Genomic DNA, 57,671 nt, shown 5'->3' on the forward strand with positions numbered 1-57,671 from the left:
TAGTGCGGTGAATACGCTCAAATCCCTCCGCAACAATGACTTCAACACCAGCAAGGCGAACCCCCTTGGCTGCCCAGTCGCGAGAAGAACCTTGACCGTAGTCTGCACCAGCAATAATAATCAGTGGCTGCTTCCTTTCCATGTAAGTTTCAATGGCATCCCACATGCGCATCACTTTGCCTTCCGGTTCCAACCTGGCGAGCGAGCCTTGCACAACTTCACCGTCTTCTTGAACCATTTCGTTGAGTAATTTGGGGTTAGCTAACGTAGCGCGTTGCGCTGTCAAATGATCGCCTCTGTGCGTGGCATAGGAATTAAAATCTTCCTCTGGCAGGCCCATCTTTGCCAAATACTCACCTGCGGCACTGCTTGCCATAATGGCATTTGACGGTGACAGGTGATCAGTGGTGATGTTATCGCCCAGAATAGCCAATGGACGCATATCTTTCATCATTCGTGGTGCAGCAAGTGCCCCTTCCCAGTATGGAGGTCTACGAATATAGGTGCTCATTTCACGCCACGGATACAAAGGATCAATATTGGCGTCGTGGGCATCTGCCAAATCAAACATTGGTTCATACACTTTCTTGAAGTGTTCGGGCTTAACACTTTGGGCAATGACCGCGTCTATCTCTTCATCACTCGGCCAGAGGTCTTTGAGTGTTATTGGCTTGTTGTTTTTGTCGTAACCGAGCACATCGCGCTCAATGTCGAAACGAATTGAACCTGCGATTGCATAGGCAACAACCAATGCTGGGGACGCCAAGAACGCTTGTTTTGCGTAAGGATGAATACGACCGTCAAAATTTCGGTTGCCCGATAATACTGCGGTGGCGTAGAGATCCCTGTCAATGATTTCCTGTTGGATGTCTTTGTCTAACGCACCAGACATACCGTTGCAGGTTGTACAGGCAAACGCGACGATGCCAAAGCCCAATGCCTCCAGTTCAGGGAGGAGTTCAGCCTCTTCAAGATACAGTTGGACCGCTTTAGAACCGGGTGCCAGTGATGTTTTCACCCAAGGTTTACGGGTAAGCCCCAATCTATTTGCGTTACGCGCCAACAGTCCGGCAGAGATAACGTTGCGCGGATTGCTGGTATTTGTACAGCTGGTAATGGCGGCGATGATGACAGCACCATCTGGCATCTGGTCATCTGACTCGTCATAGTGTGCGGCAATACCTTGCGACTGCAATTGTTCTACGGGCAGTTTTGCATGTGGTCTTGAAGGACCAGCCATAGTGCGTTCTACGGCCGATAGGTCAAAGTGTAAGACGCGCTCATAGTGTGCCGATTCGAGCGACTCAGCCCAGAGTCCAACTTGTTTTGCATAGGTTTCTACCAGGGCAACCTGGCTGTCCTCGCGGCCGGTTAGTTTTAAGTAGTCCAGGGTTTGCTGGTCGATATAGAACATACCGGCTGTTGCGCCGTATTCAGGCGTCATATTGGCAATGGTCGCCCTGTCACCTAAGGTAAGGTGCGCTGCACCTTCACCAAAGAATTCCAGATAGGCACCCACCACTTTAGCTTCGCGCAAGAAGGCTGTCAGAGCCAAAACAACATCTGTCGCAGTAATGTTAGGCTTGGGTTTCCCGTGGAGTTCTACACCTACAATATCAGGTACACGCATGTATGAAGCTCGGCCCAACATAACGCTTTCAGCTTCTAGGCCGCCGACTCCGATGGCAATAACGCCCAATGCATCAACGTGAGGTGTATGGCTATCAGTGCCTACCAGTGTATCGGGAAAGGCAACGCCGTCTCGGTTGTGTACGACGGGAGACATCCTTTCCAGGTTGATCTGGTGCATGATGCCGTTACCAGGAGGGATAACATCGATGTTTTTGAAGGCCGTTTTTGTCCAGTTTATAAAGTGAAAACGGTCATCATTTCGCCTGTCTTCAATGGCGCGGTTCTTTTCAAACGCGTCTTTTTCAAAACCAGCGTGTTCAACAGCCAATGAGTGGTCGACTATCAATTGTGTGGGAACCACAGGATTGATTTTAGCGGGGTCTCCGCCTTCTTTGGCTATCGCATCTCTTAGCCCAGCTAGGTCAACAAGTGCGGTTTGACCCAAAATGTCGTGGCATACCACGCGCGAGGGAAACCAAGGGAAATCATGCTCTCGCTTCCGCTCAATTATCTGAGTTAGGGAACGCTGAAGAGTCTCCGGTGGGCACTTTCTCACTAGGTTCTCGGCAAATACTTTTAAGCTATATGGCAAGGTTGCATAAGCCCCGGGCTTAATTGCGTTTATGGCAGACTCAACATCAAAGTAGTCCACCATCATAGGCGCATTGGGTAAGGGTTTGCGGTATTCGCTATTCATAATTTTTCTCGCTGTGTGATCAGTCGCGTTCGCCAATAGGTGGTACAGTGCGTAGCTCTTCGCCAGTGTATTCTGCTGAGGGACGAATAATACGATTGTCTGCGCGCTGTTCCATAACATGGGCTGCCCAGCCGGTCAGTCGAGACATCACAAAAATTGGGGTAAATAAGGGGGTAGGAATACCCATAAAGTTGTAAGCCGAGGCATGGAAGAAATCAGCATTACAAAAGAGCTTTTTCTCGCGCCACATAACCTCTTCGCAGCGAACCGAAACAGGATACAAGACAGTGTCACCGACATCAGCTGCCAGCTTTTCCGACCAGCCTTTAATAATTTCATTGCGTGGGTCTGATTCTGAATACACGGCATGACCAAAGCCCATGATTTTTTCTTTTCGCGCCAGCATACCCATCATTTCTTCCTCAGCATGTTCTGGCGAGGTGAACTTCTCAATCATCGCCATCGCCGCTTCGTTAGCACCGCCGTGCAATGGACCGCGCAATGACCCTATGGCGCCTGTTATACATGAATGAATATCGGACAAGGTTGACGCACATACGCGGGCGGTGAAAGTTGAAGCGTTAAATTCATGCTCTGCGTAGAGAATAAGCGAGACATGCATCACTTTCTCGTGCAATGCATTGGGCTTTTCACCGTGTAACATGTGCAGGAAGTGCGCACCTATTGAGTCGTCGTCTGTTTCAACATCAATGCGCACGCCATCGTGAGTGAAGCGATACCAATAGCAGATGATACTAGGAAAGCAGGCAAGCATGCGATCTGTGGCTTCTTGCTGTTCGGTGAAGTCCTGTTCGGTCTCAATGTTGCCTAAAATAGAGCATCCGGTTCTTAATACATCCATTGGATGTGCGTCGGCGGGAATGGTTTCAAGCACCGTTTTAACGCCTGCAGGCAAGCCTCTCAATGACTTGAGTTTTGTTTTGTACTGAGCAAGTTCACTGGCATTGGGAAGCTTGCCTTTAAGGATCAAATACGCGACTTCTTCGAATTCGCAATGATTCGCCAAATCTTTAACATCGTAACCGCGGTAGGTGAGTCCAGAGCCGGACTTGCCAACGGTCGATAGGGCTGTTTTACCTGCAACCTGTCCACGCAAACCTGCGCCACTTAGTACTTTCGCCATGATGTTCTCCGTAATATAGGGTGTATTAATTTATTTGTTTTTGCCTTGTGCGAACAAAGCATCCAGTTTGTCTTCGTATTCGTGATAGCTCAGGTAGTCGTAGAGTTCTGCTCGGGTTTGCATGGTATCTACTACCGCCTTTTGATCGCCATCTGTCAGTATTGCATCGTAGACACGTTCAGCGGCTTTATTCATGGCCCTGAAAGCGCTCAGCGGATAAAGCACCATTGCTGCACCCCATTCACCTAACTGCTTTGCATTCCAAAGTTCCGTTTTACCAAACTCAGTGATGTTAGCGAGAATAGGTACGTCAAGCGCTTCTGCGAAGGCACGATAATGTTCTTCGGTTTGTACCGCTTCAGCAAAAATTCCATCTGCACCGGCAGCGACATAGGCTTTTGCCCTGGCAATTGCTGCTTCCAAGCCTTCCTGCGCAAATGCATCTGTTCGAGCCATAATAAAGAAGTCTGGATCAGTACGCGCATCGACCGCTGCTTTTATCCGATCAACCATTTCTTCGGTAGATACAATTTCTTTACCCGGTCGGTGGCCACAGCGTTTTTGTGCTACCTGATCTTCCATATGAACTGCGGCAGCACCGGCTTTTTCCATATCTTTTATAGTTTTGGCAATATTAAAAGCGCCGCCCCAGCCCGTGTCTATATCAACCAATAAAGGAAGGTCACAGGCTGCTGTAATACGCTGCACATCAGCAATTACGTCATTGAGTGATGTCATACCAAGGTCTGGCAAACCGTATGATGCATTCGCTACTCCGCCGCCTGACAGATAAATAGCCTTATGTCCGATACGCTTTGCCATCATGGCTGAATAGGCATGTATAGTGCCCACAATTTGTAGTGGTTTATTGTCTTTTAAAGCTTGTCTGAATTTCTTACCTGCACTCATAAGTCATTGCCTCTTAATGTAGTAACTCTTCAATGTGGAGACGGGAATACTGAATGTGCCTGCGCATTAACATCTCAGCGAGTTCTCCGTCGCGATTTTTGATTGCCATGATGATGTGTTTGTGTTCATCCCAAGCATTAGATACCCGCGGTCCTGCCATACCCAATTGAACCCTGTACATGCGTACCAGATGATAAATGCCCTCAAGCAGCATGGTGGTTAACTGTGGACTGTGACTACCTTTGATAATGCGGTAGTGAAAGTCGACATCTCCGGCTTCCTGATAATAGGTTTGCTCTCCTTTCACCTCGGCAGCATGAGACGCTAACAGAGCATAGACTTCATCTATGTCGGTCTCAGGCATATGCTTAGCAGCCAGACGTGCAGCCATGCCCTCTAAAGCTTCTCGCACGGCGTACAAGTGGATAAGCCCGTCATAGGACAATGTCACTACCCGTGCACCGACATTGGGTCTGCGTTCAATGAGATTACAGGTGGAAAGCCGGTTGATCGCTTCTCTTATTACGGCCCGACTTACCTCGTAGCGGTGTGCCAGTTCTGCTTCATTTAACTTTGAACCCGCCAGTATCTCACCCTCGACAATGGCATTGCGAAGGGCCACAAATGTTCTATCTGCATGAGTGATGGGGATTGCCATAGTTTACTCTTAGATTATTTATTGTCGACAATATAGCTCATAATTCACTAAATACAAGTTTTTATTGTCTATATTGTCGACAAAGTGGCTCCGGGAGTGTTTTTTAATCGTAATTCTGTGAATTGTCTTATAATTATATTGTCCATTAAAAAGGAGATGGCATTGTGTTATCAAACAAACTCTTTCAGCCACACGGTGAATGCGATGTTTGGTGTAATAAGCGCATTCTTTTTGCGCGTCTTAAAGGTACATGGAACAAAGAGGCAGCGGTTTCTTTCGCGCAGCGTTTTAAAGCGCAGGCCGCCCCTTTGGTGGAGAGACCATGGGGGCATGTTGTCTATTTGGATGATTGGGATTTATGCTCCCCAGATATGTTTCCAGTTATCGAATCGTTGGTCGAATGGTGTATCGACAATAACCTGAAACGCGCAGCTCAGATTTACACGCCATCTGCAATGAAAAGGCAATTTCTCGACCGAATGGTGGTTGAGGAAATGGGCGACTTTACGCGCGCTTGTTTTGATTGCGAAGAAGCGGCACTTGCCTGGCTAGAATCAGAGCTTGAAAACCTCGATCATAAGTAGGGTGTGTCTTTATCAATTCGACAGATTTCTGATTCTTGATCTACCACAGGTTGCGCCTCTGCCTGGGGTTGACATTTAACGACCACAGCGTCGGCTTCGGTGGTGTGATTGGTTGCTATAGCCAATGGCACAGCAATGCAGGTGGCTAAAGCTAAAGCAAAGAAAACATCTCTATTCGTCATGTTGGCTACTCCGAAGCTTATTACCTCTTTGCCATACTGCAGTGCATTATTGGTACCAGCCTGAATTAATCAAAAATCTATTTTTAATCAGTATGTTGCGGTTTGTTAATGCATTGATTCTGAAGCAGTGAGGCCACAGATTACATACTCTAAGTGTAGAAGTTACACACCGAATTTAGCAAACCAGGTGATAGTAAAACTAATCCGAAGTGTGGGCCTAACAGGCAAAATTTCCTTGTCTTTTAATCGATTACTTTAAGAAAAATAGACAAAAAAATCTTGGAAATAAGGGGAAATAGCCCGACTTGAATGCCGGGCTAAAAAGGCGATTGTGTTACATCAGTTCCAGCGCTCTGACGACGCGTTTAACACCATTGACGTTGCGAGTTATTTCAACCGCTTTTGTGGCTTCTGCATTCGTCAGCCGACCCATTAAAAAGACTTCACTATCTTCCACCACAACGTTTATTTGCAATGAAGGCACATCCTTTTCTGTCAATAGCTGTGTTTTTACTTTAGAGCCAAGCCAGATGTCATTAGCTTGTGTTGATGCTGAAATGGGCTGACCGATGCGAATTTGATTGTGCACTTTCGTGATGTGTTCAACCGATTTCGCTATACTTTCGGCTTGATTAATAAGCGGTTGGCTGGGCGCCTGACCAGTGAGCAGCGCCACCCCGTTATACACATTAACCTGTAAATTAGTCAGCTCAGATAAGCCCTCAACTTGTCCCCACCGATAGGCAATTTGTGTACTTGCTGTAGTATCGTCTATTTGCGTGCCTACGGTGCGTCTGTCATTGGCAGATTTTGCGGCTACTGCTCCTGCTGTGCCAACAGCGACTACGGCACAGCCCTGCGTAAATAATGTTGCAATAAATAGACTAACGACAAAAAGGTGCCTGCGTCTGGTCATGTGATCCTTCCTTCTATCCTTCAAATGAATCTGCTGGGAATAAGCTGTCGTCAATGCATTCGCAAAGGTTGTGAATAATAAGAAGATGAACTTCCTGTATGCGTGCTGTGCGGTTTGACGGTACCCGTATTTCAACGTCGTTTTCACTTAAAAAACCTGCCATTTCGCCACCGTCTTTCCCTGTCAACGCAACAATTGTCATGTCTCTGGCAAGTGCAGCTTCCATGGCATTAATGACATTTCGAGAATTACCACTTGTAGAAATTGCCAAAAGTATATCGCCGGGTTGGCCAAGTGCTCTGACTTGCTTCGAAAATACCTGATCATAACTGTAGTCATTCGCAATCGACGTTAAGGTTGATGTATCTGTAGTTAGCGCGATTGCAGGCAAACTAGGTCGGTCTCTTTCATACCTATTAAGTAGCTCTGATGAAAAATGTTGGGAATCACCCGCTGAGCCGCCATTTCCACAGCATAAGATTTTATTACCGCGAATCAGTGCTTCTACCATCATAGTGGAAGCACGTTCAATAACAGGTGGGAGCAATTCTGCTGCAGCTATTTTAGTTTGAATACTCTCGGTAAAGTTGGCTTTAATGTTTTCTATCATGTTTGTACTCAGGTATTTTATATAGTGACATTGCGTAACCATGTCAGTTCATTTTCATCAATGGCGATAATGTCGAATCTAATATCAGTGTGTGCTGGGTTAAGGTTATTGTCTATCAAATAAAGGTTAAAAGTGGCAATCATGCGTTGAAGCTTTCTCGGATTGACCGTCTCAAGAGGGTGCCCGTGATCGCGGTTTCCCCTGTATTTTACTTCGACACAAACCCAGCACGGGCCATGACGGCAAATGATATCAAGTTCACCGCACTTTTTTCTAACATTTCTGTCTATGACCTTTAGCCCTTGTTGACTAAGGTATTCTGCGGCTTGCTGTTCAGCGCGCTGCCCATTTATATGTGACGCTGTCAGTTCTTAGTTACTCCATTTCCAAACTAGAGACTTGCTGCTGACTAACCTCTGCCATGGGGAGCTGTCGCTCTATTTCTGCATACTGATTCATTCTCAGGCTGCCCGACATACCTTCAAAGCGATAGCCAGGCATTGCTGCAAGAGTATGGATTTCTGAAAGCATGGTTAAGGCATCAAACCCAAATGCAAACAAACGAGCGAAAGAGGCCCTTTGCTCTGGCCATAGTGCAGACAACTGCTCAGATTCAGCTTGCCACCGCTCAGGCGCCAGCACAAAAGGCGCATCTAAAAAGCGAACATTCTCCAAATCTCTAAGTTGGTTTGGTGCGTCTGTTCGTTCTATAGAGCGGGACGAGGCATAGACCGGCACCGATTGCTGCCTGAACGGGCTAATACTGGCTTCGACCATGGGGTTAATAAGCGACAGTTGTTCTGGCGTTGCAAAGACTACGATGGCATCAATGTCTTGCCTGCTTCTGTTCTGATCGTAAACAATGCGATTGGTCATACGATTAATTTGGCTTATGTTCTCGTCACTTTGCGACACCCCTAAAGCATCAGCCAATGCACTGCCCAGATTGTCTATGGTGTCAAACTCAACGATATCAAAGCCAACGTGCCCCTGAGGTACTGAGCGTGTTGCGCGCATCCGCTGCCATTTTCTGGTAAATGCTTGCAGCATGCGTTGCCCAACACCAATATCCGAGGCGACAACTATCGGGTGTCGGTAGCCCTGTTTGTAAACATGCTGTGCTAACTGCTCTGCTTCGTCCTCCGGAGCCAGACCAAAATAGGCTGTTTGCGTATTGCCCAGCGTAAGCGCAAGTTCACTGCGGACATCAGCTTCAACGCGATTGAGTGCCAATCGCTTTACAGAGAGAGGGAGAAAGGGAACAACGGCATCAATATTCTCTCTTAACAATGGGCCAATGACCCAGTTTGCAGTAGCAGCCTCTTGGATCAACTGCTCAGAAGGCATTAGTGCGGTGTCCAAAAAGCGCACTGAAACGCGTTCTTCAGACTCATTTAGCGCAAAGAATGCAGCGAGAATGCCTTGCTTTATTGCCGACCCAGTAGATTCGAATCTGCCACTGAGGGGAAGCATGACGATGACATCTTGTTTAGCACTATTGGTCACAACAGAAGCAGTCAACATACTTGGCGGGATGTTTAATGCCAATGGGTGAGCAAAATACACCTGTTGAAACTGCGCGATTGCTTCAGCTAATCGTTCTGGCGAACCACCGTGTTCCCGTTGAATAGTGACAAGGGCTGAATGAGGGCGCAGCGCGCTATGTTGGGTCTCAAGTGCACGCACATCTGCACTGGACATGCTAGCCAAGTACTCCACCAACTGTAAGTGTATCTGCATGTCTTCAGGCGCCAGCGCAAGTTGTGCTAATAACGCAGAGATAGCGTCGCCTTGTTTGTTATGCAGTTCAACAAGAAGTTGTAATCGCTTTTGTTCCAGCGGGGCCTCTGTAAATGGGTGTTGCAACCAACTCTCATTCACATAGTCTGGTAATGGCTTCGTGCTCAGCGCTAGCAGGCTTTTAAACAGGTCTATATCCTCTTGTTGGGCGTGTGGTGCATAAGCAAAAAGCAAGGCTTTTGCCATATCTGGCTGCGCTTCAATAATGAGCTGCTTTGCTGTTTGAAGAATGGCTTTACCGTCGATGGGCATAGCCTGCAGTAGAGGAGCGATGCTGTTAATGTCTAATTTTTCGTTTGACTGTACCACATCAGTAGGTGATGCAGTCATTGCTTTGGTTGGGATGGGCGAAACCGTTTGAGTGCTTCCACAGGCTTGCAGTAGCGTACAAGCACAAACAATAAGTAGACCTTTTATTGATATTCTGTGATGCGGCATGCAGACAACCTCTGTGTATACGGCGTAAGCGTGATAAACTCACCCGGAAAAAACGTAAATATAAGAGTCGAACCGTGAGTGTATCAAGTCCTGCAGCTGCTGGCATCCTGTACATAGTGCCAACGCCAATTGGCAACCTCGAAGATATTACACAAAGAGCCCTTTCTGTTTTGCGCAATGTGAATGTCATTGCTGCTGAAGATACCCGTCACAGTGGTGTGTTGTTGCAGCACTTTGCCATTAATACTGCACTTGTCTCTGTTCATGAACACAATGAGAGTCAACGAGCACACGGCTTGATCAAGCGACTACTGGAAGGCGAGAATATTGCACTCATTAGTGATGCAGGTACACCGCTGATCAGCGATCCGGGTTACGTGCTGGTGAATGAATGTAGATCTGCGGGTATTACTGTAACTGCACTGCCGGGGCCTTGTGCCTTTGTGACAGCATTGAGTGGAGCAGGGCTGCCCACTGACAAAGTGAGCTTTTGTGGTTTTTTGCCCGTCAAACACAAGGCGAGGCTGTCGGTTTTATCTTCGGTTGAACAAAGTACACATACTACTGCTTTTTATGAAGCCCCTCGAAGAATAATCACTACATTGCAGGATATTGCAGATACTCTAGGCCCGCATCGGCAAGTTGCTATTGCAAAAGAAATCACCAAGGCTTTTGAGCACTATGAGGTTGGTACAGCATTGTCCTGTATCGAGTGGTTAGAAGCGGATAGCGCAAGGCAAAAAGGTGAGTTTGTAGTCCTTATTGGGCCAGACACACGATCCAACACAGAGATACCTCCAGAGGCGCTAAAACTGCTTCGAACACTGTCAGAGGTTCTGCCGCTAAAAAAAGCAGCCGCCATTGTTGCAGAGCATTATGAATTGAAAAAGAATGCCCTCTATCAAAAGGGCTTAGAGTGGCACAGTGACGCCAACTAACAAAAAGCAAGAAGTGCCACCGATACCGTTACGATAACTTGTACTTAAAGTCCTTGTAGTCAAATTTGCGTACGACTTCAAGTGAACCATCTTGCCTCAGAATGGCGATAGATGGGTGTTCAACACCATTGAAAAATGTAGTTTTAACCATGGTGTAGTGCATCATGTCTTCAAACTGTATCCGGTCACCTACGCGCAGGGGCGCAGCGAAGCTATATGTATCGATGACATCACCGGCTAGGCAGGAATTGCCGCCGAAACGATAATTATAGGGGTGTTGCCCCTCCTCAAAACCATGCAATACTACCGGTCGATAGGGCATTTCCAGAACGTCGGGCATGTGCGCAGTTGCAGAAATGTCAAGAATGGCAATCGCACCTTCATTCTCAACAATATCGACGACTTCGGCAATAAGAGGGCCTGTTTGCCAAGCAACTGCCGAGCCAGGCTCGAGAATTACATCTAAATGAGGGTGGCGTTGTTTAAACGCGCGTAGGGTATTTATGAGGTGGACGACATCGTACCCCTCACGTGTCATTAAATGGCCTCCGCCCAAATTAAGCCATTTAATGTGCTTAAACCAATGACCGAATTTGTCTTCAATAGCTAAAAGTGTTCGCTCAGTGGCATAGGAATCGCACTCACATAAATTGTGCACGTGAAATCCATCAAGCTCGGTCACATCCTGTTCGTTGAGGTCTTGCAACCGCACTCCCAATCGCGACCCTGGCGCGGCTGGATCATACAAAGGTGTCTCAGCTTCCTGATGCTCCGGATTGATGCGCAAGCCCACTGACACACCCGCCGCTTTGAGTTGCGCTTTGTACTGCCTGCACTGACTTAGGCTGTTAAACGACAAGTGATTCACTAGATGAGCCATTTCGTCGACATCTGCCTGTTTATAAGCGGGTGAAAAAGCGTGCACCTCTTTGCCCATTTCCTTTGCCAGCTTTGCTTCCCAGACAGAGCTGGCTGTCGCACCGTGCAAATACGGTTTGATAGTGTCGAAAACAGACCACATCGAAAACCCTTTTAGTGCCAGTATGATGCGAACACCGGACTCTTGTTGGACTCGCTCCATGAGAGTTAAATTGTCAATGAGCTTCTGCTCTTCCAACACGTAACAGGGCGAGGGAATATCAGTGCGTTTAGTCAGGTCAGTCACGGCGCGCATACTCGTTTATTTAGCAAATGGGCTCTGGTCACATTCCAAGACCTGCCAGGGCAGACCATGTTGGTTGAGCATGTCCATGAAGGGGTCAGGATCAAACTGTTCCATATTCCACACACCTGACTTCTTCCAAGTGCCATTGAGCATTAATGCCGCGCCTATCATAGCGGGTACGCCCGTTGTGTAGGATACTGCCTGTGCACCTACTTCCTCATTGCAGACCGCATGGTCACAGTTGTTGTAAATAAAGATGGTTTTTTCTTTACCATCCTTCACACCTGTAATGTAGGTACCAATGCAGGTCATTCCCGTGTATCCCTCGGCCAAAGAACCTGGATTAGGCAAGACGGCTTTCAGGAACTCCAATGGAACAATCTGTTGGCCCTGGAATTCAACAGGCTCAATGCTGGTCATGCCAATGCCCTCAAGAACACGCAAATGGTTAAGATAGGCATCGCCAAACGTCATCCAAAAACGCGCACGTTTTAGCGTAGGGAAGTGCTTAACCAGTGACTCCAATTCTTCGTGAAACATCAGGTAGGAGGCTCGCTCACCAATGTTTTGATAATGCAGATCTTCACGGACGCTAAGGGGGTCGGTTTCTTTCCATTCGCCATTTTCCCAAAAGCGGCCCCTTTGGGTAATTTCCCGAATATTGATTTCCGGATTAAAGTTTGTCGCGAATGCTTGTCCATGATCGCCGCCATTGCAATCCACAATGTCGAGATAATGAATTTCATCAAAATAGTGTTTTGCCGCGTAGGCGGTGTAAACATTGGTAACACCGGGATCAAAACCGCTGCCCAGCAGTGCCATAATCCCTTTTTCTTTAAATCGTTCCTGATAAGCCCACTGCCAGCTGTATTCGAACTTCGCTTCATCTTTTGGTTCGTAATTGGCGGTGTCGAGATAATCAGTTTGCGTGGCCAGGCAGGCATCCATAATTGGAAGGTCCTGATAGGGCAGGGCTAAATTGACTACTAAGTCAGGTTTTACCTGATTAATAAGCGCCTCTACTTCATCGGCATTGTCTGCGTCTACGGCAAAAACACCTTTTACCCGGTCCTCTCCCACTTCCTGTTGCAAAGCTTCACACTTAGATACCGTGCGACTTGCCAAGTAAATCTCGTCAAAATGCTCAGGTAAGCGAGCGCATTTTTTAACAGTAACAGTGGCAACGCCGCCAGCACCAATTATCAGAACACGTGACATAGTTTATTCCTACCAAAAGTGATTTTGCGCTGAATGCTAGCAAAGATAATAAATTTGTACAGAAAAGATGAGCAAGTCGGCTTAGTTTGATGTTTCCGTCAAGGGTTCAGCAAAGATTACCTCTCCGTTCGTCACCGTATAGGGAAAAACCAAAAAATAGTTCGAGTCTTTTTCATCGCTTAACTCAATGGCTACCGCGTCGCAAGGGATCTGATTTTTTTCAGCGAGAATAGCGGAATAGGCCAGCGCCGTTTGTAATGGTTTAGCGTAGGCGATATCAATTAACCGCCACTGAAGTATCTCAATCATGTCTGATGCATCAGTGACACTAGGGGCATGATCGGTCATCACACAGTCAAATTTACCTTTTTCACAAACCGCTGCGAAAGGATAAAAAACGGCGTGCCTGGCCAGCTGACTTGAAGAAAATGCCAAAACCTTGGCCACAAGGTCATGCATGTGATTCGGTATTTTTGCAGGTTCAACCATCTTTTTACTCCTCTGTACCCTATAAACGAAAAGAGAACAGAGCTGGTTCATTTCTGGTTGGAATTTACCCGTGCACCTTGTAACCCTCCAGTGTGAACTATTACGATATTGTCGGATTGCTTAAAGTGTTTTTGTTTAATTAACTGATCTAGCGCGTAAAAGGCTTTGCCGCTATATACAGGCTCCACACTAATATCTGTTGTGCTGTTCACTTTATTGCAAAAAGCCAACAGTTCTGGGCTACTTTTCGCATAACCTTTATGCACAAAATCATGTGTAATGCGCCAGTTGGTGTCGCCAGTGTCAATGAACCTCTGGACTTGATCTTCAAGGTAATTTTGACCTTTTAGTACAGCAATACCCAAAACATATTGGCTTTGGTTGCTTCCTTTAATCATTCCCGCCAGCGTAGCGCCACTTGCCACAGGCGCGACAAAGTGTGTGGGCAGATTCCGAGCATGCAGTTTCGTCAGCATTGATATTTCTTTCATCATATCCAGCACGCCGAGCACGGCCAATCGTGTGCTGCCACCCTCTGGAATATAAGTATGGGGGCCGAATACAGACTCCCGCCATGAGGCAAATGTCGATGACTCTCGTTGTGCATATTGTGCTTTGCTAAGAAAGTGAATCTGGCACCCCCAGCTTTGCAAATCGATTAGCATAGGGGTGAGGCTGTCAGCATAATTGCCTCGGATCAGTGCAGTAAAAGGCACCCCGCTGGTTGCGCATTTATAACCCAGCGCGTGTAAGTGATTGGAGTATCCCCCCCCAATACTCATCACGTGATGTGCTTTTTCAATATTTGTATAGGCCAGTTTTCGCCATTTGTTACCCGATATATAAGGATGAATCAGATCATCCCGCTTTACCCATACACAAGGCGCATCGTGAGGCCAGTCATCGAGAGAGAAGGGCGTCAGTGGAGAAGGTAAAGCAGCGGGAATAGAGGTGAATGACATAAGTTTAATCTTTGAATTCGAACCGAAAGTGCCCACCGCATCGTATCTACTTTTATCTGTTTACTGGAGTTCAACATGATGAGATTGCCAACGATTTTGATGGGCCTACTCATTTCATTTGGAGTATTAAGTATGCCACAGCCGGTGGACGAACACATTCCTCAGGCGAAGCTTGTGGGTGAAGGTAAATTTACCTACTTATTTTGGGATGTCTACAATGCACAGCTTTTTGCGCCCGATGGTCGGTGGCAGGCTCAGGCGCCTTATGCACTAACGCTTACCTACTTGCGCAATTTTGACGGGGAGGATATTGCCGTACGTTCCAGAGAAGAAATGGAAGGCCTTGGCTTCAAAGACAAAGAAAAGTTAGCGTCATGGGAGCAAGTCATGAAAGATATATTCCCTGACGTGCAAGAAGGTGAGCAAATTACAGGCATTATAAAAGCGGACCAAACCACGGTTTTCTATAAAAATCAGGAATTGATAGGGGCGGTTGAGGACCGGGAGTTTGGCGAACAATTTTTTGCTATCTGGTTACATGAAAATACGTCGGAACCTCGCTTGAGAAAAAAACTAATAGGAGAAAAATAAAATGGGATTTATTCGTCGCTCAGTCCTACTACTAGCAGCCTGGACTCTTTTAAGTGGATGTTCTTTATCAATTGATGGAGAACAGTACCAGTCGCTTTCCCCAAAGCTGGATATTCGCACTTTTTTTGATGGACAGGTAAAAGCATGGGGAATAGTGCAGAATCGTTCCGGCGAAGTCGTGCAGCGCTTTGTAGTGGACATTGACGGCACTCGCGAGGGCAACACATTGACCTTGGACGAGACCTTTGAATATTTTATGGGTGATGGGCCTGAAAAACGCATCTGGGTCATTACTTATAATGAAGACGGTTCGTTTACTGGGGAAGCCGGCGATATTATGGGGAAAGCAAGCGGGCGTTCTTATGGCAACGCATTTAACTTTCAGTATGAGATGGATCTGCCCGTTGGTGACACATCATACGAAGTTGCCTTTAACGACTGGTTTTGGGCCTTTGATCAAGAAACCTTGATGAACCGAGCTTACATTCAAAAATTTGGCATAGTCATGGCTGAAGTCACAATTTTTATGCAGCGACAGGAAAAGTCAGTACTATAAAGATCTGACCATTCACCCCTGTGTAAAGGACTATTACTGTGACGCTATTGCTATCTAGCCTACTTATCACAATCATAATGCCGTTTTTGGCGAAGGCACCCCTCGCGGTTGCCATGAATAAAGAAAGTAAGTATGACAATGCCTACCCAAGAGACCAACAGGCGAGGTTAACAGGGTTTGGGGCTCGGGCGAATGCTGCACATTATAATTGTTTCGAAGCATTAGCATGTTACACACCAGCAGTGCTGGCCGTTATTGCAACGAGTAACGTCAACGAACTCGCCGAGTTGAGTGCACTAGTGTTTGTCCTGGCCAGAGTGCTATATCTGCTGTGCTATTGGTTTGACAAAGCGACACTAAGGAGTGCTTGCTGGATAGTTGCCATGGCGGCGTTGTTCACACTATTTGCACAGGCTTTTTGAGTCTGTGTCGCGACAGTGTCGTGTTCATTTTAATCATTCTCTGTCATAACTAAGTGCTCGCAGCATATAAGGAACGACAATGAGCATTCGTGCACGCAGGTTGGATAAAGGTTGGTCTCAGGAAGAATTAGCTAGGTACGCTGGTTTGAGTACCCGTACGATCCAAAGAATCGAAGCAGGTCAAAACGCGGGCTTCGAGTCTTTAAAATGTCTTGCTGCTGTGTTTGAAACGTCAATTAATACTATTGTTCAGGAGCAGTCGATGGCAGAGCACTCAGTGAGTAAAGACACAGAAGTCAAAAACTTGCTTAAGGTTGAGCGAGAAGCAATAGAGTTTGCGCAGTCAATTTTGCGGAGCCCTCATTCGAACCCCAAAGATCCACTAACTAAAATTGAGCGGGATGCGATGTCTTATGCAAAAAAGTTACTGGGTAAGTTTGGCGGTGTTTGACGCTCTTATCGTTAAACTGAACTATTCATCCCTTCTAAAGCGCATTTTAGGGTTAAAGGGACAAAAGTGTGGGTTAGCACCTTGCTGAATACTTTGTTGCAATCCTTTCCAGTAGGTAGCGCTAAACAGGTCACTGTGCTCTTCTTTTAACATCTCTTTCCACACTTTTTTGGTAAGAATAAAGTGTTCAAATTGTTCTGGGAAAACATCGGTAGGCCCCACTGACAATGTGTCCATTGCATACGGGTCGTCTTTAGGTAGCTCGCGAAAATGCCGCTCATGCATTAAGCAGATTTCATCATAATCGTAAAAAACGACTCTGCCGTGTTTGGTGATACCAAAGTTTTTGTGCAACATGTCACCGGGAAAGATGTTTGCCATCGCGATTTGTTTTATACAAGTGCCCAAGTCCTGTATAGCTGCGCGTTGCTTATCTTCATCCTTCTCATTGTCTAAAAAGAGATTCAGTGGTGTGAGTCGCTTCTCGATGTATAGATGATGGATGGTTATTGTGTCGTCATCAATGGTGATGCTGCTCTGGCATGTGCTGGTTAGTTCATCAAGTAGAGCTTGTGATACTCGTGTTTTGGGCAGTTGGAAATTGACGTATTCATGGGTATCTGCCATGCGCCCTACACGGTCTGACATCTTGACCATTTTGTAGCATTTTTTAACGTGTTCGCGGGTAATTCGTTTACTTTCGGCGAATTTATCCCTTATAACTTTAAATACTACACCGTAAGAAGGTAAATAAAATACCGCCATGACCAGGCCTTTTATACCAGGAGCCAGCTCAAAATTATCATCGGATGTCGCTAAATGTTGTAGGTAGTCGCGATAGAAAGCAGTTTTCCCGTGTTTATGAAAACCAATTGATAAATACAGCTCAAAAAGCTTTTTATTGGGGATCAACTCGTGCAGAAAAGCAACCATCTCTGCCGGGTACTGCGCATCCACCATAAAATAAGCACGGGCAAAGCCAAATACTACACTCAGGTCCCGGCGGTCAGTTAGCAGCGCATCGACATAAATTTCCTGACAGTCATTAGTTTGTAAAGCTACTACAAATGGCAGGGTTTCATCCGGCATTTGAATTCTGCCAATAATGTATGCCGCTTTGCCGCGAAAAAAGATGGGCTTCAACACATCAACATCAGTCACACTGGCAAGCTGGCTATGGCTAAGTCGTTGTCTTAAAGCTTCATCTAACCGTTGTACATCTCGTTCCCAGTTTTCATAGGGAATGCCAAAGCGATAACAGGCAAACAGGGATTCGATGAGCGTTCGAACCGTCGTTTGCGTGTCAAAGCTAAACACAACCTTATGGCGATCCTTTCCGGGCAGAAAGCACATACTGGGCTGAAGAAATAGCAGTTCGTCATTGATTTGTGTGTGCTTAAAAATGCGTCCTACGATCGAGTTATAGTAGGTCTCTGCAAGTTCAGACTGTGGGTGGCCGTTAAGCTGAAGTAAATAGGCTTCTTTTAGACATCGCCAAAACGCGAGCGATTGTCTGGACTCGGGCGGCAAGCTGAAGAGTTGAGCTACTACGTCAGCTAAACTTTGTTCGTATATCGCGATACGTTCACGAACCGCATTTTGCATGCCTTGCCAGTCACCTTTTTCAAAAAGCGTCTGGGCACCCAAGGTGACACGCGAGAACCAGCGAAAGCTTTTATCGAACCCCTGCATGATCAGATAAGCTGCTCGTTGTGCCTCTTTTTGCATACTTCACCGCATTAATAAGTGTAGGACTTTCATTATTCTATTGCCTAAGGTACTTTAACGCACAACAAAAATAATAAGACTTTGGCAGAATATCATGAGTTATCGGGTGCTTATTTGCGACGATTCAGCACTGGCGCGGAAAATGACAAAAAGGAGCTTACCCGATAACTTCGCAGATTCGGTCGCTCAGGCAAGTAACGGCGAGGAGGCAGTAAGCTTGCTCTCGCAACAGCAATTTGATCTATTATTACTCGATCTGACTATGCCCATACTTGATGGTGTAGGGGTACTTGAGCAATTAAAGCAAAAAGAAATCGACATATTTACCATTGTCATCTCTGGCGATATTCAGCCTGAGATGCAAAGCCGAGTGAAACAATTTGGTGTTGTCGACTTTATTCCTAAACCTATTTGTGCCGAAAAGCTTACGCAAACCCTCAAGTTATACGGTTTCTTTTAGTCCAATTGAAACGAAAAGCGTATAAGTTATGGCAAATTAGCCATAATCTTTGCCATTTCACTGTTGACATATAGACGTCTATACGGCAAATTGACCGTATGAAAACAATAATTAGCACTACCGGCATTATGATGACAACCATCCCCTTGGGGGCGGTCGCTGGCTAGTGCAAATTGCAAAAGACAACGAAAGCCCGCCCTAAACAAGCGGGCTTTTTTTTATTCACTCAACAGCAAAAGCTTAGGAGTTTCACATGAAGGTTATGAAGTTTGGCGGTAGTTCACTAGCAGATGCTACACGCTATCTTCGTGTCACTGACATAACGCTTGACTGCCACAACAGCGATGGTGCTGCTGTGGTTTTGTCGGCCCCCAAAGGCGTGACAAATGCGCTGTCGTTATTGTGTGAGCAAGCAGCAAACCAGACCGATTATTTTGAGTTGTTAGAGAAACTCCGCATGACGTTAAAGGGAATTAACGATGAATTGGACCAGGCGCTAACAGGATATGAGCATGCTGCTTTGGTCGCGCTTATTGACGAACGTTTAGCGTGGTTATCACGACAGTTAGAAGGTTTTACATTACTGGGGTGTGCTCCAGATGCTATTTCAGCTGCTATTTTAAGCATTGGAGAGTATGTAAGTGTTAACTTTCTTCATCACATTCTGTCAGCGAAGGGCGTAGACAGCACTATCCTTGACCCTGTTGAGTACGTACTTGCCGAGGGAGATTACCTTGACAGTATAGCCGATGTTGCGCTGAGCAAAGCGCGCTTCTCAGACGTGGATGCGAGCGGCAGTCAAGTACTCATTATGCCAGGCTTTGTTGCCGCCAATGAGCAGGGTGAAAAGGTAACCTTGGGGCGAAATGGCTCTGACTACTCTGCTGCAATACTAGCCGCGTGTATAGATGCTACCTGTTGCGAAATCTGGACCGACGTCGACGGTGTGTACAACGCTGATCCGAATCAGGTAGAAGGTGCTGTGTTGATGGACAAGCTTACCTATCAAGAAGCCATGGAGCTGTCCTACTTTGGTGCAAAAGTGTTGCACCCCAAGACAATAGGTCCGATTGCACAACATCACATTCCATGTCTAATTAAAAATACGCTTAATCCCGCGGCGCCCGGCACGTTAATTAGTAACGAAGCCAGCACGAAGTGGACCAATGTTAAAGGTATTTCACAGCTTGAAAATGTGGCTATGTTTAATGTTGCAGGCCCAGGCATGAAAGGTATGGTAGGCATGGCGAGCCGAGTATTTGAAGTCATGAGCAACGCCAGTATCTCGATAACTTTGATCACCCAGTCTTCGTCGGAATACAGCATTAGTTTTTGTATACACAGCAAAGATGCTGAACGTGCGCTGGCATTGCTTGAAGATGCGTTTGCACTTGAATTATCTAATCAACTGCTCGACCCCATAGAGGTCAGGCACAACTTGTCAATTGTTACCCTAGTCGGAGATGGGATGAAACGAACAAAAGGGCTTGCGGCAAAATTCTTCAACTCAATTTCACAGGCTAGAGTGAACAACGTCGCAATCGCTCAGGGGTCCAGTGAGCGTTCAATTTCAACGGTTGTTGAAGCTGATAAAGCGAAAAAGGCGGTACGTGCTATACATCAGAATTTTTTCTCTGAACGGCATACGATTGATGTATTTTTGGTGGGCTGTGGCAATGTGGGTAAGGAGCTGCTTGATCAGTTCGCTCGTCAGCAAAAAGCACTATTGGAAAAACACATTCAGCTTCGTGTTTATGGCATTGCCAACAGCAAAAAGTTACTGCTGAACAATGAGGGGATTGACCTAAGCACTGATTGGTACTCAGCGCTGGCTGCTAGTCAGGAATCTTTTTCTATTGAGCTGCTCCAAAACTGGGTAGATGAACAGTGCTTGGTTAATCCGGTAATTGTTGACTGTACCAGCAGCGAAGCAGTGGCATCGCTCTATGTGGATCTCATGAATGCTGGCTTCCATGTGGTTACACCAAACAAAAAGGCCAACACAGGTTCTCTTACTTACTACGAAGCACTTAAAAATACCGCACTGCAAACAAAGCGCCAGTATCTTTACGAGACAACCGTAGGCGCAGGCCTACCTGTCATTGATAACTTGCAAAAACTGTTCAGTGCTGGCGATGAACTGCACCGCTTTGAAGGCATTTTATCAGGTAGCCTCAGTTACGTTTTTGGTAAACTGGAAGATGGTATGAGCTTGTCTGAAGCCACTGCTACAGCCAAAGAAAATGGATTTACTGAACCCGATCCACGTGATGACCTCAGTGGTACAGACGTGGCACGTAAACTTCTCATCTTAGCAAGAGAGGCAGGCATATCACTTGAATTATCTGATATTGATATTGAGTCTGTGCTGCCCGAAGGCTTCGCCGGCAATGACGATATTGAAAGCTTTATGGCGCGGCTTCACGAGTGTGACCACGCGTTTGCTGAAAAAGTTGAAGCCGCTAAACAGGCGGGTAAAGTGCTAAGATACATCGGCAAGATTGAACATGGTAGTTGCAAAGTCAGTATTGAAGCCGTTCTTCCAGACCATCCACTGGCTGTGATCCGCGATGGTGAAAATGCGCTTGCAATTCACAGTGACTATTATCAACCAAAACCTTATGTTATTCGTGGTTATGGTGCCGGCGGAACTGTTACCGCCGCGGGGGTGTTTGCTGATATATTGCGCACTATGCCGTGGAAACAAATTTAAGATGCAATTATCAACCATGACAAAAACAACAGTTTACGCACCTGCCTCGATAGGAAATGTCAGTCTGGGCTTCGACGTTCTCGGTGCTGCGCTGGTACCCGTGAGCGGAGACAAACTCGGCGATTATGTTTCTGTCTCAGAAGCGACGTCAGACAGCCTTGATGTACAAGGTCCATTTGCGCATAAGCTTCCCGCCGATGCCAGTACCAATATTGTTACACAATGCCTACATTTTTTTCGCGAGGCATGTGCATTGCGGGGTATTACAATTCCTTCAACGGCGATGTCATTAGAAAAAAACCTGCCTATTGGTAGCGGGTTGGGCAGCAGTGCCAGTTCTATAGTCGCAGCGTTTGCGGCTCTCAATGCGCATTATGGCAATCACTTCAACGAAGATGAGCTACTTACCATGATGGGAGAGTGTGAGGGACAAATTAGCGGTAGTGTTCACTACGACAACGTCGCTCCCAGTTATCTCGGGGGGATGACATTAATGACGGGGTTGTCATCACCTGTGACCAGCAAATTACCACAAGTTGATTCTTGGTATTGGACCTTGTGCTATTCTGGCATATCAGTGTCTACATCCGCGGCAAGAAAAATACTGCCTGAACAAGTAGACATGGCGACTGCACTCACTTTCGGTCGCCAACTGGCGGTATTCGTTGATGCCTTACATCAACAGGATGAGGCGCGTGCAGCGAGTATGATGCATGATGTAATTGCTGAGCCCTATCGACAAACTCTATTGCCAGGGTTTACCGAAGCGCGAGCATATTGCATGAGCAAGGGCGCATTGGCATTTGGTATTTCCGGTTCGGGCCCAACGGTTTTCGCTGTTAGTGATAATAAAGAAACGGCGGATGATCTTGCACAGTGGTTGCAACAACATTATGTACAAAATAAAGATGGCTTTAGCCACGTATGCCGCATACCAGATGAGGGTGTGGTGATCGAAACAACAAAGATGTAGGAAAAACAGTGGAATTAGTTAATTTAAAAGATCCACAAGACACAGCCAGTTTTAAAGAGGCAGTAAAACGCGGATTGGGTAAGCAACAAGGTTTGTATTTCCCCCGAAGTTTTAAAGCTTTCGATGATGTAAACAGTGTGCTTAATATGCCACTTCAGCAACGCAGTGCGTTCATCTTAAGGGCCATTATTGGCGATGAACTAACCGATGCTGATATTACAGAAATCGTCGATACCGCATTTAACTTTACTGCGCCTGTTGCGGCGGTAACCGATAATATCTACACCCTAGAACTCTTTCACGGGCCAACATTGGCCTTTAAAGATTTTGGGGGCAGGTTTATGGCACAGTGCCTTTCAAAAATCAGTGATGGCGAGCCTATCACTATTCTTACTGCAACATCAGGTGATACGGGGGCTGCCGTAGCACATGCATTTCACGGTATAGATAACATCAATGTGGTTATCTTATTTCCCAAGGGAAAGATAAGCCCGCTGCAAGAGAAGCTTTTCACTACGCTTGGTGGCAATATTCACACCTTTAGTGTTGACGGTGATTTTGATCAGTGCCAAGCGCTGGTTAAAACCGCGTTTGATGACCCTGATGTTAGAGAGGGCTTGCACCTGAACAGTGCAAACTCAATCAATATTAGTCGTCTGTTAGCACAAGTGTGCTATTACTTTGAAGCCTTTGCTCAACTGCCTGAATCACAGCGCGACAAGGTCGTTGTGTCTGTGCCTAGTGGTAACTTCGGAAACTTAACTGCCGGTATTATTGCAAGGGCGTTAGGGTTACCTATCAAGCGCTTTATTGCAGCAACCAATGCCAATGATACGGTGCCGCGTTATCTTAAAGATGGCGTATGGGCTCCTAATGATACAGTCGCTACGATTTCCAATGCCATGGACGTAAGCCGTCCCAATAATTGGCCGCGTATTGAGGCGCTTATCGAAAGAGGGGAGCTGCCAAAAGAGGCGCTGGCAGGTGTCGCAGTAGATGAAGAGTCAACACAAATCGCTATGCGCCAATTGGCACAAAAAGGATATACAAGTGAGCCTCATGCGGCAGTAGCATTTCATGCGCTCGAACATCACCTTGAAGAAGGCGAAATTGGCTTGTTTTTAGGTACTGCTCACCCGGCTAAATTCAGGGAAACTGTTGAGAATGTGTTAGGTCAGCCTATTGCCTTACCTGGACCATTGGCCGCGTGTGCTGCTGAGAAAGGGCTTGATGAGCCCATCAGTAGTGATTATGAGGATTTAAAAGCCAAGCTTTTTGCGACACTCGGCTAACATGCAGACCACATGGAAAGAAACACTGGCTGCTGAAAAGCAGTCAGATTATTTCAAGCAATTAATGGCATTTGTGGAACAGGAACGCGCGAGTACAAAAGTCATATACCCACCGCCTGCTGATGTGTTCAACGCGCTGAAATTGACACCTTTGGCGTCTGTAAAAGTGGTTATTTTAGGGCAGGATCCTTACCACGGGCCAAACCAGGCCCATGGTTTGTGCTTTTCTGTGCCGCCCGGTATCCGTCCACCCCCTTCGCTACGAAATATATTTAAAGAGTTGAGTCAGGATATAGCAGGCTTTTCTATTCCCGAAATGGGTGATTTAACGGCATGGGCAAGTCAGGGGGTGTTGCTCCTAAATACAGTACTCACCGTTGAAGAGAGTAAGCCACACTCACACGCAAACAAAGGGTGGGAAACCTTTACTGACGCGGTCATAAAAGCCGTCAATGACCACAATAAGCATGTCGTGTTCTTATTATGGGGCAGCCATGCCCAAAAGAAAGCAATGCTTTTGGATGAACAAAAACATAGCGTCTTAAGAGCGCCACACCCTTCGCCGTTGTCAGCGCACAGGGGCTTCCTAGGTTGCCGTCACTTTAGTCAGACCAATACTCTTCTTGCGAATAAGGGGCAACAGCCTATCGACTGGCACCTAGGTAACTAGCCATTTAAAACCTGAAGAAATAAAAAAGGCCGCATACACGATGCGGCCTTTCTGTTATCTCTCTGCGGTTTCTAGCTCGTATTCAAAGCCCATGTCGTATTCGGCGAGCTCTTTTTCTAGGCGGAAGCGGTCTTTAATTGCTTCTATTTCACGCCATTTGCGTTTTTTACTTTTGGTTTTTGCGGGACGAGTTTCTTTATCTAGCACTGAAAAAAGATCGGAAGTATCCACGTAGATCCCCTTTGTTATTACCGCTTACTACACAATTGGTCGGTAGTTATATCCGCTACCAATTAATTTTTTACCACAGGCAACCAAAAAATAAAATATAAAAATTAACTTTTGATTAACAAGTTGTGACAATTTCGTGACAAATTGAGGAGACTAGATGGGTGAGAACTGGGAGAAATTCGCACACCTCTTCGAGGTGTGCGCAAGGGGTTACTGAGTATTAGCTTGTTTGAATTTTGTTATTAATGCCGCGGTTGAGTGATCAAATGCACTTAGTGCAGTGTTCCCATCAATCCCACTCAGTACCTGATTACCCAGAACTTTTCCTAATTCCACGCCCCACTGGTCGTAAGAATTTAGGTGCCAAATGGTGCCCTGAACATGTACTTTATGCTCATACATAGCAATCAGCGCGCCAAGTGTGAAAGGATCGAGTTTTTCAAACGTAATGGTATTGCTAGGTTTGTTACCTGGCATGGTCTTGTGTTCCGCTAAAGCACGGCGCTCATCTTCTTCCAAGCCTTTGTTTTCGAGGTCTGCATAACAATCTTCATACGCCTTACCCTGCATAAGTGCCTGTGCCTGACCAAAACAGTTAGAGGCCAGCATGGCGTGATGGGTTGCATCGCTGTTGTCGGCCACGAGTGGGAAAATGAAGTCGATAGGCATAAGTCCTGCACCTTGATGGATCAATTGGTGAAAACTATGCTGCCCATTGGTGCCTTCACTACCCCAAATGATGGGACCAGTGGCATAATCAACACGCTCGCCGTCTTTGTTCACACTTTTTCCATTGCTTTCCATGTCCAATTGCTGAATATATGCGGGTAGGCCTCTTAAGTAATGGTAATAGGGCAATAGAACCTGCGACTGGCCATCAAAGAAGTGTCGATACCAAACGCCAAGTGTGGCAAGAATTACAGGTATATTTTGTTCAAGAGGTGCAGACACAAAATGTTCATCCATGGCATGGGCACCGTCCAGCATGGCATTGAAGTTATCAAAGCCCAGTGCTAGTGCAATCGGCAAACCGATTGCTGACCACAATGAATAGCGGCCGCCAACCCAATCCCACATAGGAAAGATATTTTCTTTTGCAATTCCAAACTCAGTCGCCGCCGCGACATTAGATGAAATTGCGATAAAGTGTTTTGCGATATCCTCTTGTGTGCCGCCCTTAGAAAAAAACCAAGATTTTGCGGTGAGGGTATTTTGCAATGTTTCCTGCGTAGTGAATGACTTAGAAGACATCACAATCAAGGTTTCTTCATGATCCAGCGCATTCAACACATCATTGATGTGGCAACCATCAACATTTGCCACAAAATGGACGTTGATGGTGTCAGTTTGGTAAGGCTTCAATGCTTCGGTCATGATCTTAGGGCCTAAGAAAGACCCGCCAATGCCAATACTTACTACGTGTTTGATAGGTTTCCCGGTATAGCCAAGATGACGACCACTGTGAATGTCGTTTACAAAGGCGGCCATCTTATCTAGCGTTGCCCTTACTTCTGGCATGACGTCCTTGCCATCTACATAAACAGGTTTATCTGACTTGTTACGCAGTGCAGTATGCAACACGGCACGCCCTTCGGTGTTATTAATAATCTCACCTGCGAACATGGCATCTCGAGTTTCTTCAACCTTACACGCTTTGGCTAGGTCGAATAGACCCTGCATAACACTGCTTGTTATGCGGTTTTTTGAATAATCTATTTCGATACCACACGCCGACACAGTGAAATCTTGAGCGCGTGAGGGTTCAGCTGCAAACCAGTCTCGCATGTGCTGACCTTTGATTTCGTTTGCAAGATTTGACAACGTTGTCCATTCTGGAGTCTGCATGAAATTCATAATGACTATGTTCCTTTACACTGTAAGCTTTTGCTTTAATTGTGCTTCTAACTTGCCTTGATCGGCTGCGAAATTGCGAATACCTTCAGCTAACTTTTCAGTTGCCATCGGGTCTTCATTCATCTCCCAGCGAAATTGTGACTCGGTGAGGGAATCAGAGGGAGTGGCAGTGGTACCCTTGTCGGTTAATTGCGTAGGTAAAGCCGTTTTTTCATTGGCAAGTTCTTCAAGTAGTTGAGGGCTGATAGTCAGCCTATCACATCCTGCCAGAGCCTGAATTTCGCCAATATTGCGGAAACTTGCGCCCATCACTACCGTTTTGTAGCCATGTTCTTTGTAATAATTGTAAATTCGAGTCACTGATTGCACGCCCGGGTCCTCGAGTGGTGCATAACTATCGACACCTGTATTTGCTTTATACCAATCCAAAATACGGCCTACGAAAGGGGAAATCAGATAAACGCCAGATTCGGCACATGCCCGAGCCTGAGCAAAGCTGAAAAGCAATGTAAGGTTACAGTTGATCCCCTCTTTTTCGAGATGCTCGGCAGCTTTGATACCTTCCCAGGTTGACGCTATTTTAATCAGGATGCGCGATTTATCTATGCCTGCCTGGTCATACAACGCGATGAGTCGGTGTGCCTTTTCGATCGTTGCATTTGTATCAAAGGACAATCGGGCATCGACCTCAGTAGAAATTCTGCCAGGGATCAAGGCGCTGATTTCTTTTCCTATCAGCACTGCGAGTTTGTCGCCAGCGTCAATGACTTGCTGAGCAATGTCTGCACTTTGCGACTTTGCCCAATCAACAGATTCTTGTATTAATGAAGCGTACTGTGGAAGGGCCGCTGCTTTAAGCAATAAGGAAGGGTTGGTAGTTGCGTCAACAGGCTGATATTTTTTTATTGCCTCAATGTCGCCCGTGTCGGCAACAACAGTTGTGATGTCTCGCAAAGCATCAAGTTGATTCGTCATGTGGCTCTCGTATTTAATTTTATTACAAATGGAGGAAGTATAAACCTAATAGGGCGCTTGAGTGTATACTCTTCCAGTTATCAAATGAGCTAGGAGTTTTTATGTTAATTGTTGTATCGCCAGCCAAGAATCTCGACGTCACGTCTGCGGTTTCAGTCGAGGACTATACTTTACCAGACTTGATTGACGATACCATGACATTAGTCGATCGTTGTAAAACATTATCGCCATCGCAGCTAGGTTCACTGATGTCTATCAGTGATAAGTTGGCCGTTTTAAATGCGGAACGCTTCAACAGTTTCACGTTACCTTTAACAAAGGAAAATGCAAAACAGGCGATGTATATGTTTAATGGCGATGTCTATACAGGACTGGATGCGCAGAGCCTCGATGACGATGATGTGGCATTTGCACAAAAACACTTGCGTATCCTATCAGGGCTTTATGGTATTTTGCGCCCCCTTGACCTTATTCAACCATACCGCCTTGAAATGGGCACTAAGCTGGATAATTCACGGGGAAAAAACCTCTATGAATTTTGGAATACCAAGCTAGCAGAGAAAATAAATACTGAGTTAAACGAAGCGTCAGAGCAGACCCTGGTGAACTTAGCCTCTAATGAATATTTTAAGGCCGTTGACAAAAAGGCGCTCAACGCCACTATTATTACCCCAGTTTTTAAGGACTATAAAAACGGGCAGTACAAAATTATCAGTTTTTATGCCAAAAAAGCCCGCGGTCTCATGGCTCGCTACATAATTCAAAATAAGCTGACATCATCAACCGAGCTATCGTCTTTCAACCTTGCCGGTTATGTTTACAGTGAAAAAGACAGTACGCCCGATACCCCAGTTTTTTTGCGTGACAGCCAGGAGTAGCACTCATGTATACACTTTACGGGTTTCCTAATACGCGTTCTTTTAGAGTGCTTTGGGCGCTAGAGGAAGCTCAGGTTAACTATGATTATCAGGTAGTAAATTTATACCAAGGCGAGCATAAGCAAGCTAACTATTTGGCCTTATCACCCATGGCTAAAGTGCCCTTATTAAAAACACCTGAAGGTGTGCTTGCGGAGTCGCCAGCGATACTGGCTTATTTGGCGGCTCATCATGGCGCTCCTTTATTGCCTGACAGTACCGACCTTTTTGTCACTGGTAAGGTATTTGAGATGCAGTCTTTTATTGCCTGTGAACTGGAGCAGCCGTTGTGGACAATGGCGAAGCATACATTTGCACTGCCCGAAGAAAGGCGTGTTAAAAAAGTGAAAGAGACGGCTAAGTGGGAATATGAACGAGCACTCAAGGTGTTTTCAAGCATGCTCAACGACAACGCGTATGCCACGGGCACGCAGTTTAGTTATGCTGATATTTTGGCTGTCCACACGTTGAACTGGGCCAAGAACGCTAACATGCCTTGCCAATTTGACAATGTTAAGCACTATTGTGAAACCGTGATGAGAAGAGAGGCTTATCAACGCGCGCTGCAAAAAGAACAGGAAAAATTAGCCTCGTTCAACAAATAGACACAATTGTTGGCTATTATTTATTCATGTAAGTGATTTAATACTAGTCAACAAATATCCAACATTAGGACGTGTCATGCAGCTCGGTCAGTTTTCTCTCAGTTTATCAGTAAGCGATATCGCTATTTCTAAATCTTTCTATGAAAAGTTAGGCTTCGAACCCTTGCCATCCTGTGGTTCCATCGAAGATAAATGGCTCATCATGAAAAGTGGTAGCGTGATGATAGGGCTGTTTGAAGGGATGTTTGAAGACAACATAATGACGTTTAACCCGGACAATGTGCGGGAAATTGAACGATTATTGACAGAAGAAGGTGTGGAAATGCTCACTCCTGTCAAAGGAGAAAGTGGTCCGGGTCACTGTATTTTTAAGGACCCGGACGGCAACACCATTATGCTTGACCAGTTTTAACTCGGTCTAGGCTACCCAGCCTGCCGGTTTGGCATGGGTTTGATATTGCTGCATGCCAACCTTTTGTTGCAGCCAGTAGGCATGGGGTGGCAGGTTCTGTTTTGCTGCCTGAAGACGCTGTAAAATGATCGGATTGATTTCAGTGGGTGGCCGGTTTGTGCCGAACCATTGTTCTGACTCCTGCTTTAAGAAGTCCATGCCATATAAAATGCATTCATAGCTTTGATAGTTCCATAGACCGGCTGTGTCTACTGCAGGTCTGCGGTCCTGACCCGCTATTGTCTGGTCTACCGGTAACACAGATTGACCCGGTAACCACATATCATCAAAGTCTGAAGGGCTCGGGGGCTTCACTTTCCAGTATTCAAACTTAGCTTTCAATCTGTCGTTAATGCGCTCTGGCTTTTGCACTTCGCGCCAGAAATCAGTATCGGTCCGTTGTGTGAGGCAATAGTGCATATTAATGAAATCGAGTATTTCATAAAACCGGTTGCTCATCAGACGGTTATATCGGGTAGACAGCAAGTCCATCCCCGAGTCCTGCCAGGGGAAATGCTCAGCGAGCATTACCGCGCCCATGTCACTTAAATACAAACCGGTCGATTCAAGGGGCTCAATAAAGCCACCCGATAAGCCTATCGCAACACAGTTGCCGTGCCAAGTTCTATGCCTTCTTCCTACTTTGAAGCGTACCAAGCGCGCGTCCAATGCGCCTGTGTCGTCACCCTGATAGGCGCGCATTTCTCTTTCAGCTGATTCCTCGTCGATGAAGGCACTTGAATGCACATAGCCAATTGAACGGCGGCTTTGCATAGGAATATCCCAAATCCAGCCATTGGATAGGGCTGTAGCCGTTGTGTAGGGACGAACCATGCCAGGATAAAAATCATCATAGGGCACGTGCATGGTAATAGCTCTGTCACACAATAGCCATTGTGAGCAATCTTCAAAACCGACACCTAGCTTTTCTTCAATCAGCCGCGCTCGAAAACCCGTACAGTCGACAAAAATGTCAGATTCGAGTGTTTCACCCTGGTCGGTGGTAACCGATTGGATATGATCTGCATCGCGCAATGTAATATCGACTACATTGGCAAAGGTATGTTTAACGCCACGCTGAACCGAAAATTCGCATAAATAGTCAGCAAACTTCTGTGCATTCATATGGTAGGCATAGCTAAGGGGTTGTCCCATACGCCATTCACCCATCATTTTAGGTGTTAGCCCCATTTCACAAATAATCGGTTGGGCTGAGCAGGTTTCCATAAAGGGAATACTTTGATCACTTTGCAGCCAGCGCATGCCCATGTTGTCACGGGGCTGGACGGTCGCCCTGCTGAACGGGTGGTGGTAGAAGGTATTGTTCTTATGCACCCAATTGGTGTACTTGATGGATTGTTTGAATGTGGCCTCAGTGGCGCGCATAAATTCCATTTCGTCCACACCGATAACGGCAAGTAAATGACGCATCGAAGGAATGGTGGCCTCACCCACAGAAATTCTGGGAGTATCAGGTGACTCTATCAGGTGAATATCGACCTTTGGATCAGCACCTTTATTGTTCAGTGCGCCGTTCAGATAGGCGGCAGTCATCCAACCTGCTGAGCCGCCCCCTACGATTACTACTCTTCTTTTTTGCATAACGATTATCTAATATTAATAGTAGCCAAGAATATTGCGCAATCCTGGTGCTGCATATTCAACAAGCTGTTTTTGTTTATCGGGTAACTCACTCGGTAATTCCACACTCTGACCCGATAAGTTCTCTCTGGCGGTACCACTTTGTTTTCTGTCAGAGCCAATTTTTACCCGTTCTTTCCAGTCACCTGGCAATGAAGGCAAACCAAGCACACTGAGTAAATCAGCAAAAAAGGTCTCTGCTTCTTTGCTTTCCAGATTTTTCAAATGTTTTATCACATGTTCGTACTTGACCAGCTTTACGCCAGTACCAAGCCATGCAACCGCATTGTGTGTAAAAATTTCTTCCAAGGTAGGTGCTTTTTGATAAATACCAAATATCATCATGTTTAGCATCTCTTCTATGGAAACCGCGCCGTTTTTAAGGTGATCCATTTGTCCCTGAAAACTGTCAGAGAGGAAAAAGCGCGCTCTTGCTAGTACCCAGTCATAAGGGTCACGAACAATGAGCAATTGCGTTGTGGATTTAAGGCCTCTGGCTGCATCATCAGAAAACAGCAGGTGTCCCCAACTTAGTACAGGCTTTTTGCTATCAAATGCCTGCAAATGCTGTTTAAGGTTAGGATGCTGAATGAAGTCAGCATGGTATTGTTGTTCTACTGGCACAAACATTCTCAAAATGTTGCGCATTAAGTGGGTGCCACACTTGGGCACTGAATTAATAAAAACGGGATGTGTGAGAGGGTGTTGCTCAAAATTTTTGTTGAGCTCGTTCAGGTTATCAGACTTAGCAAAAACTCTTGGCATTCTGTTGCTTTACGCCCCATTGACTAATTGATTACTTCTTGACCTAGTATAAAAGCATCTTATACCAGATTACGAGCGCTTACCGTGAAGCAATTAAAAAAGCCGACCGAAGTCGGCTTTTTACAATAGCTATTACTTAGAAGTCATAAGACATATTAAGGAACAGTCTTCTTCCTAACCAGTCATACTGGCTGTAGAAAGCAGAGGTACCTTCACGTCTTACTACACCACCAAAGTCACTGGCTTTAGGCGGCTCCTGATCCAGCACGTTGGCCATACCAAAAGTGAAATCGATATCATAAAGGTTCTTAGATACCGCTAGAGAGTGGTACATCTTACCGCTGTCGTTAAAGTCAAGTCTGACTTCTTGGCCGCGAATAGTTGATGTGTCGTTGTACTCATTTTCATTCTGGAAAGGTCTCACGTGGTTAGACACGCTACCGATATAGCGCGCTGTCCATGTTACGTTCCAATCTTCGTTTGAAGTCCAGCTCAACGTGAAGTTAGCCACTTTCTCAGGGCGACCAAATTCACCTGTTCTGTCCTCAGGATCTTCCGTTGGGAACAGCTGACGAGACGCTTCTTGCTGTACAGTACCTTCTAGACTTACGTCGAACTGACCGTACTCGGTTTCAAAGTCATACCTTACTGCAACGTCGTAACCACGGTTGACCTGGCTAGCAATGTTTAGGTAACCGCCTCGGATAGTTGAAATACGCTGATCGAGAGGGTCACGGTCAAACTGGTCACACAAAGGTTCATTGGCAAAGTCTAGTGAGTTATAACACTGTGCGGTAATGGTCGCTCCGCCCAAGTTAGTTACTTCACCTTCTATTTCAATGTCAAAGAAGTCGATGGACATGACTAAGTTTTCAACGAAGCTTGGCTTATAGATGAAGCCAAAGGTATTCGATGTTGACGTTTCCGGTGCCAATACGCCTAAGCCGCCTGACGTGACCGTGGTTGCACTAATAGCGCCACCCGAATAATCAGCTGCAATGCCGTCTGCCGCGCAGTTGTCAGCGGTTCTTTGCGTAATGTTACCTTGAGACAATGCATCACCCCAGCGTACACAAGGGTCGGCAAGCGATTGACGAAGGCTTCCGGTTTGCTCATTCAGATATAATTCGAACAAAGCAGGTGAACGGAAAGAAGTACTTCTGTTACCACGGAATCTAAGTTGGTCGTTGATGGTCCAGTTTACGCCCACTTTGTACGTAGTATCGTCGCCAGACGAATCGACGTCGGTGTAACGGCCAGATAGTGTTAAATCTAGTTTCTGCGCTAGGAATACGTCCTCAAGCACAGGGATCTGGAACTCGGCAAACACTGCTTTGGTATTGTCATCACCAGCGGTAATACCAGCCGTTGATGCGCCCCACACGTTACCTGCAAGGGTGGCTTCTCCAGGAGTGTCCACAATTTCGTCTTTCTGGTAATAAATACCAACCGCGGCACCAACAGTACCTGCTGGCAGTTCAAACACATCACCTGAAGCGAAGGCTTCAAAGGTTTGCTGTTTATAAACGGTGTTACCCACGTCTTCACCAAACAAGAAGTCACGAACTTCTTGTGATACCACACCGCGCATCAGGTCTGGACTTAACCAAGGAACATCCACACATGCCGCACCGCGCACGGAGCTCGTTGTGCCTACGCAAGACCCTGTAGAGAAGTTGTTGTCGCTAATTGCGTCGTCGTAGATGATTTTGTTCAAGTAATCACCGTCTGAACGGCTAGACTGAAGCGATACGTCAAAGTACCAAGTGTCGCCAATATCACCGGTTAAGCCTACTACAAAGCGTTGATAATCAACCGTAGTCACACTACCTGAGTGGTCTGTGATTGGCGTAGGGCTCAGCCAGTTGGCACCTGTCCAACCTTCACTCAATGAGCTACCGCCACCATCAACAATTGGTTCCCCACCGAAGAGGTTTCCAAAGTTTGCATTTTCGTTATAAATATAACTCCAATATTGACGGTAACCGTTTATGGTTGTTTCACGTCTGTTGATGAGTGCTTCACCGTACACCATCATGGTGTCTGTGATTTGATAATCACCCGTCGCGTAGACAGTCGCACGCTCATTTTTTGGTATCAACGATGTCAAACCAAAGAAAGGATGCTGGTAATCTTGAACGGCATCAGAGGCCGCATCATAACCCACTGGGAACCAACCATCAGGCACACCTACGTGATAAGGGTTGTTAGGGTCGGTATTAAATGCCGGAATATAGTTTCCTAATACGCCGTCATAGTCATATTGAATTCTCGTAAAGTTACCAGGGCGGTTTCCATCATCAGTGTAACTGTCTTGGTAGTCATACATCCAAACATGGCCCCACAATAAGTCACGGCACTGGAATTCACCGGTTCTGGGGTCAACTAAGTCAGCACGCTCTCCAGTTTGCGCATCAAACACATAACGCTCACCACACTGGAACCAATCTCTGTCTTTCTTCGCGAGTTCAGTTTGCAAATTATAGTCTGCAGTAACCCTGAATGAACCGTTTTCATTCGCCTGACCGTATGTGGCGTTGATACGGAACTGCTCGCCACCACTTTCCATGGGCTGTGTATAAGAAACGTCAACGTTTCCGCCATCGTCTTTCTTGGTAATAATGTTAACAACACCTGCAACGGCATCTGAACCGTAGATAGATGATGCACCGTCTTTAAGGATTTCAATTCTTTCAACAGCAGAAAGAGGAAGCACGTTGAAATCGAAAGAAGAAACCTGCCCACGTGTACCCGCTGGACCGATACGACGACCATTCAATAGTACTAAAGTACGGTTGGCACCTAAACCACGCAAAGATATAGTTTCTGAACCTGCACCACCTTCTTGGATTAGTGCAGTTGAAAGTGCCGCTGTGGCCTGAGGAGAACCCGCGGCAACCGTTGAATTCCTGAGAAGCTCACTCACATCACCAATGCCCTGAGAGACGGCATCGTCAGCTAAAATAACTTCAACAGGTAGGGCTCTGTCGAATCCGTCGTTGCGAATACGGCTACCTACGACCGAGATTTTCTCAACGGCCTCGTCTGCTTTTGGTTCAGTGGTTTCTTGTTCTTGAGCTGCTGCTGCAAATGACGCCGACGCCAGTATGCAACTGATAGCATGGGCAAGAGGGAGCCTACGCATTTTTTGTGTGTCTATCATGTTATGTTCCCAATAGATTTGTTATGTCTTTAAGAACGTCATGCACAGATATGGAAAATGAGAGTCAACATTTGTTGCTCATCAAGTGAAAAAATGATTGTGTTGATACTGTTACAGGTTCCATAGCATGCGTTCTTTTTATAGGTTAGAGGTATAAATTATATTTTTTAGAACTAACCAAAATGGAACTATTGTATATTGCGTGGTCAAAAGCAAGTGTTTTTTTGACCGTCATATTGTGGATCTCAGGGTTTATATGGACTTCAGCACATATCTCGGACGACGGCTCACGTTAGTCTACCGTCATTTTTTGCTGGAATTTTAAGCTATCATTTGTGTTGCCTTGACGCAGAGAAATATCGAAACGCAAGGTTTCTTTGTCCCGAAACGGCACCACTGCAAGGTAATAGATGGCCTGACCTTCCTGTACGCGTTTGAAGCTGAGTTTTTTCTTGTTACCAAGTAAATTAGTCGCCTCGCCGTCGATGGCAACTAACTGCGCTTTTTTGTCATCAGTGTCGAGAACAGAAATATTCACCAGTGCGTTATATTTACTTCTAACAATACCATTTGCTTTTGCTATTTCGGGGGTTAGGAAGGTCGTATTCACCACCATGTAGTGCACATCCCATGGGCCAACAACCTTTTTTTGCTCAGCATATGTGACACTGGTGCATGAAAAAAGAGTGATCAAAACGAGTAGAAACCTTTTCATTCTTAACCCCGAAAATAGCTGTTCGATTAACGCAGACCGATAAAGTCAGACAACAGAATACGAATAAATTGCAAACCGATAATGGCGACCAATACCGACAAATCTAGCCCGCCCATTGGCGGTAAAATTTTACGGATAGGTCTTAGAATTGGGTCAGTCAACTGGTTAAGTACATATTCAATGGGAGAGCGGCCCTGACTTACCCAACTCAAAACGGCGCTGAGGATTAAAACCCAGAAGATCAAGCTTAGACCTTCGTTGATCACGTCAAGCAAAGACCCAAGTGTTAGCGTGATGACATTGGGGAATCCGCCAGCAAAGAGGAAACTTAACGTGGTAATTTTCACCATAGAAACCAGAAAGGCCAATAACAGTGTGGCGGTATCCAACGACCCCACCGATGGTAAAACTCGTCGCATCGGGCCAACGATGGGGTGCGTAGCTTTGACCACAAATTGACTGAATGGATTATAAAAATCTGCTTTGGCAAGTTGTAACCACAGGCGCAATAGCACCACCATTAGGTAAAGGTTGAATAGGGTGCTAATTAGAAAAATGGTGGCGTTCATAAGCCAAAATACTCCGCGAAAATTTAAAAGGTTTTTTCCATTTCTTGCGCGCGGGTTACTGCAGCACGCATGGCATTTTGCACTAACTCAGACAGCCCTTGTTGCTGAAAGTGCTCAATTGCCTTGGCAGTTGTTCCGCCCTTAGAAGTAACTTGGGCGCGAAGCTCGCTTAATTCAAGGTCTGAATTGTGACAGACCATTTCAGCGGCCCCTAGCATGGCGTTTTCAACCATAGCGCGTGCCGCATTTTTATCAAACCCCATATTAAGCGCCTCCTGCTCCATGGCTTCAAGAAACAGGAAAAAATAAGCAGGACTGCTGCCTGCAGCAGCAATAACGCCATTGATTTGAGATTCCTCTGGCACCCAAATGGTCGTACCTACCGCGTTCATCATTTCCGCAACAAATGTTTTGTCTGAGTCGGACACATCGTCATTGGCGTAAAGTCCAGATACCCCCCTGCCAATTAAACTTGGCGTGTTGGGCATTACGCGTATAACAGGACAAGGGCATCCTAAGAATGCCTGAAGTCGCGCTACGGTTAAGCCTGCAGCAATAGACACAAATACTTTGTCCGTGCATTTACCATGCTGTGCAAGGCTTTCACACATAGCTTGCATAAATTGAGGTTTAACTGCTAATACCACCACATCCGCAAAAGCAACGCCTTGGTCGTTGTCGGTACTAGTATTGATGCCGAGCTGTGAAAAGAATGCCAGTTTTTCAGCGGTACGGTTACACGCCATGATCTCACTGGCAGGATAGCCTGCATTAACAAGCCCCTTAATAATACTGCGCGCCATATTGCCAGCGCCAATAAACGTTATTTTTTTTGTCTTCTTCATAATGCCACTATCCTTTTTTGTCGCGACTGCCAAACAATGCTGTGCCCAGCCTTACCATCGTTGAGCCATACTGAATGGCCGTCGTCATATCGTTACTCATTCCCAAGGAGAGTGTGTCTACCTGAGGGAATCGCTCTTGCGCGTGAGAAAAGAGTTGTTGAAGTCGTGCAAAGCTATGCGCTCGTTCTTCATCTGAAGCATTGGCTTTCGGTATGGCCATAATGCCACGCAGAGTGAGCCTCGGCAGAGATTCCACCGCAGCCATCAATGTATCCGCCTGGTCGAGCCCGACACCCGATTTGCTTGATTCATCGTCAATATTAATTTGAATGCATATATTCAACGGTGGCAATGATTCAGGCCGCTGAGCATCGAGTCTGCGGGCAATTTTCTCTCGGTCTACGCTTTGTACCCAGTCGAAATGTTCTGCCACCAATTTAGTTTTATTTGACTGAATCGGACCAATCATATGCCACTCCATGCCACTAAGTGATTGGCAATGAAGTATTTTTTCAACACCCTCTTGCACGTAGTTTTCACCGAACATTCGTTGTCCTGCTTTATACGCGAGATGTATATCTGATACGGGTTTTGTTTTACTTACCGCCAATAATTGCACAGAATGGTAATCACGATGTGCAGCTTTGGCCGCCAATTTGATGGCGTTATGGGCGATATCTAATCGTTCTGCTATGGTTTGCATAACACCTTTTGTTTTTGGAGAACATGGTCGTGGATATTACCGAACTTTTAGCGTTTAGTGTTACCAATAACGCGTCTGATTTACACCTTTCAGCAGGCTTGCCACCTATCATTCGCGTTGATGGCGAAATGCGGCGTTTAAATGTACCAGCCTTAGATCACAAACAAGTTCACACGCTCATTTATGAAATCATGAACGACTCTCAACGTAAAGAGTACGAAGAAAACCTCGAAACCGATTTTTCTTTCGAAGTAAAAGACCTGGCGCGTTTCAGGGTCAATGCTTTTGTTCAGAATCGCGGTGCTGCTGCTGTGCTTAGAACCATTCCCAGCAAAGTGCTTACCCTGGATGAACTGGGAGCGCCTGAGATATTTAAACAAATCATCAATCAGCCGACGGGTATAGTACTGGTTACCGGCGCTACTGGCTCAGGTAAAAGTACCACATTGGCAGCCATGATTGACTACATCAACTCACACAAGCGCGAGCATATTCTTACTATAGAAGACCCTATTGAATTTGTGCACAACAATAAACTCGCGGTGATTAATCAGCGTGAGGTGCACAGAGACACGCACAGCTTTAACAATGCACTCAGGTCAGCTCTGCGTGAAGACCCCGACGTGATACTGGTAGGGGAACTACGTGACCTTGAAACCATTCGTCTGGCGATTTCTGCTGCTGAAACGGGTCACTTGGTATTTGGTACCTTGCATACTAACTCTGCTCCCAAAACCATCGACCGTATTATTGATGTGTTTCCCGCCGCAGAAAAAGGGATGGTGCGTTCAATGCTTTCAGAATCATTAAGAGCAGTTATTTCTCAGACCCTGCTGAAGAAGATTGGCGGGGGGCGTGTTGCTGCTCATGAAATTATGATTGGCATTCCCGCTATCCGTAACCTGATCCGTGAAGACAAGGTTCCGCAAATGTATTCAGTGATCCAAACGGGACAAGCACATGGCATGCAAACCATGGATCAGTGCTTACAAAAGCTGGTGGGTATGGGCGTAATTACGCAACAGGACGCGGCGGCAAAAAGCCTCAACAAACAAGCCATGAGCGGAATGTAGGAGCGATGTTATGCATTTAGATGCCTGCCTAGAACATATGGTTGAACAAGGTGCGTCAGACCTGTTTGTGACAGCCAACTACCCTGTCAGCGCTAAAGTTGATGGAAAAATTACGCCGTTTAACGATCATGTCCTATCGCCCGAAGAAGCATTGGATTTGGTCCATGAGGCTATGAATGAGAGTCAGCAGGAGGAATTTCATTCAAGCCGGGAATGTAACTTTGCTATCGCTCGAGAAGGCGTGGGTCGATTCCGTTGTAGCGCATTTTGGCAACGTGACCAAGCAGGCATGGTGGTGCGCCGCATTGTGACACAAATTCCGAAAGCCGAAGATTTAGGCTTACCCAAAGTGTTATCAGATATCATAATGGCAAAGCGAGGGCTTGTGTTGTTCGTCGGTGGCACAGGCACGGGTAAATCAACATCTCTGGCTGCATTGATAGGTCACAGAAATGCGAATTCAAAGGGCCATATTCTCACCATTGAAGATCCCATTGAATTCGTTCATGAGCACAATAATTGTGTGGTTACCCAAAGAGAAGTGGGCATAGATACCCAAACTTTTGACGACGCCCTAAAAAGCTCGTTGCGTCAAGCCCCTGATGTCATACTCATTGGTGAAATCCGGTCTATGGAAACCATGGAGTATGCTATGTCATTTGCCGATACAGGGCACTTATGCGTAGCAACACTGCACGCCAACAACGCCAACCAGGCGATAGAGCGTATTATGCACCTTGCGCCTAAGGATCTGCATGAAAAGCTAAGGTTTGATCTAAGTCTGAATATTCGTGCAATTGTGGCACAGCAACTTGTGCCAACGGTCGATGGTAAAGGACGGGTTGCTGCGATTGAAATTTTGCTCAATTCACCGTTGATTTCCGACATGATCCGGCGTAATGACATGGGCGGACTTAAGGAAGCCATGAAAAAAGGCAAAGAAATGGGTATGCAAACCTTTGATATGGCCCTTTATGATTTATACAAACAAGGGCGTATCGATATGGAACAAGCACTGCACCATGCTGACTCACCTAATGATTTGCGATTGATGATGAAACTGGATACCAAAGAAGGTAGTAGTTTAGGGGCGCTCTCCAACGTGTCCATCGACATGGATTAGGGCTATTCGCTGCTTCAATTCAATTGAGGAAGAATATTTACTGTGAAAAAACTGTATGTCAGTGAAGACTGGTTTTCAATTCAGCAAGTGGCGCAATTGTTAGACGCCAATCGCATTCCTTACATGGTAAAGAATGAGTTTTCATTGGGAGCCGTGGGAGAGCTGTCACCCTTCGATGCCATTCCTGAAGTCTGGCTCATTGATGATGATTGGTACAATAGAGCGAAGTCATTGGTTGACGATCTTAGACACATGTCAGTGGACGAGGAACCTTGGTGCTGTGCTAATTGCAGGGAAGAAAACGAACCGTCTTTTGAAATTTGCTGGTCTTGCGGGCAAGTAAAACGGCTGTAGCTATCATTGCACCTCTGCCCAACTCTGGAAGATAACACAGGCTGAGACACTGTCTACTTTCCCTTTACTGAGCTTTTTGTAGCCGCCCAACTCAAATAGCATGGCTTTTGCGTCAACGGTTGACAGTCGTTCATCGTGCATCTGAACCGGTTTTTTGAAACGCCCGTGTAACCGGTTGGCAAACTTTTTGGCTCTAGCTGTGATGTCCTGTTCACTACCATCCATGTTCAACGGCAATCCAACGATGACAGCGTCGGGCTGCCATTCATCGTAGATGTCTTGAATTGAGGCCCAATTGGGGATCCCGTCATTGGCCTTTAATGCTTCAAGTGGGAAGGCAGTTTGTGTAACCATTTGTCCTACGGCAACGCCAATACTTTTCGTCCCAAAATCAAATGCAAGAACAGTGCTATGCGTGGCCACTATCTGGCCCTAATTGCCATACATCAATACCCAACTTATTGACCGCTGCTTGCCATCGCTGGTGCATCGGCGTATTGAAAAGAATGTCTGTGTCTGCTTCTACTGTTAACCAGGCGTTCTCTTGGAGTTCCTGCTCTAGTTGACCTGCTGTCCAACCAGCATACCCCAGCGTAACCAGCGCTTTTTCCGGCCCCGTTTCGTTACCAATCGCGCCCAAAATATCTTTTGATGTCGTCACCATAATTTCATCAGTTAGCGACAAACTTGATGACCAGCCCGATTGAGGAGAGTGCAAAATGAAGCCTCTTTCTTGGCTAACAGGTCCGCCTGCCAATACAATCTGCTCAGCTTTTTCTTGCAATACTTCGGCGTCTTTGTCTGCTTGCTCTAACAATTCTTTAAGTGTCATCCTTGTGGGCTGGTTCACGACCAAACCCATGGCTCCTTGGTCGTTATGCTCGCAGATGTAGGTGAGTGAACGATTAAAGTAAGGGTCGTTCAACGACGGCATTGCAATCAAAAAGTGGTTCTCAAGGCTACTGAGATTGGTCATTGAGTGCATCCTGCGAGTTTTTGCTCAATAGCATCAAACAGCTTGGACAAAATACCTACAGGGAAAGCTTGTTCAATTTCTCTCACGCAGGTTGGACTGGTAATGTTTATTTCAGTCACTTTGTCTCCAATCACATCTAATCCTACAAACATGAGCCCTTTGTCTTTTACCACTGGGGCTATTTGCTGGGCGACATGAAAATCACTATCCGATAGAGGTTGAGGGCGTCCAGTGCCGCCAACAGCCAGGTTACCGCGGGTTTCTCCCTTACTCGGCAAGCGGGCCAATGCATATGGCATCACTTCACCATCGACAATAAGGATACGCTTATCTCCTTCCTTAATCTCGGGCATGAAGCGCTGTGCCATCATAAACTGCTGACCGTGCTGCGTCAGTGTCTCAATAATGACCCCTAAATTGTTACCGCTCTCTTCGACTTTGAAGATTGATGTTCCGCCCATGCCATCAAGAGGTTTACAAATAATGGTGCCGTGGTGTTGATGAAACGCACGTATCGTGGATGGGTCTTTACTTACCAATGTGGGCGGTATCAAATCAGGAAAGTAGGAGGTAAAGAGTTTTTCATTAAAATCCCTCAAACTTTGAGGATTATTGACCACAAGGGCGCCTTGTTCCTGAGCAAGGCTCAAAATGTGAGTGGTGTAGATAAACTCGGCATCTACTGGTGGATCTTTGCGCATAAGCAATACGTCAAAGTCGCCTAGCGGCTTTACGCTGTCTTCACTGATGAAACGGTAATACGGTGTCAGGCTGTCTTTTTCAACATCAGTGACCTCTACTTTTCGCGTCAGCGTCTTGGCGATACCCTGCTCAATAAAAAGGTCCTGCATTTCAATATAAAAAAGCTCAGCATTGCGCTGTTGCGCCTCTAGCATCATGGCGAAACTGGTGTCTTTGTAAGGCTTAATAGACGCGATTGGGTCCATTATGATGCCTACTGAATACGTCATTATCGTCTTTCAAGTTAGATTATTATTCAATAACTATGGGGCAACATAAGGTAAAATCAAGGCTTTGTACAAATGTATTCGACTATAGAAAACCTAAATTGCGCATAACTGGGAATCGAAGCGTAAACCGAGTGCCTACGCCCTCTTCAGACTCACACTGAATGCTGCCTTGGAGCATATTTACCGCTAAGTTATAGCAGATGTGCATACCAAGCCCCGTACCGCCCTTATGGCGGGCTTGAGTGAAAAATGGACGATAGATACTATTTTGTGTGGCTTCATCCATACCCTTACCATTATCTGCATATTGAAGAATAAGTTCGTTGCGTTTATCTTTTCTGTCCAGTTTGGCTGCAATGAAAATGTTGCCCTGTTCTCTATTCTCAAATCCGTGTTTAACTGAATTCATAATCAAGTTAACAAGAATTTGGCCTAATGCAGATGGATAACTGTCAATGTGAAGATCGGCATCAATATCAATACAAACCTTGTATTTTGCTTGTTTCAATGTGGGCTTGAGCGAAAGCAACAACTCACAAATATAGCTGGTTAAGTGAATAGAACGCGTCTCTTCGCTGTATTGGTCTGAATTTAGCTGTTTAAACGTGCTCACTATACTTGAGGCTCTGGCAAGATTTCGTTCTGTAATCGTACAAGCCTCCTCACAGTCCTGATAAAACCGATTGAGCTGCGAGCGCTTAAGGTTGTTATTGTTAAACGCGGTTAGGCTTTCTTTTCTCAGTCGTTGCAAGTGGGTAACTGCTGTTAAAGAAACACCGATAGGCGTATTCATTTCGTGGGTAATACTGGAAAGCATAGTGCCGACTGCCGCCGATTTTTCCATTTCAACTAATTGTTTTCTCACTGCATCCCTTTGAGACAGCGCCTTGTGCAACATGGCATGTGTGGTAACAATTTCGCGCTGTTGCTCATCCACTTTTTCTCGGAGTAAGCGTTCTACTTTACGCTGGTTTGTGAACGATTTACCACGTTCAATAACAATAGAAATAAGGTCAGCGGCACACGACAGAAGATGTATTTGCTCATGGCTTAGACTATTGACATCTTCTACATAGGCATCAATTGCGCCTATGCAATCATCGTCTGATTGTTGCATGGGAAAAGAGATGCAAGAGTAGATGGCCGCATGATTTGCTAGTACGCGTAAACTGGCATGTAAAGGTTGGGAGAATACAGGCTCTAGACGTTCTACATTACCTGTGAAATAGGCGATACCACACTGATCACGTGAATCGATAATTGGGTAATTTTTTAATCCATCGACAAATGCAGTGGGTAATGAAGGATAACTTATGGGGCTGAGGTGCAGTGTTGTATTATCTGGCGTGAACACCACCAATTTTGGGCCGTCAGTGATCGCTTCAATTTGCGTTACAATACTGTCTATAATGTCATTGGTTTGAATGCCGTTGACGAGCTTTTCAAATGCATCCGCTCTTAATTTCTGAACAGACAACTGACGTTGTGCAGACAACTTCTCAATATGAGCATTGTGTTGAACTAGCGCAATCTTACTCATGATGACTTTCTTCTTATTATTGTTGTTTGAAGTGAAAGTTTCTTATCCGCTCAAATAATAACCGAATTAAGTCAGTTAAATCAAATCACCAAATCGACTTTGCAAAGTGGCAATACTGGCGATGGCTGCTGTTTCGGTTCTTAATATTCGGGGCCCAAATCGCATTGGCTGATAACCTTTCTCTCTAGCCTGATTGGTTTCAAGATCAGAAAGACCGCCCTCAGGCCCTATAATTAGCCTAAAGCCGTCTCTGGCAGTGGTTTGAAGATTATTGAATGTTTGTTCTGCGTCAGGCGTTAAAATTAATCGGTTTTGCGTGGTCGACTGAGCAAGAAAGTCAGTCAAAGCAGTAACCGGGTGTAACACGGGAAGTGTGTTTCTGCCCGATTGCTCACAGGCACCTATCACTACCTTTTTCCATTGTTCATGTTTTTTTTGCCAACGGGATTCATCTAACTTTACATTGCAACGTTCAGTGATAACGGGGGTGATATCGGTCACGCCTAGCTCAGTCGCTTTTTGTAGTACCCATTCCATTCTGTCGCCTTTTGATACACCCTGAGCCAAATGCAACGTGAGCGGTGATTGTGGATCAAGCGCAATCTCGGTGTTGAGAGCAACAATCACTCTTCGCTTTTCGCTTTGGATTATTTCACCCACAAATTCTTTACCGGTCCCATCAAATAGGATCAGGTTTGCACCAACGCGCAACCTAAGCACATTAACACAGTGGTGGAGGGCATCAGGTGAAAGTGCGACATCGGTATCGACAGACAGCTGATCAGGGTGGAAAAATCTTGGAATTCTCATAGTGCCTTTACATCGGGGGTGAATTCTCACCTCAACAAAGGCGCTAGTTTAACGTTGATTTAGCCTGTATCAAATATTTTGCCTGTGCTGAGCGCAGTTTTGACTGATTGCAGCGCCGACAGTGTTTGGTGTTTTTACCCTTATCAGCGCTACACGCATATACTGCAAGGCCGGCTGTGATTGCGGCCAGTCCAAAAAAGAAAAGCATTGCTAAGTCCTATATAATCTGAGGCACGAGTCCCTTACAACAGCTCGCAAATTACACAAAGTAAACTAAAGCATAGCCAATATATGTGTCATTTCAATGATCAGGATAAAAAAGATAGTTGGGGTGAAAGTCTAATAAAAACAATTGGATAGAGTTTTCATGACGCCTGCGTTAAAGATAAGCTGTTGTTATTATTTATAAAAATAGAAAGCACTTTAGTAAACAAATTATTTGTTATCACGAATTCATTGCACCATTCACTTTTCTTGTTTAACGTTATTGCATTACGCAGCGTTCCTGTGGTGTAAAGCAAGCACAATTAGCTCATTTTAAAAGGAAAAAATTCGTGAACTATTCAGCAGAAGATATCGAAAATTTAGTGAATACCTATGCGGTGCCTTGGGCAATAAATATCGCAATGGCACTCATAATTTTTATTGTGGGTCGCATTGTCGTTGGCGTTATTGTCTCAATGTTCACCAAACTCATGGGTAAATCTAACTACGACAATATGTTGGTGGAATTTTTAGGGTCAATCCTCAGGGCAGTGTTAATGCTCTTTGTTATTGTCGCTTCTCTCAATGAGTTGGGTGTTGATACTACTTCTCTGGTAGCCATACTGGGTGCAGCAGGTTTAGCCATTGGTCTGTCTTTGCAGGATTCTTTGAAAAATTTTGCTGCAGGGGTAATGCTTCTTGTGTTTAAACCTTTTCAGGCGGGTCATTATGTTGAAGCCGGTGGCGAAGCTGGGACAATTCTAAAAATAGGTATTTTCACAACAACTATGTTAACACCCGATAACAAAGAAGTGATTGTGCCAAATGGGGCTATTTATGGCGGTAATATCATTAACTATTCTATTCGTGATACCCGTCGAGTAGATATGGTATTTGGCATTGGATACGATGATGACTTATTAAAAGCCAAATCTGTGCTACTAAAAATGATTGAAGAAGACGAGCGTATACTGGCAGATCCTGCACCTAAGGTAGCTGTGGGTGAATTAGGTGATAGCAGCGTTAACTTTATCGTCAGACCTTGGGTAAATACAGCAGATTACTGGGGCGTAAAACTGGACTTCACTGAAAAAGTGAAATTGCGCTTTGATGCTGAGGGGATCTCAATTCCATTCCCCCAAATGGATGTTCATATTCAGAAAGAAGAAACGAATCAGGACTAGTTGTTGTTATAACTAGTGTTTTAATGCAAGCCCTCGCCATAGTGTCGAGGGCTTTTTGTATTGACGTAACACAATTGTCACTTTTGTGTCGTAGCGTTTTAACGTTCTCAAACTAGACATCATCCAAGCAAGCTGCCTATAGTAGCAGTTTGGAATCACGTTGCTTTACGAATCAATAAGGTAAAAAAGGAAAGCTCATGGTAGCGCAGAAAACATTTAAGTACGGGCTGTTGGCACTGTTTGTGGCAGCCACGTTAACCGGTTGTGGACTTGACGGTGAAAATGGACCTCAGGGAGAACAGGGTGCACAAGGTCCACAGGGTGACCCTGGAACTGATGGACAACCTGGCGCAGATGGTCAGGATGGCACAGATGCCTCTAACGGTATCAGTCTTGCGGTAGTGGGTCGCGCAGGCCTAGGCGTGTCTGGTGCCGCCGAAATCGTACAGTATCATGCTGCTACCCAAACGATTTATGCAACTAATGGTGAAACCAACAGCATCGGTGTTATCGATGCCTCAAATTTGACTGCAGTAGAAATGGCAGATCCCATAAACACTGCTAATTTAGCGGTTGCATCGTTAGCGCTGCCAACTGAAGCGGATGGCAATGCACTGGGCGGGGTTACCAGTATTGCCATATCGGGCGACCTAATGGCAGTCGCGATGACGGCAGATAATAAAACGGACAATGGTTACGTTTTGTTTTACAACGGGCTGGACAATGCTGCTCCTGCATTCTTAGACGCGGTTGAGGTGGGTGCACTTCCCGATATGGTAACGTTCACGCCAAATGGCGCTAAAGTGTTGGTCGCATTAGAAGGTGAGCCGAGTGATGACTACACGGTCGATCCTGTCGGTGGGGTTGCCGTTATTGATATCTTAGCGTCAGGTGAAAATGCAGAAACTGCGGATATCGTTGGCTTCGATAGCTTCAATGCACAAAAAACTGACTTAGAAGCAATGGGTATGCACTTTCCTAATCCAGAGGGACAGACGATTAATGGCGTTGCCATTACAACCAGTGTTGCGCAGGATTTGGAGCCTGAATACATCACTACAACCGACACCACAGCTTACATCACACTTCAAGAAAACAATGGTGTTGCTGTTCTCGACCTTGAAACACTGTCAGTTGACATTGTCGGTCTTGGCTTCAAAAACTGGAGCGGATTAAATATCGATGTGCAGGAAAATGGTGCTGTAAGCTTCGGTCAATATGAAGGTTTATACGGTGTTTATATGCCTGACACCATTTCTCATTATGAGTGGAAAGGGGCGACCTTTTTGGTGACGGCTAATGAAGGCGATGCGAGAGAGTATTTCTTTGATGTGACGCCTTTTGATGAAGCCACCTGTTTGGCTGCCGGCGATGTAGTTGAATTTGATGAGGATGACGGTTGCCTTGCATATACCGATGAAGTGAAGGTGAAAGACCTTACTGCAGAGCCGGGGTCACCATTAGAAGCATTGCAGATGAATGGTGAAGCGGATGACTTACGTGTTACTCAAGCATTGGGCGATGCTGATAACGATGGGGAATATGACAATGCATATGCCTACGGTGCGCGCTCATTCACGATATGGGATCAAAACGGTCTGGTTGTGTTCGATTCAGGGGACGATTTTGAACGTATTACTGCCTCAGTTTATGGCGCTCAGTTTAATAACACGGATGATGAAAATGCCAGTGATGATCGCTCTGAAAACAAGGGGCCAGAGCCTGAAGCACTGACAGTAGGCACAATCGGTGATCGTACTTACGCTTTCATTGGATTAGAGCGAATGGGCGGCGTAATGGTGTATGACGTGACTAACCCTTATGATGTTAACTTCGTTGACTACGTGAACAACCGTGGATTGACTGAGGGCTTAGTAGTTGGCGATGCAGGTATGGGTGACTTGGCGCCAGAGAGCCTGGTGATTGTTAATGCTGAAGACAGTCCAACTGACACTCCTTTGTTGCTTGTTGGTTCTGAAGTAAGCGGAACCGTGACAATCTGGAGTATTACTGAGAGATAAAGCAGTTGTTAACTGTGTAAAAACGGCGCCTGATGGCGCCGTTTTTCTTTTCATGACTTTCATAACATTAAGCGATAAGCTATCAGTAGATGTGCAATAACAATAAACTGATAAGCTGAGTAAGATGTCAAATACACCCGTGATCAGTGGGGTTGGTCTTTGGACCCCAGAAAATGCCATTACTAATGAAGAGTTGGTGATGAGCTATAACGCGTATGCCGAGAAATTCAACGTAGAACACAAGGCCCAAATAGAGGCTGGTCAGATTGACGCAATGCCCTTTAGTAGTGCTGAATTTATCGAAAAAGCATCGGGGATAAAACAGCGCTACATTTATCAAAAAGAGGGGGCGCTGGACATTGACAGAATGCGTCCGCTTATTCCCAAACGAAGGGATGATGAATTATCACATCAGGCCGAGATGGCAGTAAATGCTGCAAAAAAAGCCATGTTGCAAGCAAACAAAAAAGCCGAAGACATTGACGTGGTCATTGTGTCCTGTGCCTATACTGAACGGGCCTATCCAGCTATCGCCATCGAAGTTCAGGGAGCCTTGGGAATAGAAGGGTTCGGTTTTGACATGCTCGTAGCATGTTCGGCTGCTACATTTGGTCTTCACCGTGCCTACGAAATGGTCAAGGCAGGTAGCGCGCGAAGCGTATTGGTTATCAATCCTGAACTCACATCACCTCAGGTCAATTATACTGACAGAGACAGCCATTTTATCTTTGGTGATGTGGCAACTGCGGTGATCATTGAGTCTGAGGATACCGCAACCTCCTCACATCAGTTTGCAATTCTGGGAACCAAAGCGAAAACGCAGTTCTCAAACAATATACGCTCCAATTTTGGGTATTTAAGCCGAGCTACAGACGAAGACCCGTACGCAGCTGATCGACTATTTCACCAGGAAGGCAGAAAAGTTTTCAAAGAAGTTTGTCCAATGGCGGCTGAGCATATTCAGTCACATCTGGCACAGCATGGTTATGCGCCAGACAATGTATCACGCTGGTGGCTTCATCAGGCCAATATCAATATGAATCAACTTATTGCAAAACGCCTGCTTGGTAGAGACCCCTCAGCACAAGAGGCACCCATTGTGCTCGATCAGTATGCCAATACAGCATCAGCGGGTTCAATTATTGCCTTTGCATTGCACCATGAAGACTTAAAACAAGACGACATAGGGGTCATCTGCTCGTTTGGCGCAGGTTACTCTATCGGTAGCTTGGTTATTCAAAAACGCCATTAAATCATGATTTCTGATATTGGCTATGCCATAAGCGCTGCCGCCTATTTGCTGCTGGTGTTACTGTTACTCACATCAAGGCAGTCCGGGTTGGCCAAACATTTGCTGGTCCTCGCTGGACTCGGAACGGCGGTCTGGTCGTTAAGTTTTGTGAGTCAGTTAGCCGGAGAGCTGTCTCCTCAGCGTTTGTATGTTGCAGACGCGTTAAAGCAGTTTGTCTGGTTGCTGTTCTTGGCTTCGTGCTTACAAAAAAGCTTTGCTTCTTTGTGGCAGGTATTGCAAAGACCCGAAACCATAGCCATTTTGGCGTTGCCTGTATTTGTGCTGGTGTTGCCCTACCTTATTGTGCTTGAGCCCATGTGGCTGACTTTGCTGCAAACTGTATTGGCACTTGAAATGTTGATCCTTCTTGAGCTTGTCTATCGTCAGGCAGGTGATCAGCAATGGACTTTTAAGCCGTTGATCATGTTTTTAGGCGCCACGCAGCTGTATGAATTTGTCTTGTATGCTAACGCCACTATGGTCAGTGAGGTTGATGGTCGATACATAGCCGCTCGGGGGTATATTTATTTTCTGCTAGCTCCTTTATTGGTGTTAGCGGTGCGGCGGATAAAACACTGGGGCATCAATATTTTCGTGTCCAGAGATGTGGTGCTGCACAGTTCATTGTTACTGGTTGCTGGTGTATACCTGTTTGTTATGGCAATGGCAGGCTATGTGGTCAGCTACTGGGGCGGTGAATGGAGCACAACTATACAGATAGTGCTCATCGCGGCGTCTATCGTTGTGCTGGCAGCCGTGTTCATGTCGAACCAAATTCGCACCAAAATTAAAATCTTTATAACCAAACACTTTTTTGCCAATCAGTATGACTATCGCGTTGAATGGGTAAAGCTCACGAAAACGCTTTCCATGTCCTCTAATAATTTGTCTGATGTATATGAACGTGCATTACATGGCTTTACAGACTCGGTTAATTACGACCAGGGTAGTTTGCTGATGAAACGGGGTAACTTTTTTGAAAAAGTGGCTAGTCTGAATACCCCCAATATGACACAAGAGCAAAATGCGCTACTTAGCGAAATTACCGATTACTGTCGACATACCCGATGGATTCTTGACTTGCATCAGTACATTAGCCGACCGTTTGATTACCCGGATTTACATCTTGATAAATCTGCTATTAACGCCTTTCAATATCAGATTGTTATCCCTCTGTTGCACGACGACGAGTTAAGAGGGGTAGTACTGCTAAATGCAAAAGACAGAGAATCTATTAATCTGGACTGGGAAGTCAGAGACTACCTCAATGCTGTTTCAGACCAAATATCGTCTTACATATATCACCATGAAAACGGCAAGGCTCTTGCTGAGAATGCACAGTTTGCGGCTTTTAGCAGAATGTCAGCCTTTGTTGTGCATGATTTAAAGAATGTACTGGCGCAAATTGACCTGATTCTGTGCAACGCTGAGCAGCATAAAGACAATCCTGAATTTATTGCCGATACATTTGAAACATTAGAGCATACCAAGTCGAGAATGGACAAGATGCTCAAGCAGCTAACAGAAAAGAAAGAAGTGCAGGCCACTAATGATGCTGCGACACTCATATCACCGCTGATTGAACAGGTGATTACCCAGCAGTGCCAGGGGCTTGCTCCTGTTCCAGAACTGATTGTGCAAAGTGAAACACAAGTTGTAGTCGACAAAGAAAAACTGAAAAATGTGATGTACCACCTTTTGAATAACGCACAGCAAGCAACCGATGACAATGGGTTTGTGTGTGTTACGATAACGTATTCAGAAGCGTCTCATATGCTGATCGTTTCCATTCAGGATAACGGATGTGGTATGAGTCAAGATTTCATAGAACACAGACTATTTACACCCTTTGATACGACAAAAGGTAATGCTGGGATGGGAATTGGCGTGTATGACGCGCGAAATTATTTGACAGCAATTGGTGGTCAGCTTTCGGTGGCCAGTGAAGAAGGTAAGGGAACCTGTTTTACACTGAATTTTCCCACGCAATAATAGGTAGAGGCATGAAGGAAAGCATACTGGTTGTCGATGATGACCTAGGTATTCAAAAGCAGCTCAAATGGAGTTTTACGGATTATCAAATCGCATTCGCCGAGGACAGACAGTCGGCTATTGCTCAACTGCGTCGCCATGAACCTAAAGTGGTGACTCTCGACCTAGGTTTGCCACCTGATCCTGCCAATGCATCTGAAGGGTTAAAAACACTCGAAGAAATTATCGCGTTAGCGCCTAAAACGAAAGTCATTGTGGTAACCGGCAACAATGACAAGGAAAACGCGTTAAAAGCGATTGAACTTGGTGCGTATGACTTTTACCAAAAGCCAATAGACTCAGACACGATTAAGCTGCTTGTTGCCCGGGCCCTGAACCTTGCCAATCTGGAACACGAAAATCGCCTCTTGCAGAAAGCCAAAAAAGGTATGGGGCGCATAATCGGAAACAGTGATGCGATTTTAGCCGTTATGCGCAAGGCTGAAAAAATTGCAGCAACAGATATTAGCACCCTATTGCTAGGTGAGAGCGGGACCGGTAAAGAAGTGTTTGCGCGCTCTATCCATGAAAACAGCCCCCGTAAAGACAAACCCTTTGTTGCAATAAACTGTGCATCAATCCCAGAAAACTTGCTAGAGAGTGAACTGTTCGGATATGAAAAAGGTGCCTTTACTGGCGCGAATAAAACCACACTGGGTAAAATTGAAACCGCACAAGGCGGGACGCTTTTCCTTGATGAGATTGGCGATATGCCTATAGGCCTACAGGCCAAGATGTTGCGTTTCCTTCAAGAGCGCGTCATTGAACGTGTGGGGGGGCGCAATGAAATTCCTGTAGATATCAGGGTGATTTGTGCGACCCACAGAGATTTGCAAACTATGGTGAGTGAAGAGTCATTTCGGGAAGATTTATTCTATCGCGTGGGTGAGTTGCCCATCTTTATTCCTCCACTCAGAGAACGTGAACAGGATGTGGTGCTATTGGCAAAAACGTTTCTTAGCCAGTACCAGGAAGAGTTTAACGCCAAAGCAAAAAGCTTCAGTGATGGCGCGGTGAATGCGATGCTGGCACACAAATGGCCAGGTAATATTCGGGAACTTCAAAACAAACTTAAATCGGCAGTAATCATGGCGGAAGGAGCTGTTATTCAGGCTGATGATTTGGGTCTGCTTGCTCCCGATGGTGACGTAGAAACTGAAAGTTTCAATTTGAGAGAAGTTCGGGAACAAGCAGAAAGTCGTGCCATTAGACGTGCGTATCAACGCTCTGACTACAATATGTCTAAAACGGCTGAATTACTTGGCGTTACACGTCCTACTTTGTATTCGCTTATTGACAAATACCAGATGGAAGACATTAAGACAGGCAGCTGATCGTCAGCGTACCTGGCTGTCTAAAAGCGCGTTGTCACTAGACTTTCGCATATGGTTAGCAACCAGTATGCGAATGAGTCTCGATTTGGTAATACCCGTTCTTTCGGCTAGCTGTGTTAGTGCGTCCATAGTGTCAATGCTTAGGGTATATGTCGCCCTGCGCATTTTCGGCATGTCACCGCGTTGATGCCCAACAATATGTAACTTTTGACGCTGCGCGTATTTACCACTGCTTCCATGGGCATAAGCAACAGCGTCATCAATAAACTGATCAACAGTTACCAGCTTCGGTCTATCCGACTGCGTGGATTTTTTGAGGCTCGATAAGCTCATTTGTCTGTCCTCGCGCAAGAAGTTCTTCAATAATGCTGCGTATTTCCACTGCGGCTTTGCCATCTGGTTCGCTTTCCATTACTGACATGCCCGATTCTTCCGAATCGTCATACATGTTCCTGCTGTATGTGACAGAGTTAAGTACAGGGATTTCAAATGAACGACAGACTTCCTTGGCTTCCAGAATCCGATTTGCCAGCGAGGGCAGTGACGGGCATTGTGTAATCACAAAAGCCTCGTTCATGTTTGGGTTCACCATCTTACAGGTCGACAAAATGTCTTCCATGTGTGGTACGGTTTTAAGGTCTCTGCGTTTCGGACGCAGCGGGATCAGGATGTGATCGGCGACGGCCATTGAAGAACGCAATGCGAGGTTGTCCTGACCACCGCAGTCTATGATGACATAATCATAATGACTGCGCAGACTTAACAGCTCATTTCTAATTTTTCCATACAACTGCACGCAATTGATGTCAGGAAGGTCGTCATTGCCGTTTCGCTCCTGAATCCAATCTGACGTTGTGCGTTGTGGATCGCAATCCACCATTAATACAGAGGCATTTTTTTCGCGACGAAGGTATACAGCAATATTCTGTGCCAGACAGCTCTTCCCGCTTCCGCCTTTTTCACCACCAACTAAAACAATCATTGTTTGCTCCTCTCATAAAGCTATATCGCAAATATAGAGCACAAAAAAAAGTCAGTATGCATGTTGCTCAATATATGGGGATATTTTTTGATACCTTTATACCGCCATTTCTCCATTAAGCGTCTGATCTACAATGGTTGGCTTTAAATAAGGTATAAAAAAGGGGTCTGAATTTTGGGTGTACAAGTGTACGCCGAATTATTATACTAAACCCATGCAGAAAGTGACTACACCCATCCACAGATACTCTTCTTCTGAGGAGTTAATTAATGCACTGACCCATGGTGCGGGTTTTCTGGCAGCTATCGCTGGCTTAGTGTCTATGCTGTACAGAGCCGACAGTTACATTGCCATAACCGCATCAGCGATATATGGAAGTACATTGATCTTGATGTTCCTTACATCAACTGTGTATCACGCCATTACTCACACAGAAACGAAACGCTGGCTGAAGTTATTCGACCACAGTGCTATTTATTTGCTTATTGCAGGCACCTATACCCCCTTTACGTTACTTGCTATAGGTGGAACACTGGGCGTGATTGCAACAGCCGTGGTGTGGATACTCGCCATAGGTGGCGTAGCCTTTAAATGTATTGCAGGGCAGCGCTTTCCCAAAGTTGCGGTGACGACCTATCTGATACTGGGTTGGATAATTGTTTTGCTTATTTATCCACTATACCAAGCGTTACCCGGAGCTGGTTTATGGTTATTGGTCGCGGGTGGGGTGTGCTTTAGTGTTGGCGTACTTTTTTATGTGGCGAAAAACAAGCAATACACCCACGCCATATGGCACGTGTTTGTGCTGGCGGGGTGCAGTTTTCATTACTTCTCGGTCTATTACTTCGTTGTTTAGTCGCGCTTATCAGCAAAGTACTGTTCGAGTTCTTCACTACCGCCAATATGCTGACCGCCGATAAACACTTGGGGAACTGTGTCCCTACCACTTACGGCTTTGAGTGAAGTCAAAGAGGCATTTTTCCCCATTACAATTTCTTCAAAGGCCATGTGGTGGTCGGATAGTAGTGCTTTCGCTTTTGCGCAATAGGGGCATCCCGGTTTGCTAAACACAGATACGGGTTGGTTGACCTCTGCTCCTGGCGCGATGTAAGCAAGCATGGTATCAGCATCTGATACTTCAAAAGGGTCACCGGGTAAGTCTGGCTCTATGAACATTTTTTTAATCACCTTGTCCTCGACCAACATAGAGTAGCGCCAACTTCTTTTTCCAAAACCCAGATCGGCTTTGTCTACCAGCAATCCCATTTTCTCAGTAAAGTCACCATTCCCGTCTGGGATGAGTTCAATGTTTTCAGACTCCTGATCCGCGGCCCAGGCATTCATAACAAAGGTGTCATTGACAGACACGCAAATAATGCTGTCTACACCATGCGCTTTAAACACATTAGCCAGCTCGTTGTAGCGGGGTAAGTGCGTTGAAGAGCAGGTGGGGGTAAAGGCACCAGGTAAGGAGAACACCACTACTTTTTTGCCCTTAAATAAATCGTCAGTTGATTTAGTAATCCAATCTTCACCCTGACGAATAGGAAATGTCACATCGGGTACACGTTGTCCTTCAATTGAAGGAAACTTTGGGTTTGCTTGTGTCATGGTACTTGGTTCCTTTTATGTCTGTTGATAGAGTGTAGAACACTTATCTTTGGATTGTTGAATTCAGCTTGAAATACCTTTTTGTTACCTTACTTTGCTGCGGAATGTCTTTAACCGCAAATGCAATTGAGTCACCACTTGCACAATTCACCGACTTGTACAATGAGTCACTTTCAAACGCTAAGTCCTGCGGCAACCGTGCGCACCGGGTGTGCTCTGATGCACTTCGAAATGATGGCAACGGCCCGTATATTCTTCATCATAATACCAAGACAGAAGCTGTAGTTGTTTTGTTTCACGGATTAAGTGATTCGCCTTTTTATTTTTCTGCAATCGCACCGCTTTTACATGAGCGCGGAATGAATGTTGTGGTGCCTTTGTTACCCGGACATGGTTTAAAAAATGCGCATGACATTATGCAATCCAGTGAACTGTCGGACAAGTGGCGTCACCATGTGAGTCAGGTGATGATGTTTGCAAAGGAATTTGGAAACAAGGTGTATATTGGTGGGTTTTCAACCGGAGGCGCATTAGCGACACAATACGTACTAGAAAACCCAGCTGATGTAAGTGGCTTGTTGTTGTTCTCTGGGGCGCTCGCCCTGTCTGACAACGCTGAGAGCTTGTCCAGAATTTGGGGAGTAGGGATGCTCGCGAGACTGTTAGATGGCGAGTATATGACAGATGGACCGAATCCCTATAAATACCCTTCGGTGTCTAATTCGTCGGGCATTGAATTAATGGAAGTGATTTCTGATATCCGGTCTCAGCTAGATGAGGGGAAACGGTTAAATTTACCTATTTTCGCTGCACACTCTGAGTCAGACATTACCACGCCAATTCGTGGTGTAGAGAACCTGCTGACTTTTAATGATGGTACTAATACGGCATTGTATATTAACGCGAAGTACAAAGTGTGCCACGGCAATCTAATGCTGGATAAGGCTGCAGTCCGTAAAATTGGTATCAAAAAATCAAGCCTAGATGCTAGAGAACCTTGCGCATTACCGCAAGCTAACCCCGTATTTACACAAGTGGCCAATCTGTTAACTACGTATTTTGCTTTGCAGGAGTAACGATGAAGTTTTTCTTTTATTCGATAATTGGTATTTACCTTTTTCTCTACTTTTATGCCGTCTGGGTTTATGAGGGTTTTACCTTAGTGACCGCTTTAAGCGTATTGGTAACACTTGGCGTGCTTGGTTGGTTATTAGTCAGGGGGTGGGGGGGGAAGCAACCTCGAGCCTTAGCAGAGGCAAGTGCAGACAAACATGCTGCACCTGCTGAAATGCGTTGGTATCAGTCACCCTTCCCCTATCTCTTGCTATTGGGAAGCGTGGCGCTGATCAGCTTTTTTGTGCTTTAGCGTAGCGCTCTACGTCGCGCCATACCCGTAATACATTTTCGTTGAGAATTTTCTTGATGTCTGCTTCGGAGTACTTTCTGTCGAGCAAACCCTGAATCAAGTTGGGAAACGTTGAGACATCTTTCAATCCTGTGGGGAGCGAGTCACCTACGCCATCATAGTCAGAGCCTATACCCACATAGTCTATACCCACAACGTCTACCACATGGTCGATATGATCCAGTACTTCTTCCAATGTAGAAAACGGGTAGGGATTCGTTTTCTTGTAATCTTCGTCAAATGTTGCAACTTTTGGGCTGTCCTCACCTTCCTTTTCTATCAAGGCTTTCCTAGCGGCTGAATACTGATCACGCCATACTCTGGCTTCGCGGGTAACAAAACCAGAACCAAAGTTAATCATAATCACGCCATTGTTTTTCGCCAGCGCCCTGATCATGTCGTCATCCATATTGCGCTCAAAGCCAGGTGTAAACTTTCTCATAGACGAATGTGATGCGATTACAGGGGCTTCGGTGAGTTCCATTACCTGGTAAAAAGCGGCATCAGAAACATGTGAAATATCGATTATCATACCGATATCATTCATTTCTTTGATCAGTGTCTTTCCAAAAGGACTCAAGCCTTTCCATTTGCGTCGCAAATCATACGATGAATCACTAATGTGATTGCTTTGGGAGTGTGCGAGGGTAATGTATCGGATACCGCGCTGATAAAAATGCGCCAGATTACTCAATTCACCCTGCAAGGGAGAGCCGTTCTCCATGCCCATAGGCAAGGAAATCAGCCCTGCCTTAAAGTGTTCCTCTACATCGCTAACGGTTTTTGCTATGGCAAACTTGTCTGGTGCGCGGGCTGCAATGGCTTCCACAGAATCAATGAGCTGATGGGCCAACTGAGTCGATTGCGGTGAATTATCAAGGCTTGCTGGCACATAGATCGACATGAAAGGCGCATTGAGCCCTCCTTGTTTTGCTCTTGGGTAATCAAAGTCACCACCTTTAGTGGCCTCAGTGACGTCTACCCAAGCCCGATTTACACGGTATGGAACATCGATATGTCCATCAACTATGATATTGTCCTGAGCAATCTTATGGGCTTTGTCTGATGCGGAATAGTTTGCTACTGCCGTATGGGAAAGTGCGAGTAATGTAAGGGTTGAGATAAGTTT

The 57,671-nt window shown here is 45.7% G+C and carries 58 protein-coding genes (2 of these 58 cut by a window edge); 25 read left to right on the top strand and 33 right to left on the bottom strand.

What is annotated here, in order from left to right:
- The 4 genes in view from acnD to DRW07_RS00270 are tightly spaced (at most 30 nt apart) and all read right to left on the bottom strand, a layout consistent with a single transcriptional unit that may run on beyond the window.
- A protein-coding gene (acnD, locus tag DRW07_RS00255; RefSeq protein WP_124025883.1) for a Fe/S-dependent 2-methylisocitrate dehydratase AcnD crosses the window boundary here: on the bottom strand, positions 1–2,329 show its 5' portion. 275 nt of this gene lie to the left of the window's left edge; only the first 2,329 of its 2,604 coding nucleotides appear in the window; it begins with the start codon at positions 2,327–2,329; its stop codon lies off the left edge, out of view.
- Between the two features lie 19 nt (positions 2,330–2,348).
- Positions 2,349–3,473, bottom strand: a complete 1,125-nt coding sequence (gene prpC / locus DRW07_RS00260; protein ID WP_124025884.1) for a bifunctional 2-methylcitrate synthase/citrate synthase — start codon at positions 3,471–3,473, stop codon at positions 2,349–2,351.
- Positions 3,474–3,503: 30 nt separating this feature from the next.
- The gene (gene prpB / locus DRW07_RS00265) at positions 3,504–4,382 is read right to left on the bottom strand and encodes a methylisocitrate lyase (protein WP_124025885.1); all 879 of its coding nucleotides are present in this window, start codon (positions 4,380–4,382) and stop codon (positions 3,504–3,506) included.
- 13 nt (positions 4,383–4,395) lie between these two features.
- Positions 4,396–5,040: a GntR family transcriptional regulator gene (locus DRW07_RS00270; RefSeq protein ID WP_124025886.1), complete on the bottom strand. Its 645-nt coding sequence runs from the start codon at positions 5,038–5,040 to the stop codon at positions 4,396–4,398.
- Between the two features lie 164 nt (positions 5,041–5,204).
- Here DRW07_RS00270 and DRW07_RS00275 point away from each other — a divergent pair, with 164 nt between their 5' ends.
- Positions 5,205–5,624, top strand: a complete 420-nt coding sequence (locus DRW07_RS00275) for a hypothetical protein (RefSeq protein ID WP_205665339.1) — start codon at positions 5,205–5,207, stop codon at positions 5,622–5,624.
- On the opposite strand, the gene DRW07_RS00280 is transcribed toward DRW07_RS00275, so the two are convergent.
- From DRW07_RS00280 to DRW07_RS00300, 5 genes are all read right to left on the bottom strand, one after another.
- On the bottom strand, positions 5,615–5,806 hold the full coding sequence (locus tag DRW07_RS00280) for a hypothetical protein (protein ID WP_124025887.1): 192 nt from the start codon (positions 5,804–5,806) through the stop codon (positions 5,615–5,617). The two genes, DRW07_RS00275 and DRW07_RS00280, sit on opposite strands and share 10 nt — an antisense overlap.
- 334 nt (positions 5,807–6,140) lie before the next feature.
- Complete coding sequence (locus DRW07_RS00285; RefSeq protein ID WP_124025888.1) at positions 6,141–6,722, bottom strand: BON domain-containing protein; 582 nt, start codon at positions 6,720–6,722, stop codon at positions 6,141–6,143.
- A gap of 13 nt (positions 6,723–6,735) precedes the next feature.
- Positions 6,736–7,332, bottom strand: a complete 597-nt coding sequence (locus DRW07_RS00290) for a phosphoheptose isomerase (protein WP_124025889.1) — start codon at positions 7,330–7,332, stop codon at positions 6,736–6,738.
- Between the two features lie 17 nt (positions 7,333–7,349).
- Complete coding sequence (locus DRW07_RS00295) at positions 7,350–7,700, bottom strand: YraN family protein (protein ID WP_338067752.1); 351 nt, start codon at positions 7,698–7,700, stop codon at positions 7,350–7,352.
- Between the two features lie 7 nt (positions 7,701–7,707).
- Positions 7,708–9,570, bottom strand: a complete 1,863-nt coding sequence (locus DRW07_RS00300) for a penicillin-binding protein activator (protein ID WP_124025891.1) — start codon at positions 9,568–9,570, stop codon at positions 7,708–7,710.
- A 74-nt stretch (positions 9,571–9,644) separates the two neighbouring features.
- Between DRW07_RS00300 and rsmI the strand changes: the two genes are divergently transcribed.
- Positions 9,645–10,508, top strand: coding sequence for a 16S rRNA (cytidine(1402)-2'-O)-methyltransferase (gene rsmI / locus DRW07_RS00305; RefSeq protein WP_124025892.1), 864 nt, complete (start codon positions 9,645–9,647; stop codon positions 10,506–10,508).
- Between the two features lie 28 nt (positions 10,509–10,536).
- On the opposite strand, the gene nspC is transcribed toward rsmI, so the two are convergent.
- From nspC to DRW07_RS00325, 4 genes are all read right to left on the bottom strand, one after another.
- On the bottom strand, positions 10,537–11,673 hold the full coding sequence (gene nspC / locus DRW07_RS00310; protein WP_377923151.1) for a carboxynorspermidine decarboxylase: 1,137 nt from the start codon (positions 11,671–11,673) through the stop codon (positions 10,537–10,539).
- A gap of 15 nt (positions 11,674–11,688) precedes the next feature.
- Entirely contained in the window at positions 11,689–12,891 is a 1,203-nt protein-coding gene (locus DRW07_RS00315) for a saccharopine dehydrogenase family protein (protein WP_124025894.1), read from the bottom strand.
- Between the two features lie 81 nt (positions 12,892–12,972).
- A complete protein-coding gene (locus DRW07_RS00320; RefSeq protein ID WP_124025895.1) occupies positions 12,973–13,380 on the bottom strand; it encodes a hypothetical protein in 408 nt (135 codons plus the stop codon).
- Positions 13,381–13,427: 47 nt separating this feature from the next.
- Positions 13,428–14,342, bottom strand: coding sequence for a 1-aminocyclopropane-1-carboxylate deaminase/D-cysteine desulfhydrase (locus DRW07_RS00325; RefSeq protein WP_124025896.1), 915 nt, complete (start codon positions 14,340–14,342; stop codon positions 13,428–13,430).
- Between the two features lie 75 nt (positions 14,343–14,417).
- Here DRW07_RS00325 and DRW07_RS00330 point away from each other — a divergent pair, with 75 nt between their 5' ends.
- From DRW07_RS00330 to DRW07_RS00345, 4 genes are all read left to right on the top strand, one after another.
- Entirely contained in the window at positions 14,418–14,933 is a 516-nt protein-coding gene (locus DRW07_RS00330; protein ID WP_124025897.1) for a chalcone isomerase family protein, read from the top strand.
- A gap of 1 nt (position 14,934) precedes the next feature.
- The gene (locus DRW07_RS00335) at positions 14,935–15,489 is read left to right on the top strand and encodes a DUF3833 domain-containing protein (protein WP_124025898.1); all 555 of its coding nucleotides are present in this window, start codon (positions 14,935–14,937) and stop codon (positions 15,487–15,489) included.
- Between the two features lie 38 nt (positions 15,490–15,527).
- Positions 15,528–15,911 carry an MAPEG family protein gene (locus tag DRW07_RS00340; protein WP_124025899.1) on the top strand — a complete coding sequence of 128 codons (384 nt, stop codon included), beginning with the start codon at positions 15,528–15,530 and terminating at the stop codon, positions 15,909–15,911.
- Positions 15,912–15,990: 79 nt separating this feature from the next.
- Positions 15,991–16,362, top strand: a complete 372-nt coding sequence (locus DRW07_RS00345) for a helix-turn-helix domain-containing protein (RefSeq protein WP_124025900.1) — start codon at positions 15,991–15,993, stop codon at positions 16,360–16,362.
- Between the two features lie 21 nt (positions 16,363–16,383).
- Here DRW07_RS00345 and aceK read toward each other — a convergent pair whose 3' ends face one another.
- On the bottom strand, positions 16,384–18,090 hold the full coding sequence (gene aceK / locus DRW07_RS00350) for a bifunctional isocitrate dehydrogenase kinase/phosphatase (RefSeq protein ID WP_124025901.1): 1,707 nt from the start codon (positions 18,088–18,090) through the stop codon (positions 16,384–16,386).
- A 94-nt stretch (positions 18,091–18,184) separates the two neighbouring features.
- Here aceK and DRW07_RS00355 point away from each other — a divergent pair, with 94 nt between their 5' ends.
- The 5 genes from DRW07_RS00355 to ung all read left to right on the top strand — a co-directional run bounded on the left by DRW07_RS00355 (position 18,185) and on the right by ung (position 24,198).
- Positions 18,185–18,550, top strand: coding sequence for a response regulator (locus DRW07_RS00355; protein ID WP_124025902.1), 366 nt, complete (start codon positions 18,185–18,187; stop codon positions 18,548–18,550).
- A gap of 253 nt (positions 18,551–18,803) precedes the next feature.
- The gene (gene thrA, locus DRW07_RS00360; RefSeq protein ID WP_124025903.1) at positions 18,804–21,263 is read left to right on the top strand and encodes a bifunctional aspartate kinase/homoserine dehydrogenase I; all 2,460 of its coding nucleotides are present in this window, start codon (positions 18,804–18,806) and stop codon (positions 21,261–21,263) included.
- Between the two features lie 16 nt (positions 21,264–21,279).
- Positions 21,280–22,236, top strand: a complete 957-nt coding sequence (gene thrB, locus DRW07_RS00365) for a homoserine kinase (RefSeq protein WP_124025904.1) — start codon at positions 21,280–21,282, stop codon at positions 22,234–22,236.
- An 8-nt stretch (positions 22,237–22,244) separates the two neighbouring features.
- Complete coding sequence (thrC, locus tag DRW07_RS00370) at positions 22,245–23,528, top strand: threonine synthase (RefSeq protein WP_124025905.1); 1,284 nt, start codon at positions 22,245–22,247, stop codon at positions 23,526–23,528.
- Position 23,529: 1 nt separating this feature from the next.
- Complete coding sequence (ung, locus tag DRW07_RS00375) at positions 23,530–24,198, top strand: uracil-DNA glycosylase (protein ID WP_124025906.1); 669 nt, start codon at positions 23,530–23,532, stop codon at positions 24,196–24,198.
- A gap of 54 nt (positions 24,199–24,252) precedes the next feature.
- Here ung and DRW07_RS00380 read toward each other — a convergent pair whose 3' ends face one another.
- The 3 genes from DRW07_RS00380 to tal all read right to left on the bottom strand — a co-directional run bounded on the left by DRW07_RS00380 (position 24,253) and on the right by tal (position 27,258).
- Positions 24,253–24,429 (bottom strand): DUF3545 family protein, encoded by a 177-nt coding sequence (locus DRW07_RS00380; RefSeq protein WP_124025907.1) that lies wholly within the window; start codon positions 24,427–24,429, stop codon positions 24,253–24,255.
- Positions 24,430–24,639: 210 nt separating this feature from the next.
- The gene (gene pgi / locus DRW07_RS00385) at positions 24,640–26,283 is read right to left on the bottom strand and encodes a glucose-6-phosphate isomerase (RefSeq protein WP_124025908.1); all 1,644 of its coding nucleotides are present in this window, start codon (positions 26,281–26,283) and stop codon (positions 24,640–24,642) included.
- Positions 26,284–26,298: 15 nt separating this feature from the next.
- The gene (gene tal / locus DRW07_RS00390; RefSeq protein WP_124025909.1) at positions 26,299–27,258 is read right to left on the bottom strand and encodes a transaldolase; all 960 of its coding nucleotides are present in this window, start codon (positions 27,256–27,258) and stop codon (positions 26,299–26,301) included.
- Positions 27,259–27,359: 101 nt separating this feature from the next.
- Between tal and yaaA the strand changes: the two genes are divergently transcribed.
- From yaaA to DRW07_RS00405, 3 genes are all read left to right on the top strand, one after another.
- A complete protein-coding gene (gene yaaA / locus DRW07_RS00395) occupies positions 27,360–28,136 on the top strand; it encodes a peroxide stress protein YaaA (RefSeq protein WP_124025910.1) in 777 nt (258 codons plus the stop codon).
- Positions 28,137–28,141: 5 nt separating this feature from the next.
- Complete coding sequence (locus tag DRW07_RS00400; RefSeq protein WP_124025911.1) at positions 28,142–28,780, top strand: glutathione S-transferase family protein; 639 nt, start codon at positions 28,142–28,144, stop codon at positions 28,778–28,780.
- Positions 28,781–28,856: 76 nt separating this feature from the next.
- Positions 28,857–29,192, top strand: a complete 336-nt coding sequence (locus DRW07_RS00405; protein WP_124025912.1) for a VOC family protein — start codon at positions 28,857–28,859, stop codon at positions 29,190–29,192.
- 6 nt (positions 29,193–29,198) lie between these two features.
- On the opposite strand, the gene DRW07_RS00410 is transcribed toward DRW07_RS00405, so the two are convergent.
- The 7 genes from DRW07_RS00410 to DRW07_RS00440 all read right to left on the bottom strand — a co-directional run bounded on the left by DRW07_RS00410 (position 29,199) and on the right by DRW07_RS00440 (position 37,632).
- Positions 29,199–30,833 carry a tryptophan halogenase family protein gene (locus DRW07_RS00410; protein ID WP_124025913.1) on the bottom strand — a complete coding sequence of 545 codons (1,635 nt, stop codon included), beginning with the start codon at positions 30,831–30,833 and terminating at the stop codon, positions 29,199–29,201.
- 15 nt (positions 30,834–30,848) lie between these two features.
- The gene (locus tag DRW07_RS00415) at positions 30,849–31,637 is read right to left on the bottom strand and encodes a histone H3/H4 domain-containing protein (RefSeq protein ID WP_124025914.1); all 789 of its coding nucleotides are present in this window, start codon (positions 31,635–31,637) and stop codon (positions 30,849–30,851) included.
- 136 nt (positions 31,638–31,773) lie between these two features.
- Positions 31,774–34,800: a TonB-dependent receptor plug domain-containing protein gene (locus DRW07_RS00420; RefSeq protein ID WP_124025915.1), complete on the bottom strand. Its 3,027-nt coding sequence runs from the start codon at positions 34,798–34,800 to the stop codon at positions 31,774–31,776.
- A 292-nt stretch (positions 34,801–35,092) separates the two neighbouring features.
- On the bottom strand, positions 35,093–35,515 hold the full coding sequence (locus DRW07_RS00425) for a DUF4426 domain-containing protein (protein WP_124025916.1): 423 nt from the start codon (positions 35,513–35,515) through the stop codon (positions 35,093–35,095).
- A gap of 26 nt (positions 35,516–35,541) precedes the next feature.
- Entirely contained in the window at positions 35,542–36,084 is a 543-nt protein-coding gene (locus DRW07_RS00430) for a YggT family protein (protein WP_124025917.1), read from the bottom strand.
- A 23-nt stretch (positions 36,085–36,107) separates the two neighbouring features.
- Positions 36,108–36,929 (bottom strand): pyrroline-5-carboxylate reductase, encoded by an 822-nt coding sequence (gene proC, locus DRW07_RS00435; RefSeq protein WP_124025918.1) that lies wholly within the window; start codon positions 36,927–36,929, stop codon positions 36,108–36,110.
- Between the two features lie 7 nt (positions 36,930–36,936).
- Positions 36,937–37,632, bottom strand: a complete 696-nt coding sequence (locus DRW07_RS00440) for a YggS family pyridoxal phosphate-dependent enzyme (RefSeq protein ID WP_124025919.1) — start codon at positions 37,630–37,632, stop codon at positions 36,937–36,939.
- 29 nt (positions 37,633–37,661) lie between these two features.
- On the opposite strand from DRW07_RS00440, the gene DRW07_RS00445 reads away from it, so the two are divergent.
- Genes DRW07_RS00445 through DRW07_RS00455 form a run of 3 tightly spaced genes read left to right on the top strand, consistent with a single transcriptional unit; the run spans position 37,662 to position 40,182 of the window.
- Positions 37,662–38,705: a type IV pilus twitching motility protein PilT gene (locus DRW07_RS00445; protein ID WP_124025920.1), complete on the top strand. Its 1,044-nt coding sequence runs from the start codon at positions 37,662–37,664 to the stop codon at positions 38,703–38,705.
- A gap of 10 nt (positions 38,706–38,715) precedes the next feature.
- Positions 38,716–39,828 carry a PilT/PilU family type 4a pilus ATPase gene (locus tag DRW07_RS00450; RefSeq protein ID WP_124025921.1) on the top strand — a complete coding sequence of 371 codons (1,113 nt, stop codon included), beginning with the start codon at positions 38,716–38,718 and terminating at the stop codon, positions 39,826–39,828.
- 42 nt (positions 39,829–39,870) lie between these two features.
- Positions 39,871–40,182: a putative signal transducing protein gene (locus DRW07_RS00455; protein WP_124025922.1), complete on the top strand. Its 312-nt coding sequence runs from the start codon at positions 39,871–39,873 to the stop codon at positions 40,180–40,182.
- 3 nt (positions 40,183–40,185) lie between these two features.
- Here the strand turns inward: DRW07_RS00455 and ruvX are convergent, their stop codons facing one another.
- From ruvX to DRW07_RS00480, 5 genes are all read right to left on the bottom strand, one after another.
- Positions 40,186–40,608 (bottom strand): Holliday junction resolvase RuvX, encoded by a 423-nt coding sequence (gene ruvX / locus DRW07_RS00460; RefSeq protein ID WP_205665360.1) that lies wholly within the window; start codon positions 40,606–40,608, stop codon positions 40,186–40,188.
- Complete coding sequence (locus DRW07_RS00465; protein WP_124025924.1) at positions 40,592–41,158, bottom strand: YqgE/AlgH family protein; 567 nt, start codon at positions 41,156–41,158, stop codon at positions 40,592–40,594. The genes ruvX and DRW07_RS00465 overlap by 17 nt, the downstream gene beginning before the upstream one ends.
- Complete coding sequence (gene gshB, locus DRW07_RS00470) at positions 41,155–42,129, bottom strand: glutathione synthase (protein ID WP_124025925.1); 975 nt, start codon at positions 42,127–42,129, stop codon at positions 41,155–41,157. Before gshB ends, DRW07_RS00465 begins: the two co-directional genes overlap by 4 nt.
- Before the next feature lie 82 nt (positions 42,130–42,211).
- On the bottom strand, positions 42,212–43,669 hold the full coding sequence (locus tag DRW07_RS00475; RefSeq protein ID WP_124025926.1) for a GAF domain-containing sensor histidine kinase: 1,458 nt from the start codon (positions 43,667–43,669) through the stop codon (positions 42,212–42,214).
- A gap of 75 nt (positions 43,670–43,744) precedes the next feature.
- Positions 43,745–44,479 carry a 16S rRNA (uracil(1498)-N(3))-methyltransferase gene (locus DRW07_RS00480; protein ID WP_124025927.1) on the bottom strand — a complete coding sequence of 245 codons (735 nt, stop codon included), beginning with the start codon at positions 44,477–44,479 and terminating at the stop codon, positions 43,745–43,747.
- 554 nt (positions 44,480–45,033) lie between these two features.
- Between DRW07_RS00480 and DRW07_RS00485 the strand changes: the two genes are divergently transcribed.
- From DRW07_RS00485 to prsR, 5 genes are all read left to right on the top strand, one after another.
- A complete protein-coding gene (locus DRW07_RS00485; protein WP_240630466.1) occupies positions 45,034–45,867 on the top strand; it encodes a mechanosensitive ion channel family protein in 834 nt (277 codons plus the stop codon).
- Positions 45,868–46,064: 197 nt separating this feature from the next.
- Positions 46,065–47,888, top strand: coding sequence for a choice-of-anchor I family protein (locus DRW07_RS00490; protein WP_124025928.1), 1,824 nt, complete (start codon positions 46,065–46,067; stop codon positions 47,886–47,888).
- Between the two features lie 124 nt (positions 47,889–48,012).
- Positions 48,013–49,140, top strand: a complete 1,128-nt coding sequence (locus DRW07_RS00495; RefSeq protein WP_124025929.1) for a beta-ketoacyl-ACP synthase III — start codon at positions 48,013–48,015, stop codon at positions 49,138–49,140.
- Between the two features lie 3 nt (positions 49,141–49,143).
- Complete coding sequence (gene prsK, locus DRW07_RS00500) at positions 49,144–51,171, top strand: XrtA/PEP-CTERM system histidine kinase PrsK (protein WP_124025930.1); 2,028 nt, start codon at positions 49,144–49,146, stop codon at positions 51,169–51,171.
- Between the two features lie 11 nt (positions 51,172–51,182).
- Positions 51,183–52,544 carry a PEP-CTERM-box response regulator transcription factor gene (gene prsR, locus DRW07_RS00505; protein WP_124025931.1) on the top strand — a complete coding sequence of 454 codons (1,362 nt, stop codon included), beginning with the start codon at positions 51,183–51,185 and terminating at the stop codon, positions 52,542–52,544.
- Between the two features lie 3 nt (positions 52,545–52,547).
- On the opposite strand, the gene DRW07_RS00510 is transcribed toward prsR, so the two are convergent.
- Positions 52,548–52,877 (bottom strand): ribbon-helix-helix domain-containing protein, encoded by a 330-nt coding sequence (locus DRW07_RS00510; RefSeq protein WP_124025932.1) that lies wholly within the window; start codon positions 52,875–52,877, stop codon positions 52,548–52,550.
- Complete coding sequence (locus DRW07_RS00515) at positions 52,837–53,526, bottom strand: AAA family ATPase (protein ID WP_124025933.1); 690 nt, start codon at positions 53,524–53,526, stop codon at positions 52,837–52,839. Before DRW07_RS00515 ends, DRW07_RS00510 begins: the two co-directional genes overlap by 41 nt.
- 214 nt (positions 53,527–53,740) lie before the next feature.
- Between DRW07_RS00515 and trhA the strand changes: the two genes are divergently transcribed.
- Positions 53,741–54,382: a PAQR family membrane homeostasis protein TrhA gene (gene trhA / locus DRW07_RS00520; protein WP_124025934.1), complete on the top strand. Its 642-nt coding sequence runs from the start codon at positions 53,741–53,743 to the stop codon at positions 54,380–54,382.
- Here trhA and DRW07_RS00525 read toward each other — a convergent pair.
- Positions 54,379–55,137: a glutathione peroxidase gene (locus tag DRW07_RS00525; protein WP_124025935.1), complete on the bottom strand. Its 759-nt coding sequence runs from the start codon at positions 55,135–55,137 to the stop codon at positions 54,379–54,381. The genes trhA and DRW07_RS00525 overlap by 4 nt on opposite strands.
- A gap of 104 nt (positions 55,138–55,241) precedes the next feature.
- Between DRW07_RS00525 and DRW07_RS00530 the strand changes: the two genes are divergently transcribed.
- A complete protein-coding gene (locus DRW07_RS00530; protein WP_124025936.1) occupies positions 55,242–56,213 on the top strand; it encodes an alpha/beta hydrolase in 972 nt (323 codons plus the stop codon).
- Between the two features lie 2 nt (positions 56,214–56,215).
- Complete coding sequence (locus tag DRW07_RS00535) at positions 56,216–56,503, top strand: hypothetical protein (protein WP_124025937.1); 288 nt, start codon at positions 56,216–56,218, stop codon at positions 56,501–56,503.
- Here the strand turns inward: DRW07_RS00535 and DRW07_RS00540 are convergent.
- On the bottom strand, positions 56,484–57,671 hold the 3' portion of the coding sequence (locus DRW07_RS00540; protein ID WP_124025938.1) for a dipeptidase. It continues 9 nt past the right edge of the window; the window shows 1,188 of its 1,197 coding nt (coding positions 10–1,197); its start codon lies beyond the right edge, outside the window; its stop codon occupies positions 56,484–56,486. The two genes, DRW07_RS00535 and DRW07_RS00540, sit on opposite strands and share 20 nt — an antisense overlap.

It is taken from the genome of Paralteromonas sediminis, from assembly GCF_003820355.1.
Classification (GTDB): Bacteria; Pseudomonadota; Gammaproteobacteria; order Enterobacterales; family Alteromonadaceae; genus Alteromonas_F; species Alteromonas_F sediminis.

What these genes read in the sequence shown, in the direction of transcription:
- prpC (WP_124025884.1), bottom strand. Translation starts at nt 3,473, where the DNA reads ATGGCGAAAGTACTAAGTGGCGCAGGTTTGCGTGGACAGGTTGCAGGT.
- prpB (WP_124025885.1), bottom strand. Translation starts at nt 4,382, where the DNA reads ATGAGTGCAGGTAAGAAATTCAGACAAGCTTTAAAAGACAATAAACCA.
- DRW07_RS00270 (WP_124025886.1), bottom strand. Translation starts at nt 5,040, where the DNA reads ATGGCAATCCCCATCACTCATGCAGATAGAACATTTGTGGCCCTTCGC.
- DRW07_RS00280 (WP_124025887.1), bottom strand. Translation starts at nt 5,806, where the DNA reads ATGACGAATAGAGATGTTTTCTTTGCTTTAGCTTTAGCCACCTGCATT.
- DRW07_RS00285 (WP_124025888.1), bottom strand. Translation starts at nt 6,722, where the DNA reads ATGACCAGACGCAGGCACCTTTTTGTCGTTAGTCTATTTATTGCAACA.
- DRW07_RS00290 (WP_124025889.1), bottom strand. Translation starts at nt 7,332, where the DNA reads ATGATAGAAAACATTAAAGCCAACTTTACCGAGAGTATTCAAACTAAA.
- DRW07_RS00300 (WP_124025891.1), bottom strand. Translation starts at nt 9,570, where the DNA reads ATGCCGCATCACAGAATATCAATAAAAGGTCTACTTATTGTTTGTGCT.
- DRW07_RS00315 (WP_124025894.1), bottom strand. Translation starts at nt 12,891, where the DNA reads ATGTCACGTGTTCTGATAATTGGTGCTGGCGGCGTTGCCACTGTTACT.
- DRW07_RS00320 (WP_124025895.1), bottom strand. Translation starts at nt 13,380, where the DNA reads ATGGTTGAACCTGCAAAAATACCGAATCACATGCATGACCTTGTGGCC.
- DRW07_RS00325 (WP_124025896.1), bottom strand. Translation starts at nt 14,342, where the DNA reads ATGTCATTCACCTCTATTCCCGCTGCTTTACCTTCTCCACTGACGCCC.
- DRW07_RS00330 (WP_124025897.1), top strand. Translation starts at nt 14,418, where the DNA reads ATGATGAGATTGCCAACGATTTTGATGGGCCTACTCATTTCATTTGGA.
- DRW07_RS00335 (WP_124025898.1), top strand. Translation starts at nt 14,935, where the DNA reads ATGGGATTTATTCGTCGCTCAGTCCTACTACTAGCAGCCTGGACTCTT.
- DRW07_RS00345 (WP_124025900.1), top strand. Translation starts at nt 15,991, where the DNA reads ATGAGCATTCGTGCACGCAGGTTGGATAAAGGTTGGTCTCAGGAAGAA.
- aceK (WP_124025901.1), bottom strand. Translation starts at nt 18,090, where the DNA reads ATGCAAAAAGAGGCACAACGAGCAGCTTATCTGATCATGCAGGGGTTC.
- DRW07_RS00355 (WP_124025902.1), top strand. Translation starts at nt 18,185, where the DNA reads ATGAGTTATCGGGTGCTTATTTGCGACGATTCAGCACTGGCGCGGAAA.
- thrA (WP_124025903.1), top strand. Translation starts at nt 18,804, where the DNA reads ATGAAGGTTATGAAGTTTGGCGGTAGTTCACTAGCAGATGCTACACGC.
- thrB (WP_124025904.1), top strand. Translation starts at nt 21,280, where the DNA reads ATGACAAAAACAACAGTTTACGCACCTGCCTCGATAGGAAATGTCAGT.
- ung (WP_124025906.1), top strand. Translation starts at nt 23,530, where the DNA reads ATGCAGACCACATGGAAAGAAACACTGGCTGCTGAAAAGCAGTCAGAT.
- pgi (WP_124025908.1), bottom strand. Translation starts at nt 26,283, where the DNA reads ATGAATTTCATGCAGACTCCAGAATGGACAACGTTGTCAAATCTTGCA.
- tal (WP_124025909.1), bottom strand. Translation starts at nt 27,258, where the DNA reads ATGACGAATCAACTTGATGCTTTGCGAGACATCACAACTGTTGTTGCC.
- yaaA (WP_124025910.1), top strand. Translation starts at nt 27,360, where the DNA reads ATGTTAATTGTTGTATCGCCAGCCAAGAATCTCGACGTCACGTCTGCG.
- DRW07_RS00400 (WP_124025911.1), top strand. Translation starts at nt 28,142, where the DNA reads ATGTATACACTTTACGGGTTTCCTAATACGCGTTCTTTTAGAGTGCTT.
- DRW07_RS00405 (WP_124025912.1), top strand. Translation starts at nt 28,857, where the DNA reads ATGCAGCTCGGTCAGTTTTCTCTCAGTTTATCAGTAAGCGATATCGCT.
- DRW07_RS00410 (WP_124025913.1), bottom strand. Translation starts at nt 30,833, where the DNA reads ATGCAAAAAAGAAGAGTAGTAATCGTAGGGGGCGGCTCAGCAGGTTGG.
- DRW07_RS00415 (WP_124025914.1), bottom strand. Translation starts at nt 31,637, where the DNA reads ATGCCAAGAGTTTTTGCTAAGTCTGATAACCTGAACGAGCTCAACAAA.
- DRW07_RS00420 (WP_124025915.1), bottom strand. Translation starts at nt 34,800, where the DNA reads ATGATAGACACACAAAAAATGCGTAGGCTCCCTCTTGCCCATGCTATC.
- DRW07_RS00425 (WP_124025916.1), bottom strand. Translation starts at nt 35,515, where the DNA reads ATGAAAAGGTTTCTACTCGTTTTGATCACTCTTTTTTCATGCACCAGT.
- DRW07_RS00430 (WP_124025917.1), bottom strand. Translation starts at nt 36,084, where the DNA reads ATGAACGCCACCATTTTTCTAATTAGCACCCTATTCAACCTTTACCTA.
- proC (WP_124025918.1), bottom strand. Translation starts at nt 36,929, where the DNA reads ATGAAGAAGACAAAAAAAATAACGTTTATTGGCGCTGGCAATATGGCG.
- DRW07_RS00440 (WP_124025919.1), bottom strand. Translation starts at nt 37,632, where the DNA reads ATGCAAACCATAGCAGAACGATTAGATATCGCCCATAACGCCATCAAA.
- DRW07_RS00450 (WP_124025921.1), top strand. Translation starts at nt 38,716, where the DNA reads ATGCATTTAGATGCCTGCCTAGAACATATGGTTGAACAAGGTGCGTCA.
- DRW07_RS00465 (WP_124025924.1), bottom strand. Translation starts at nt 41,158, where the DNA reads ATGACCAATCTCAGTAGCCTTGAGAACCACTTTTTGATTGCAATGCCG.
- gshB (WP_124025925.1), bottom strand. Translation starts at nt 42,129, where the DNA reads ATGACGTATTCAGTAGGCATCATAATGGACCCAATCGCGTCTATTAAG.
- DRW07_RS00475 (WP_124025926.1), bottom strand. Translation starts at nt 43,669, where the DNA reads ATGAGTAAGATTGCGCTAGTTCAACACAATGCTCATATTGAGAAGTTG.
- DRW07_RS00480 (WP_124025927.1), bottom strand. Translation starts at nt 44,479, where the DNA reads ATGAGAATTCCAAGATTTTTCCACCCTGATCAGCTGTCTGTCGATACC.
- DRW07_RS00490 (WP_124025928.1), top strand. Translation starts at nt 46,065, where the DNA reads ATGGTAGCGCAGAAAACATTTAAGTACGGGCTGTTGGCACTGTTTGTG.
- DRW07_RS00495 (WP_124025929.1), top strand. Translation starts at nt 48,013, where the DNA reads ATGTCAAATACACCCGTGATCAGTGGGGTTGGTCTTTGGACCCCAGAA.
- prsK (WP_124025930.1), top strand. Translation starts at nt 49,144, where the DNA reads ATGATTTCTGATATTGGCTATGCCATAAGCGCTGCCGCCTATTTGCTG.
- prsR (WP_124025931.1), top strand. Translation starts at nt 51,183, where the DNA reads ATGAAGGAAAGCATACTGGTTGTCGATGATGACCTAGGTATTCAAAAG.
- DRW07_RS00510 (WP_124025932.1), bottom strand. Translation starts at nt 52,877, where the DNA reads ATGAGCTTATCGAGCCTCAAAAAATCCACGCAGTCGGATAGACCGAAG.
- DRW07_RS00515 (WP_124025933.1), bottom strand. Translation starts at nt 53,526, where the DNA reads ATGATTGTTTTAGTTGGTGGTGAAAAAGGCGGAAGCGGGAAGAGCTGT.
- trhA (WP_124025934.1), top strand. Translation starts at nt 53,741, where the DNA reads ATGCAGAAAGTGACTACACCCATCCACAGATACTCTTCTTCTGAGGAG.
- DRW07_RS00525 (WP_124025935.1), bottom strand. Translation starts at nt 55,137, where the DNA reads ATGACACAAGCAAACCCAAAGTTTCCTTCAATTGAAGGACAACGTGTA.
- DRW07_RS00530 (WP_124025936.1), top strand. Translation starts at nt 55,242, where the DNA reads ATGTCTTTAACCGCAAATGCAATTGAGTCACCACTTGCACAATTCACC.
- DRW07_RS00535 (WP_124025937.1), top strand. Translation starts at nt 56,216, where the DNA reads ATGAAGTTTTTCTTTTATTCGATAATTGGTATTTACCTTTTTCTCTAC.